This is a genomic window from Streptomyces sp. NPDC041205 (assembly GCF_055591765.1).
Genome location: NZ_JBVIZH010000007.1, coordinates 173,677 through 228,863 on the forward strand (window position 1 = coordinate 173,677; position 55,187 = coordinate 228,863).

At 70.3% G+C, this 55,187-nt stretch carries 57 protein-coding genes and 2 tRNA genes (1 of these 59 running past the window's edge); 37 read left to right on the plus strand and 22 right to left on the minus strand.

What is annotated here, in order from left to right:
- The 6 genes from ACZ6BG_RS28420 to ACZ6BG_RS28445 all read left to right on the plus strand — a co-directional run.
- Positions 1-72 carry the final stretch of an O-antigen ligase family protein gene (locus tag ACZ6BG_RS28420; RefSeq protein WP_469006602.1) on the plus strand. The gene continues 1,449 nt to the left of window position 1, outside the view, so only the last 72 of its 1,521 coding nucleotides appear in the window; its start codon lies beyond the left edge, outside the window; the stop codon is at positions 70-72.
- A complete protein-coding gene (gene murJ, locus ACZ6BG_RS28425; protein WP_469006604.1) occupies positions 69-1,964 on the plus strand; it encodes a murein biosynthesis integral membrane protein MurJ in 1,896 nt (631 codons plus the stop codon). Before ACZ6BG_RS28420 ends, murJ begins: the two co-directional genes overlap by 4 nt.
- Positions 1,965-2,322: 358 nt before the next feature.
- A complete protein-coding gene (locus ACZ6BG_RS28430; RefSeq protein ID WP_469006606.1) occupies positions 2,323-3,042 on the plus strand; it encodes a polysaccharide deacetylase family protein in 720 nt (239 codons plus the stop codon).
- Positions 3,039-4,187 carry a glycosyltransferase gene (locus tag ACZ6BG_RS28435; RefSeq protein ID WP_469006608.1) on the plus strand — a complete coding sequence of 383 codons (1,149 nt, stop codon included), beginning with the start codon at positions 3,039-3,041 and terminating at the stop codon, positions 4,185-4,187. The genes ACZ6BG_RS28430 and ACZ6BG_RS28435 overlap by 4 nt, the downstream gene beginning before the upstream one ends.
- Entirely contained in the window at positions 4,184-4,978 is a 795-nt protein-coding gene (locus ACZ6BG_RS28440) for a YveK family protein (protein ID WP_469006611.1), read from the plus strand. Before ACZ6BG_RS28435 ends, ACZ6BG_RS28440 begins: the two co-directional genes overlap by 4 nt.
- Positions 4,975-6,243 carry a GNAT family N-acetyltransferase gene (locus ACZ6BG_RS28445; RefSeq protein WP_469006614.1) on the plus strand — a complete coding sequence of 423 codons (1,269 nt, stop codon included), beginning with the start codon at positions 4,975-4,977 and terminating at the stop codon, positions 6,241-6,243. The genes ACZ6BG_RS28440 and ACZ6BG_RS28445 overlap by 4 nt, the downstream gene beginning before the upstream one ends.
- A gap of 51 nt (positions 6,244-6,294) precedes the next feature.
- Here ACZ6BG_RS28445 and ACZ6BG_RS28450 read toward each other — a convergent pair whose 3' ends face one another.
- The gene (locus ACZ6BG_RS28450) at positions 6,295-7,596 is read right to left on the minus strand and encodes a glycoside hydrolase family 26 protein (protein WP_469006617.1); all 1,302 of its coding nucleotides are present in this window, start codon (positions 7,594-7,596) and stop codon (positions 6,295-6,297) included.
- A 156-nt stretch (positions 7,597-7,752) separates the two neighbouring features.
- Here ACZ6BG_RS28450 and ACZ6BG_RS28455 point away from each other — a divergent pair, with 156 nt between their 5' ends.
- Both ACZ6BG_RS28455 and ACZ6BG_RS28460 read left to right on the plus strand, forming a co-directional pair.
- A complete protein-coding gene (locus tag ACZ6BG_RS28455) occupies positions 7,753-9,072 on the plus strand; it encodes a carboxylate--amine ligase (RefSeq protein ID WP_469006618.1) in 1,320 nt (439 codons plus the stop codon).
- Complete coding sequence (locus ACZ6BG_RS28460) at positions 9,065-10,378, plus strand: NAD(P)-binding domain-containing protein (RefSeq protein ID WP_469006620.1); 1,314 nt, start codon at positions 9,065-9,067, stop codon at positions 10,376-10,378. Before ACZ6BG_RS28455 ends, ACZ6BG_RS28460 begins: the two co-directional genes overlap by 8 nt.
- 151 nt (positions 10,379-10,529) lie before the next feature.
- On the opposite strand, the gene ACZ6BG_RS28465 is transcribed toward ACZ6BG_RS28460, so the two are convergent.
- From ACZ6BG_RS28465 to ACZ6BG_RS28475, 3 genes are all read right to left on the minus strand, one after another.
- On the minus strand, positions 10,530-11,438 hold the full coding sequence (locus ACZ6BG_RS28465; protein WP_469006621.1) for a chaplin: 909 nt from the start codon (positions 11,436-11,438) through the stop codon (positions 10,530-10,532).
- Positions 11,439-11,573: 135 nt separating this feature from the next.
- On the minus strand, positions 11,574-11,807 hold the full coding sequence (locus ACZ6BG_RS28470; RefSeq protein ID WP_469006622.1) for a chaplin: 234 nt from the start codon (positions 11,805-11,807) through the stop codon (positions 11,574-11,576).
- A 327-nt stretch (positions 11,808-12,134) separates the two neighbouring features.
- Positions 12,135-12,545: a rodlin gene (locus ACZ6BG_RS28475; RefSeq protein ID WP_469006624.1), complete on the minus strand. Its 411-nt coding sequence runs from the start codon at positions 12,543-12,545 to the stop codon at positions 12,135-12,137.
- A 324-nt stretch (positions 12,546-12,869) separates the two neighbouring features.
- Here ACZ6BG_RS28475 and ACZ6BG_RS28480 point away from each other — a divergent pair, with 324 nt between their 5' ends.
- The gene (locus ACZ6BG_RS28480) at positions 12,870-13,280 is read left to right on the plus strand and encodes a rodlin (RefSeq protein WP_469006626.1); all 411 of its coding nucleotides are present in this window, start codon (positions 12,870-12,872) and stop codon (positions 13,278-13,280) included.
- Positions 13,281-13,494: 214 nt separating this feature from the next.
- On the plus strand, positions 13,495-13,902 hold the full coding sequence (locus ACZ6BG_RS28485; protein WP_469006629.1) for a rodlin: 408 nt from the start codon (positions 13,495-13,497) through the stop codon (positions 13,900-13,902).
- A gap of 191 nt (positions 13,903-14,093) precedes the next feature.
- On the opposite strand, the gene ACZ6BG_RS28490 is transcribed toward ACZ6BG_RS28485, so the two are convergent.
- Positions 14,094-14,801 carry an NAD(P)-dependent oxidoreductase gene (locus tag ACZ6BG_RS28490; RefSeq protein ID WP_469006631.1) on the minus strand — a complete coding sequence of 236 codons (708 nt, stop codon included), beginning with the start codon at positions 14,799-14,801 and terminating at the stop codon, positions 14,094-14,096.
- 176 nt (positions 14,802-14,977) lie between these two features.
- Between ACZ6BG_RS28490 and ACZ6BG_RS28495 the strand changes: the two genes are divergently transcribed.
- Positions 14,978-15,748 carry a TetR/AcrR family transcriptional regulator gene (locus ACZ6BG_RS28495; protein ID WP_469006633.1) on the plus strand — a complete coding sequence of 257 codons (771 nt, stop codon included), beginning with the start codon at positions 14,978-14,980 and terminating at the stop codon, positions 15,746-15,748.
- A 181-nt stretch (positions 15,749-15,929) separates the two neighbouring features.
- Here ACZ6BG_RS28495 and ACZ6BG_RS28500 read toward each other — a convergent pair whose 3' ends face one another.
- Positions 15,930-16,559: a TetR/AcrR family transcriptional regulator gene (locus ACZ6BG_RS28500; RefSeq protein WP_469007195.1), complete on the minus strand. Its 630-nt coding sequence runs from the start codon at positions 16,557-16,559 to the stop codon at positions 15,930-15,932.
- Positions 16,560-17,037: 478 nt separating this feature from the next.
- Here ACZ6BG_RS28500 and ACZ6BG_RS28505 point away from each other — a divergent pair, with 478 nt between their 5' ends.
- Positions 17,038-17,436, plus strand: coding sequence for a VOC family protein (locus tag ACZ6BG_RS28505; RefSeq protein ID WP_469007197.1), 399 nt, complete (start codon positions 17,038-17,040; stop codon positions 17,434-17,436).
- Between the two features lie 340 nt (positions 17,437-17,776).
- Here the strand turns inward: ACZ6BG_RS28505 and ACZ6BG_RS28510 are convergent.
- A tRNA-Ala gene (locus ACZ6BG_RS28510) sits at positions 17,777-17,849 on the minus strand.
- Positions 17,850-18,033: 184 nt separating this feature from the next.
- Between ACZ6BG_RS28510 and ACZ6BG_RS28515 the strand changes: the two genes are divergently transcribed.
- A complete protein-coding gene (locus ACZ6BG_RS28515; RefSeq protein ID WP_030357748.1) occupies positions 18,034-18,582 on the plus strand; it encodes a helix-turn-helix domain-containing protein in 549 nt (182 codons plus the stop codon).
- Positions 18,583-18,633: 51 nt separating this feature from the next.
- Positions 18,634-20,559 carry a serine/threonine-protein kinase gene (locus ACZ6BG_RS28520; RefSeq protein ID WP_469006639.1) on the plus strand — a complete coding sequence of 642 codons (1,926 nt, stop codon included), beginning with the start codon at positions 18,634-18,636 and terminating at the stop codon, positions 20,557-20,559.
- Between the two features lie 152 nt (positions 20,560-20,711).
- On the opposite strand, the gene ACZ6BG_RS28525 is transcribed toward ACZ6BG_RS28520, so the two are convergent.
- Entirely contained in the window at positions 20,712-22,163 is a 1,452-nt protein-coding gene (locus ACZ6BG_RS28525; protein WP_469006641.1) for a hypothetical protein, read from the minus strand.
- A 314-nt stretch (positions 22,164-22,477) separates the two neighbouring features.
- Entirely contained in the window at positions 22,478-22,606 is a 129-nt protein-coding gene (locus ACZ6BG_RS28530; protein ID WP_003999697.1) for a DLW-39 family protein, read from the minus strand.
- Positions 22,607-22,942: 336 nt separating this feature from the next.
- Here ACZ6BG_RS28530 and ACZ6BG_RS28535 point away from each other — a divergent pair, with 336 nt between their 5' ends.
- Positions 22,943-23,275 (plus strand): DUF6344 domain-containing protein, encoded by a 333-nt coding sequence (locus ACZ6BG_RS28535; protein ID WP_469006643.1) that lies wholly within the window; start codon positions 22,943-22,945, stop codon positions 23,273-23,275.
- A 492-nt stretch (positions 23,276-23,767) separates the two neighbouring features.
- Here the strand turns inward: ACZ6BG_RS28535 and ACZ6BG_RS28540 are convergent, their stop codons facing one another.
- The 4 genes from ACZ6BG_RS28540 to ACZ6BG_RS28555 form a co-directional block, all read right to left on the minus strand.
- Complete coding sequence (locus ACZ6BG_RS28540; protein WP_469006645.1) at positions 23,768-24,811, minus strand: helix-turn-helix domain-containing protein; 1,044 nt, start codon at positions 24,809-24,811, stop codon at positions 23,768-23,770.
- Positions 24,808-25,434 carry a hypothetical protein gene (locus ACZ6BG_RS28545; protein ID WP_469006649.1) on the minus strand — a complete coding sequence of 209 codons (627 nt, stop codon included), beginning with the start codon at positions 25,432-25,434 and terminating at the stop codon, positions 24,808-24,810. The genes ACZ6BG_RS28540 and ACZ6BG_RS28545 overlap by 4 nt, the downstream gene beginning before the upstream one ends.
- A 967-nt stretch (positions 25,435-26,401) precedes the next feature.
- The gene (locus tag ACZ6BG_RS28550) at positions 26,402-26,944 is read right to left on the minus strand and encodes a GNAT family N-acetyltransferase (RefSeq protein WP_469006652.1); all 543 of its coding nucleotides are present in this window, start codon (positions 26,942-26,944) and stop codon (positions 26,402-26,404) included.
- Between the two features lie 14 nt (positions 26,945-26,958).
- Positions 26,959-27,717 (minus strand): GntR family transcriptional regulator, encoded by a 759-nt coding sequence (locus tag ACZ6BG_RS28555; protein WP_469006655.1) that lies wholly within the window; start codon positions 27,715-27,717, stop codon positions 26,959-26,961.
- 179 nt (positions 27,718-27,896) lie between these two features.
- Between ACZ6BG_RS28555 and ACZ6BG_RS28560 the strand changes: the two genes are divergently transcribed.
- From ACZ6BG_RS28560 to ACZ6BG_RS28620, 13 genes are all read left to right on the plus strand, one after another.
- The gene (locus ACZ6BG_RS28560; protein WP_469006657.1) at positions 27,897-28,226 is read left to right on the plus strand and encodes an SCO3933 family regulatory protein; all 330 of its coding nucleotides are present in this window, start codon (positions 27,897-27,899) and stop codon (positions 28,224-28,226) included.
- A gap of 2 nt (positions 28,227-28,228) precedes the next feature.
- Positions 28,229-29,569, plus strand: coding sequence for an FtsK/SpoIIIE domain-containing protein (locus tag ACZ6BG_RS28565; RefSeq protein WP_469006659.1), 1,341 nt, complete (start codon positions 28,229-28,231; stop codon positions 29,567-29,569).
- Positions 29,570-29,647: 78 nt separating this feature from the next.
- A complete protein-coding gene (locus tag ACZ6BG_RS28570) occupies positions 29,648-29,815 on the plus strand; it encodes a hypothetical protein (RefSeq protein WP_469006661.1) in 168 nt (55 codons plus the stop codon).
- A 5-nt stretch (positions 29,816-29,820) separates the two neighbouring features.
- Complete coding sequence (locus tag ACZ6BG_RS28575) at positions 29,821-30,024, plus strand: hypothetical protein (protein WP_469006665.1); 204 nt, start codon at positions 29,821-29,823, stop codon at positions 30,022-30,024.
- Between the two features lie 73 nt (positions 30,025-30,097).
- Positions 30,098-30,268: a hypothetical protein gene (locus ACZ6BG_RS28580; protein WP_469006667.1), complete on the plus strand. Its 171-nt coding sequence runs from the start codon at positions 30,098-30,100 to the stop codon at positions 30,266-30,268.
- Positions 30,268-30,930, plus strand: a complete 663-nt coding sequence (locus ACZ6BG_RS28585; RefSeq protein WP_469006671.1) for a DUF2637 domain-containing protein — start codon at positions 30,268-30,270, stop codon at positions 30,928-30,930. The genes ACZ6BG_RS28580 and ACZ6BG_RS28585 overlap by 1 nt, the downstream gene beginning before the upstream one ends.
- A 21-nt stretch (positions 30,931-30,951) precedes the next feature.
- Positions 30,952-31,140, plus strand: a complete 189-nt coding sequence (locus ACZ6BG_RS28590; RefSeq protein ID WP_469006672.1) for a mobile element transfer protein — start codon at positions 30,952-30,954, stop codon at positions 31,138-31,140.
- Positions 31,141-31,159: 19 nt separating this feature from the next.
- Positions 31,160-31,465: a hypothetical protein gene (locus ACZ6BG_RS28595; protein WP_469006674.1), complete on the plus strand. Its 306-nt coding sequence runs from the start codon at positions 31,160-31,162 to the stop codon at positions 31,463-31,465.
- 123 nt (positions 31,466-31,588) lie between these two features.
- Complete coding sequence (locus ACZ6BG_RS28600; RefSeq protein WP_469006676.1) at positions 31,589-31,774, plus strand: hypothetical protein; 186 nt, start codon at positions 31,589-31,591, stop codon at positions 31,772-31,774.
- A 5-nt stretch (positions 31,775-31,779) separates the two neighbouring features.
- A complete protein-coding gene (locus tag ACZ6BG_RS28605; protein ID WP_469006678.1) occupies positions 31,780-32,025 on the plus strand; it encodes a hypothetical protein in 246 nt (81 codons plus the stop codon).
- Entirely contained in the window at positions 32,022-33,416 is a 1,395-nt protein-coding gene (gene repSA, locus ACZ6BG_RS28610; protein ID WP_469006680.1) for a replication initiator protein RepSA, read from the plus strand. The genes ACZ6BG_RS28605 and repSA overlap by 4 nt, the downstream gene beginning before the upstream one ends.
- Entirely contained in the window at positions 33,413-33,601 is a 189-nt protein-coding gene (locus tag ACZ6BG_RS28615; protein ID WP_469006682.1) for a helix-turn-helix domain-containing protein, read from the plus strand. Before repSA ends, ACZ6BG_RS28615 begins: the two co-directional genes overlap by 4 nt.
- Positions 33,601-34,758 (plus strand): tyrosine-type recombinase/integrase, encoded by a 1,158-nt coding sequence (locus ACZ6BG_RS28620; RefSeq protein ID WP_469006685.1) that lies wholly within the window; start codon positions 33,601-33,603, stop codon positions 34,756-34,758. Before ACZ6BG_RS28615 ends, ACZ6BG_RS28620 begins: the two co-directional genes overlap by 1 nt.
- Before the next feature lie 55 nt (positions 34,759-34,813).
- Here ACZ6BG_RS28620 and ACZ6BG_RS28625 read toward each other — a convergent pair.
- The 9 genes from ACZ6BG_RS28625 to dnaA form a co-directional block, all read right to left on the minus strand.
- Positions 34,814-34,890 (minus strand) — tRNA-Ile (locus ACZ6BG_RS28625).
- Positions 34,891-35,075: 185 nt separating this feature from the next.
- Complete coding sequence (locus ACZ6BG_RS28630; protein ID WP_468453910.1) at positions 35,076-35,825, minus strand: DUF3566 domain-containing protein; 750 nt, start codon at positions 35,823-35,825, stop codon at positions 35,076-35,078.
- Positions 35,826-35,844: 19 nt separating this feature from the next.
- Positions 35,845-38,433: a DNA gyrase subunit A gene (gene gyrA, locus ACZ6BG_RS28635; protein ID WP_469006688.1), complete on the minus strand. Its 2,589-nt coding sequence runs from the start codon at positions 38,431-38,433 to the stop codon at positions 35,845-35,847.
- A gap of 74 nt (positions 38,434-38,507) precedes the next feature.
- Complete coding sequence (gene gyrB / locus ACZ6BG_RS28640) at positions 38,508-40,619, minus strand: DNA topoisomerase (ATP-hydrolyzing) subunit B (RefSeq protein ID WP_469006690.1); 2,112 nt, start codon at positions 40,617-40,619, stop codon at positions 38,508-38,510.
- A gap of 285 nt (positions 40,620-40,904) precedes the next feature.
- The gene (locus tag ACZ6BG_RS28645) at positions 40,905-41,489 is read right to left on the minus strand and encodes a DciA family protein (RefSeq protein WP_469006692.1); all 585 of its coding nucleotides are present in this window, start codon (positions 41,487-41,489) and stop codon (positions 40,905-40,907) included.
- Positions 41,486-42,610, minus strand: a complete 1,125-nt coding sequence (recF, locus tag ACZ6BG_RS28650; protein ID WP_469006696.1) for a DNA replication/repair protein RecF — start codon at positions 42,608-42,610, stop codon at positions 41,486-41,488. Before recF ends, ACZ6BG_RS28645 begins: the two co-directional genes overlap by 4 nt.
- 93 nt (positions 42,611-42,703) lie before the next feature.
- Positions 42,704-43,588: a phosphogluconate dehydrogenase (NAD(+)-dependent, decarboxylating) gene (gene gnd, locus ACZ6BG_RS28655; RefSeq protein WP_468453900.1), complete on the minus strand. Its 885-nt coding sequence runs from the start codon at positions 43,586-43,588 to the stop codon at positions 42,704-42,706.
- A 132-nt stretch (positions 43,589-43,720) separates the two neighbouring features.
- Positions 43,721-44,851 (minus strand): DNA polymerase III subunit beta, encoded by a 1,131-nt coding sequence (gene dnaN / locus ACZ6BG_RS28660; protein ID WP_468453898.1) that lies wholly within the window; start codon positions 44,849-44,851, stop codon positions 43,721-43,723.
- A 930-nt stretch (positions 44,852-45,781) separates the two neighbouring features.
- Positions 45,782-47,740: a chromosomal replication initiator protein DnaA gene (dnaA, locus tag ACZ6BG_RS28665; RefSeq protein WP_469006700.1), complete on the minus strand. Its 1,959-nt coding sequence runs from the start codon at positions 47,738-47,740 to the stop codon at positions 45,782-45,784.
- A 375-nt stretch (positions 47,741-48,115) separates the two neighbouring features.
- On the opposite strand from dnaA, the gene rpmH reads away from it, so the two are divergent.
- From rpmH to ACZ6BG_RS28710, 9 genes are all read left to right on the plus strand, one after another.
- Positions 48,116-48,253 carry a 50S ribosomal protein L34 gene (gene rpmH, locus ACZ6BG_RS28670; protein WP_016644655.1) on the plus strand — a complete coding sequence of 46 codons (138 nt, stop codon included), beginning with the start codon at positions 48,116-48,118 and terminating at the stop codon, positions 48,251-48,253.
- A gap of 20 nt (positions 48,254-48,273) precedes the next feature.
- Positions 48,274-48,645, plus strand: coding sequence for a ribonuclease P protein component (gene rnpA / locus ACZ6BG_RS28675; protein ID WP_078619017.1), 372 nt, complete (start codon positions 48,274-48,276; stop codon positions 48,643-48,645).
- Positions 48,642-49,001, plus strand: a complete 360-nt coding sequence (yidD, locus tag ACZ6BG_RS28680; protein WP_468453893.1) for a membrane protein insertion efficiency factor YidD — start codon at positions 48,642-48,644, stop codon at positions 48,999-49,001. The genes rnpA and yidD overlap by 4 nt, the downstream gene beginning before the upstream one ends.
- Before the next feature lie 3 nt (positions 49,002-49,004).
- Entirely contained in the window at positions 49,005-50,348 is a 1,344-nt protein-coding gene (gene yidC / locus ACZ6BG_RS28685) for a membrane protein insertase YidC (RefSeq protein ID WP_469006703.1), read from the plus strand.
- Positions 50,349-50,362: 14 nt separating this feature from the next.
- Positions 50,363-50,878, plus strand: a complete 516-nt coding sequence (locus tag ACZ6BG_RS28690) for a Jag family protein (RefSeq protein WP_469006705.1) — start codon at positions 50,363-50,365, stop codon at positions 50,876-50,878.
- 99 nt (positions 50,879-50,977) lie between these two features.
- Complete coding sequence (rsmG, locus tag ACZ6BG_RS28695; RefSeq protein ID WP_469006707.1) at positions 50,978-51,694, plus strand: 16S rRNA (guanine(527)-N(7))-methyltransferase RsmG; 717 nt, start codon at positions 50,978-50,980, stop codon at positions 51,692-51,694.
- Between the two features lie 262 nt (positions 51,695-51,956).
- Positions 51,957-53,033: a ParA family protein gene (locus tag ACZ6BG_RS28700; protein WP_469006709.1), complete on the plus strand. Its 1,077-nt coding sequence runs from the start codon at positions 51,957-51,959 to the stop codon at positions 53,031-53,033.
- A complete protein-coding gene (locus tag ACZ6BG_RS28705) occupies positions 53,030-54,148 on the plus strand; it encodes a ParB/RepB/Spo0J family partition protein (protein WP_469006712.1) in 1,119 nt (372 codons plus the stop codon). The genes ACZ6BG_RS28700 and ACZ6BG_RS28705 overlap by 4 nt, the downstream gene beginning before the upstream one ends.
- 326 nt (positions 54,149-54,474) lie before the next feature.
- Positions 54,475-55,092, plus strand: coding sequence for a GNAT family N-acetyltransferase (locus ACZ6BG_RS28710; protein WP_468453887.1), 618 nt, complete (start codon positions 54,475-54,477; stop codon positions 55,090-55,092).
- The last annotated feature ends 95 nt before the right edge of the window (positions 55,093-55,187 follow it).

Here is a 55,187-nt window from a genome sequence, read left to right on the forward strand (position 1 = left end):
GCCGACTCGGCGTACGAGAGCGGGAGTTCGTACGAGACGGGTGTGCCGCAGGCCGTGGCGGGGGTGCGATGACGACGCTGCCCGGCACCGAGGCGGGGGCGGGGGAGGCCGCACCGGCGAAGGGCGCTCCGGGCCCGGCCGGGGCCACCGAAGCCGCCGGGCCGGACCCCGTCCCCCGTACGGACAAACCCCTCGACACCACCGCACGCTCCGGCACGAGCGCACCCTCCGGCACCACCGCGCCCCCGGGCACCACCGCGCTCCCCGGCCCGAACCCGCCTCCCGACGCCACCGCACCCCCCGTCTCCGACCCTCCTCTCGCCTCCGACCCTCCTCTCGCCTCCGACCCTCCCCCCGGCACCGACCCCGGCAACTCCTTCCTCGCCAAGGCCGCCGCCGTCACCGCCGTCCTGACCGTCGCCGGGTCCCTTCTCGGGCTCGTGCGCGATCAGGTGCTCGCGCACTTCTTCGGGGCCGGGAGCGACACCGACGCGTTCCTGGTGGCGTGGACCGTGCCGGAGATGGCGGCGACGCTGCTCATCGAGGACGGGCTCGCCTTCTTCCTGGTGCCCGCGTTCAGCCTGGCGCTCGCGCGGCGCGCGGCGGCCGACGGGGCCGGGCCCGATCCGGTACGCGCCCTGGTCGCCGCCTCCCTGCCGAGGATGACCCTGTGGTTCGTGGGCGCCTGCCTCGCGCTCATCGCCGCGGCCCCGCTCCTGGTGGCCGCGCTCGCGCCGGGCCTGCCGGACCCCGGGCTCGCCGTGGACTGCACCCGGCTGACCGCGACCTGTGCCCTGAGCTTCGGGCTCGCCGGTTACTGCAGCGCGGCTCTCCGCGCCCACCAGCGCTTCGCCGCGCCCGCCGCCGTGTACGTCGTCTACAACACCGCCATCATCGCCGCCCTGTTCCTGCTCGCCGTGCCGCTCGGCGTGCGCGCGGCCGCGGTGGGGGTGGCGCTGGGCGGCGTGCTGATGGTCGTCGTACAGGCGCCGTTCCTGTGGCGGCAGTTGCGGCTGCGGGGCGCGGCCGGGGCGGCGGGGCGGGGGGCGGCGCGGGGAGAGCAGGCCGTACGCCTGGAGACGGCCGTCATCTGGACCGTGCTCCTTTTCGCGCTGTGCCGCCAGTCGCAGGTGCTCATCGAGCGGTTCCTCGCGTCCTCGCTGCCCGCCGGGGCGATCTCGCATCTGAACTACGCGCAGAAGGTCGCGCAGATGCCGATGGTCCTGTCGCTGATGCTGTGCACGGTCACCTTCCCGGTGGTCGCGCGGGCCCTGGCCGCGGGCGAGACCGAGCGGGCGCGGGACCGGGTCGAGCGGGACCTGGTGCTCGCCGGGTGCGTGGTGCTCTACGGCGCCGCGGCGATCGTCGCCGTCGCGCCCGACCTGGTCCACCTGCTCTTCCAGCGCGGCGCGTTCACGTCGGCGGACACCTCGGCGACGGCCGCCGTCATGCGGGTGTACGCCCTCGGGCTGCTCGGCCACACGCTGGTGGGCGCCCTCGCCCGCGCCCACTTCTCCGTCGGCCGGGCCACCTGGGCGCCACTGGCCGCGATGGGCGTCGGCATCCTCACGACTGCCGGGACCGGCTTCCTGACCGTGGGCACCTGGGGCGTGTACGGCATCGCGGGCGCCAACGCGGCCGGGATCTGCGTCACCGCGGTGCTCCTGCTGCACGCCCTCGGGCCGCGCGCCGTCCCCCTGCGCACGCGCGCCGTCGCCGGGCAGTTGGGCCGCCTCACCTTCGCGGCCGCGTGCGCGGCGGGCCTGGGCGCCTGGTGCGCCCACCACGTCGGCCCGCCGGTCGCCGCGGTGGTGACGGGCGGCCTGGTGGTGGGGGTGGCGTTCCTGGCGGTCGGGTGGGGGCTCGGCGTACCGGCCCTGCGCGCCGCGACCGCGCGCCTGAGCGCCGCCGCGCGCCTCCGCGCCCCTAGCTCCGCCAGACGAAAGGGACGCCATGACAGCTGACTTCACGCGGTCCGAGGGGCCGCCGAGACCGGGCGCCCGGACGCGGCCCGAGGGACCCACGCGGCCGGACGACCGGACACCACCCCAGGGACCCACGCACCCGGGCGACCGGACACCACCCGGAGGGCCCACGCGACCGGACAACCGGACCGCCCCGACGGCCCCCGGCCCGCACCCCACGGCCGACGGCAACGGGTGGGCGGGTAGGAGCACCCGCCGCGCGCAGCGCGGCGCACCCCCCGCAAACCCGCACCCGGACAACGACCCCACCCCACCCCCGGGTCCCCCCGCCCACCGCCCAACGCGCCCCGCGAGCGAAAGGCGCCCCGCGAGCGAAAGCCCCGCGAGCTGGATCGCCATGTACCACTCCGTCGCCGACCCCACCGACGACCCGTACAACATCACCGTCTCCCCCGACCGCCTCGACGCCCAGTTGGCCTGGCTGGGCCGCCGCGGCCTGCGCGGGGTGTCCATGGAGCGGCTCCTGGAGGCGTACCGCCGGGGACGGGGGCGCGGCCTCGTGGGGCTCACCTTCGACGACGGGTACGCCGACTTCCTCGACCACGCCGTGCCCCTGCTGCACCGCCACGACTGCACCGCCACCGTCTTCGTACTGCCGGGCCGTCTCGGCGGCGACAACGCCTGGGACCAGCTGGGCCCGCGCAAGCCCCTCCTCGACGCCGACGGCGTCCGGAGCGCGGCCGAGCAGGGCATGGAGGTCGCCTCGCACGGCCTGACGCACGTCGACCTCACACGGGCCGACGACGACGCCCTGCGCCGCGAGGTCGCGGACAGCCGGTCCGCCGTGGCCGACCTGACGGGCCGTGACGTACACGGATTCTGCTATCCGTACGGCCACGCGGACCCCCGCGTCCTGGCCGCCGTGCGCGCCGCCGGGTACGCGTACGCCTGCGCCATCGCCCCCGGCGACCTCACAGGACCGCTCGCCCTGCCCCGCATCCACGTCGGGCAGCGCGACACCGCCCTGCGGCTGCGCCTGAAGCAGGCCACCGGCGGGCCGCGCGGCCGCACCCTGCGCCCGGACCACACCCCGCGCCCGGCGGCGGTGACCGCGTGAGGGTCCTGCACATCATCACCGGGCTCGGCATGGGCGGCGCCGAGCAGCAACTGCGCCTGCTGCTGCGCCACCTGCCGGCCACCTGCGACGTCCTCACCCTCACCAACGCGGGCAGCGTCGCCCGCGGCATCACCGCCGACGGCACCCGCGTCACCGACCTCGGCATGGCGGGCAACCGGGACGTCGCCGCCCTGCCCCGCCTGGTCCGGCTGATCCGCGCGGGCCGCTACGACGTCGTCCACACCCACCTCTACCGCGCCTGCCTGTACGGGCGGATCGCGGCCCGTCTCGCCGGGGTGCGGGCGGTCGTCGCCACCGAACACTCCCTCGGCGACTCGCAGATGGAGGGGCGCCCGCTGACGTCCGGCGTGCGCGCGCTGTACCTCGCCGGGGAGCGGCTCGGCCGGATGACCGTCGCCGTGTCCCCGGCCGTCGGCACCCGCCTCAACCGGTGGGGCGTGCCCTGGGGGCGCATCCGGGTGGTGCCCAACGGCATCGACGCCGAGCGCTTCCGCTTCGACCCGGCCGCCCGCGCGGCCGTGCGGGAGCGCCTCGGCCTGCCCGCGGACGCGTTCGTCATCGGCGGCGTCGGCCGTCTCACCGAGGGCAAGCGCTTCGACGTCCTGCTGCGCGCCGCCGCCCAACTCCCGGCCGACGTACGGGTCCTCCTTGTCGGGTCGGGCCCGCAGGAGCCGGAGCTGCGCCGTCTCGCCGGGCGGCTCGGTCTCGCCGACCGGGTGCGGTTCGCGGGCGAGACCGCGCACGAGGACGGTGGCGCGGAGCACGCCGTCACGCATCTGCCGTCGCTGCTCTCGGCCATGGACACCCTGGCCTCCCCGTCCCCCGAGGAGGCGTTCGGCCTCGCCCTCGTGGAGGGCCTGGCCGGCGGCCTTCCCGTGCTCTACGCGTCCTGCCCCGCCGTCGAGGGGCTGCCCGCGCACGAGCGCACCAACTCCGCGTACTGCGCGAGCGACCCGGACTCCTTCGCGCAGGTCCTCTACGGCCTGCGCAGGTCAGGACCACCGCCGCAGCGCACGGCACCCGCCGCGGTGCGGCACTACGACATCACCCGCAGCGCCGGTCGGCTGATGGACGTCTACGCGTCCGTGCTCACCGGCCCGAACCAGGAGGTGAACGCTCCATGAGCGCCCCTTCGAGCGCCCCCTCGGGCACGACCACGTCCAGCACCGAGTCCAGCACCAAGTCCGGCGGCACGACAGGCGGAACCGGCGGCACGCAGGCCACCAAGACCCCGTCCGCCCCGCACCCCACCGCCCCCGGCGCCGACACCCCGCCCCCACCGCGCGCCCGTACCCGCCTCGCCCCCCTCGCCCCCCTCACCCGTCTCCCCCGCTGGACCGTCCTGCCGGTCTGCGCGGCCCTCGGCGCCCTGGCGGGCGGCACGTACGGGCTGCTCCAGACCCCGGAGTACACCGCCACCAGCTATGTCGTCGCCGTGCCCGGCGCCAAGGCCGACCCGGCCACCGCCCTGGGCTTCGCGCAGGCCTACGGCAGGGTCGCCACCCAGCTCGCCGTCCTCGGGGACGCCCAGATCGCCGCGGGCATCTCGCCCACCGAACTGCAGGACCGGGTCAAGGTGGCGACCTCCCCCGACGCCCCCATGATCTCGGTGTCCGCGTCGGCCGACCGGCCCGACGCCGCCGCCACCCTCGCGAACGCGGTGTCCCGCGCGCTCACCACCAGCGCCCGCCACACCAAGGACAGCACCCGCGTCAAGCTCCTGCCGTTCTCCCGCGCCGTCGCGCCCACCGCGCCCTCCTCGCTCTCCGCCCCGGTGACCGCCCTGGTCGGCCTGTGCGCGGGCGGCCTGCTCGGCGGCCTCGGGCTCCTGGTGCGCCCCCGCGCCACCGCCCGGCCGCTGCCCGGCGGCGCCGTGCCGGGGCCCGCGTCCGCCGAGGTCCGGGGCGGCGCGTGACGACGGCGACCCGGTCCGGGCTCAGCACCGGACTCTGCGTGGACGAGGCCGAGTTCGCGTCCCTCGCCGGTCCCTGGCGGCGGCTGTACGAGGACTGCGAGGAGGCGACGCCGTTCCAGAGCCACGCGTGGCTGACGTCGTGGTGGCGGTCGTACGGCCGTCGCGGGCGGCTGCGGGTGCTGCTGGTCCGCGACGGCGGTGACCTGGTGGCGGCGGCGCCGCTGATGCGGACGTACCGGCCCGTCCCGGCGCTGCGGCCGCTCGGCGGCGCCATCTCGGACTTCGCGGACGTGCTGCTCGCCGCCGACCGCCGCGAGCGCGCGGCGGACGCCCTCACCGAGGGGTTGCGCGAGCTCGCCCGGGGTGCGCTGATCGACTTCCGCGAGGCCCGCCCGGGCGCGTGCGTCGAGAGCGTGTACGAGCGGTGGCGCGGCCCGCGCCGCGCGCTCACCGACTCCCCCTGCCTCGAACTGCCCCCGCTGCCCGTCGACGAGCTCCTGAAGCGGCTGCCCACGACGACGGCCCAGCGCGCCCGCGCCAAACTGCGCAAGCTCACGGCGGTCGGCGTGCGGGCCCGGGTCGTACCCGCCGACGAGGTGGAGGCGTCCCTGGCCACCCTCCTGCGGCTGCACCAACTCCAGTGGCAGGGGCGCAGGGTGACGACCGAACACCTCCGCCCGCGCTTCCGCGAGCACCTGCTGCGCTCCGTGCGCCCCATGGTGGCGGCGGGCGACGCGGTGGTCACGGAGTTCCACGTCGACGGGGAGGTCCTGGCCGCCGACGTCACCCTGCTGTCCGCGCGGCTCGCGGGCGGCTACCTCTACGGCGCCCATCCACGCCTGCGCGAACGCAAGGTCGACGTGGCCACGATGCTGCTCGACGCCTGCACCCAGTACACCGCGGGCGCCCACCCGCGCACCCTGTCCCTGCTGCGCGGCGACGAACCGTACAAACACCACTGGCGCCCCGTCCCCGCCCCCAACCGCCGCTACCTGCTGGCCCGCGCCGGCACGGCCCCGCTGCTCGCGGCGGCCGCGGGCGAGGCGGCGGCGCGGGAGTGGGCGCGGGGAGTGCGCCGGGAACGGCAACTGCGCCAGCAGGGGCGCGAACGTGCGGGGCGTGGGGGTGCGGGGCCTGTGGGTGAGCGCCGTGGGGGTGAAAGCCGTAGGGGTGAAAGCCGTGCGGGTGAAAGCCGTGCGGGTGAGGGCCGTGGAGGTGAGGGGCGTGGAGGTGAGGGGCGGCCCGGTGGCGGAACTTCCCCGTGAAGGTTCCGCCACCGCGCCGGGCCCAACCGCCCCCGCGCCCCGCGCGCCCCCTCAGGCGCGCGGCCGCTCCTTGCGCTCCCACCAGTCGAACCGCAGACACAGCTTCCCGCCCAGCCAGTACTCGACCCAGTCGCCCAGGTCCAGCGGCGCGCAGTGCGGCGGCCGCACCGGAGCGGTCGGTTCGGTCGGCTTCGGCGTCGGGTTCACCGGCAGGCCGGAGAGCGCCTCGCGGTAGACCTTCGTGGCCTTGGGGTTGTCCTTGCACTGCCACACGCCGTGCGGGCAGTAGTCCGTGACCGTGTTGTACAGCGGCTTGTGCTCGGCCATCCACTTCAGCATCCGGCGCATGTACTCGTCGTTGTCGCCGTTGCGGAAGAGCCCCCATTCGGGATACGAGATGGGCTTCTTGTGGGCCTTCGCGAAATCCACGTGGTGCTGGAGCCCGTACTCCTCCGTCACCTGCTGGTCGAACGTCACACCGCTGGGCTGGTCGTACGAATCGAGACCGATGATGTCGACCAGATCGTCACCGGGATAGCAATCGGTCCACGGAATGGCGTCCCGACCGCGATTCGGGGTGAAATCGAACTTGAATTTCTGCCCCGGCACCGAACGCATCGTGGTGACGATTCGTTTCCAGTACGTCTTCCAGGATTCCGGATCCGGACCGCAACGATGGGTGTACGTGGTGCCGTTCATCTCCCAGCCGAGCACGATCACCGTGTCCGGCACCCCGAGGTCGACAAGCCGCTTCGCGAGCACGCGGAAGTGCTCGTCGAAGAGCCCGGACGCGCCCTGCCGCAGCATCGCACGCACCTGCCAGTCGCCGACCCGGTCCTCGTTGCGCTCCAGCATCGGCACGTTCAGGACGAACATCCGGTCGTCCTTGGCCTTGCGCCAAGCCGCCCAGCTCTCCAGGAAGCGCGGCGCGCCCTCGATATTGCTCCACCGGTCACCCGGGAGGTACGTGTGCCCGACCCGCAGCTCGGTCCCGTCCAGCCACTTGCTCAGCTCGGTCATGCGGTCGACGCCGAGGGGGCCGTAGTCGAGGTAGGCGCCGATGGCGGGGACCTCGGGGTCGGCGGGCGCGGGGCTCTGCGCGGGCGAAGGGCTTCCGGCGGGTGCGGGGCTTCCGGCGGGTGCGGGGCTCTCGGCCGGAGCGGGGGCCGGGCTCCGCGCGGGGGCCGGGTCCTGGCTCTGCGCGGGCGTCGGCTCCGCCCCGGGTGCCTTCCCCGCGGTGTGTCCGGGCACGGCGACCACAGCCGTCGACGCGATGATCCCGGCAGCGATGACGGCCAGCCGTTTTCCGCGTCGGCCCGTTCTTTTACTGCGTCGGCTACGCCGTGGGTTCATGACTGCTCCTCGTGGACCGGTCACACACATATCTGACGCCATGGATTTCTGTCACTACTGACGTTCCGTCATATGTATTTCTTTTACGCCAATCGAGTCCTTAATCCTCCGTGACCGCACATCGCCCCATTGGGCGAGCGATCAGTAAGGCCGACCTTGCACTCTCTGGACACTCGCGTTCCCGCGGTCCTGCTGCGGATCGACCGGAACCCCTTCCACCACGGCACGCTCGGCGCGGTGCGTTCCCTGGGCCGGGAGGGGGTGGAGGTGCACCTGGTGGCCGACGACGAGCACAGCCCGGTCGCCCGCTCCCGCCACCTCCACCGCATGCACCCACCGCCCGCCCCCACGGCCACACCCCAGGACGTCCGCGCGGTCCTGCTGCGCGTCTCCGCCCGCGTCGGCCGCCCCGCCGTCCTGATCCCCCTGGACGACGCGGGCGCCCTCGCCGTCGACGCCGTCCGCGACGCCCTCGCCGCCCGCTATCTGCTGCCCCGGCCCGCGCCCGGCCTGCCCGGCCGCCTCGCCGACAAGGCCGCCCTCGCCGCGCTGTGCGCACGCGTCGGCGTGGCGCATCCGCCGACGGTCACGCCCATGACGCCCGCCGACGCGGCCGGGGCGGTGACGGCCCTGGGCGCCCCGGTGGTGGCGAAGTGGAGCCGCCCCTGGCTGCTGCCCCGCGGCAGCGGACTGCGCAGCGCCGTCCTGGTCCGCTCCCCGCGCGAGGCGGCGGCACTGCACGAGCGCACGGCGGCCGCGGGCAGCCGCCTGCTGCTCCAGGCGTACGTCCCCGGCGGCCCCGACGCCGACTGGTTCGTGCACGGGTACGTCGGCCGCGACGGCGAGGTGTTCGGCGGCGGCACGGGCCGCAAGCGCCGGGCCCGGCCCCGCGCGGCCGGGCTCACCGCGGTCGGCGAGTGGGCGGACGACGCGGGCCTGTGGGCGCTGACCCGGCGGCTGCTCGCGGGCCTCGGCTACCGGGGCGTGTTCGACCTGGACTTCCGCAGGGACGCCCACACCGGCACGTACCACCTGCTCGACTTCAACCCGCGCCCCGGCGCCCAGTTCCGCCTCTTCGCGGACGGCACCGGCACCGACGTGGTGCGCGCCGCCCACCTCGACCTGACGCACCGCCCGGTCCCGGCACCGGCACCGCTGCCGGGCCGCGCCTTCGTGGTGGAGAACTACGCGCCGCTGACGGCGCTGCGCACCCGGCTCGCCCCGCGCCGCCGGTCCCCTCTGCGACGGCCGCCCGCCGCGGAGTTCGCCTGGTCCGGCGCCGACGCCGCCGACGACCCGGCCCCGGCGGCCGACCTGTGGCGCCGCTGGCGCCGCCATGTCCTGCGCCGCGCGCGCGGACGGCTCGCGGGCGGCACCCAGAACATCCTGCTGACGCTGTCCACCAGGGCGCGGGAGACCTCCCCCGCCGTCCTGTCCGGCACGACGAACCGAGAGCGAGCCGTCACCGATGCATGACCTGCTGATCGTGGGAGCGGGCCCCTACGGCCTGTCGATCGCCGCGCACGCCGCCGCGGCGGGCCTGGACGTACGCGTCTTCGGCAGACCCATGGCCTCCTGGCGCGACCACATGCCGCGCGGCATGTTCCTGAAGTCGGAGCCCTGGGCGTCCGACCTCTCCGCCCCCGGCGCCCGGTACGGCCTGGCCGCGTACTGCGCCCGCGAGGGCCTGCGCGCCGAGCACGGAGTACCGCTGCCGGTCGAGCACTTCGCCGCGTACGGCCTGTGGTTCGCCGAGCAGGCCGCGCCACCGGTCGACGAGCGCCTGATCCGGTCCGTCCGCCCGCTGACCGACGGCTTCGCCGTCACGACCGCCGACGGCGAGACCTGCCACGGCCGCACGGTGGCACTCGCCGTCGGCGTGATGCCGTTCGTCGAAATCCCCTCCCTGGTACGGGACCTGGGCCCCGCCCACGTCTCGCACAGCAGCCACCACGCGGACCTGCGCCCCCTGCGCGACAAGGACGTCACGGTGCTCGGCGCGGGCCAGGCCGCCCTGGAGACGGCCGCGCTCCTCGCCGAACAAGGCACCCGCGTACGCGTCCTGGCCCGCGCCCCCCACGTGCGCTGGAACACCCTTCCGCCCGCCCTGCGCCGCCCTTGGTGGCAGTCGGCACGCGCCCCGCACAGCGGCCTCGGCTGCGGCTGGCGCAACTGGTTCTACGCCGAACGCCCCGGCCTCTTCCGGCTGCTCCCGGAACCCACCCGCGCCCGCGTCTGCGCCACCGCCCTCGGCCCGGCGGGCGCCTGGTGGGTGCGGGACCGCGTGGAGGCGGGCCCCGGCGGCGCCGCGACGACGGCCGGGGCGGCGCGCTCCGCCGCCGCGATCGAGATCGTCACCGGACACCGGCTCACCGGGGCCCGCCACCACGACGGGCAGGTGCTCCTGTCCACCCACGGCCCGGACGGCCCCGCGGTCTTCGAGACCGACCACGTCCTCGCGGCCACCGGCTTCCGCGCCCTGACCCACCGCATCGACGTGCTCGACCTCGGTGTCCGGGACGCCCTGCGCCAACTCGCCGACGGCTCCCCGTACGTGGACAGCGGGTTCGAGACCTCCCTGCCCGGCCTGTTCGTCGCCGGTCTGCCGACCGCGTCGAGCTTCGGCCCCGCGATGCGCTTCGTCCAGGGCGCGGGCTTCACGGCGGCGCGCCTGGTGGCGGGGGTACGACGCCGGGTGCGTCGGCCGGGCGCCGTGCCGGTGGCACGGGGTGCCGAGGCCACCGCGGTGACGCCGTACGAGAGCGGGGCGCCCCGGCGCTGACGGGGCGCCCGGTCACCGACGGGCACCCGGCACTGACAGGCGCCCCACGCAGGAAGCGGACGGGCCGCCGTCGACCCGTCCGCTCCACCGCTACCGCTCTTCTTGCTTCTGCTTCCTACTGCTGTTGTTCCCGCTTCGCTCCCGGCGCGGTTCAGGACGTGCTGCGTCCGCGCCGGTAGAGGAGGGCCCCGCCGACCAGCAGTCCGGCGCTGGCCGCGGCGGCCGCGAGGGCGTTCTGGTCCATGCCGGTCGCGGCGAGCTGGGCGACGTGCTCCGGCGCCTCGGCGGGACGCGGCTGCCGGGCGGTCGCGGAGGCCTTGAGGAACTCCGGTGCCCGGGGCACGGTGCGCGGCGGCCGGGGCGGCTCGGGCGGCGTGACCCGCTCGACGGGGCGCTCGGGCTTGACCGGCGGCACGTGCGGCTTCGGCTCCGGGGGCGTCTGCTCGGGGGCCTGGCCGCAGTTGTTGCCGGTGGTCCCGGAGAGTGCCGCGACGACCTCGACGGCGTTGCCGCACGCGTTGATCGGCACGTCGAGCGGGGCCTGGAGGAGGTTGCCCGCCAGCAGACCCGGCGAGTGGGACGCCTCGCCGTGGGCGCTCGCGCCACCGCCGCCGTCGTCGTACGCGGGTTCCGGGGTCCGAGGCTCGGTCGCGGGCTTCGGGGCGGGAGCGTGGGCGGGAGCCGGGGCGGGTGCGGGGGCCGCGCGCTCCGGGACGGGCGCGGGGTTGGGTGCGGGCCTGGGCGCGGGCGCGGGCTTCGGCGCGGCCTCGCGCTGCGGCGGCGCCGCACGTTCCGGTGCCCGCTCGGCGGTCGGGGACGAGGTGTGCGCGCAGGAGTTGCCCATGGCCGGGTTTCCCGCGCCCACGCCGTTCACCGAGTTGCCGCAGACGTTCAGCGGCACCTCCAGCGGGGCTTGCACACTGTTGCCCGACAAGAAACCGGGCGAGCCCGTGGCCTGTCCGTGCGCATCGGCTGCGGCGAACGCGGACTGGCCGGGCAGGGACAGGATGCTCGTGGCGGCCGCCGCCGAGAGCACCCCTTTGGTGAGGGCCTGTCGCAATCTAGTGGTCTTCCTCTGAGCGAAAGGGAGCCGGCCTTGGGGCCGTCGAGCGAAGGGGAGCCGGCCTTGGGGCCCTGAGGCCTGCCAAGGCCGGCGGTGACACGGCCTGGACGGCCGGGTCGCTACGTCAATGCGTCAGTCGTTGACGCAGGTGTTGCCGAACGCCGGGTTCAGCAGCGCGAGGAGGTCGGCGCTGTTGCCGCACACGTTGACGGGAACGTGGACGGGAACCTGCACGAGGTTGCCGGAGAGGAAACCCGGGGAGTGGGCGGCCACGCCGTCGGCGCCCGCGTCGGCGAATGCCGGGGCACCGAAGCTCAGTGCCAGGACAGCACCAGCAATGACGGTTGCGCTCTTCTTGAGCTTCACAGATCTTCCCTTCTGACCGGTCGCGCCTTAACGGCGGTGAGAGCCGGGCGGGCAGTATCTTCACCCGCACCGCGACCTGAGTCCTGACCAACGAGCACCAAGAGCAGAGGAAACCGGCAGCATCTCGGAATTCCCAGGTTCACTCGACTGCTGCCGTCCAGTCATTGCACATCGGATACCGAAAGCCGTACGCGAAGAAGTCGACGCCGGAATTTTCGCCGTAGCCACCCGAATTACCGGCATTACAGAGCCGGGCATGGAAAAGCCGCTCGGGCCGCCCCACTCGAAGGAGTCGGGGCGGCCCGGGCGGTCGCTGCGGCGTGAGGATCAGCCGTTGTGCTCGCCGTTGCCGGAGAGCACCGGGATGTCGCTGAGGATGTGCGACAGCGGCTCGTCGCCCTTGGCCTGCGTGGAGTTCTCCGTGCACTGCTGGTTCTGAGGCGCCGACAGGATCGGGATGTCCTGGACCGCGATCGGCACCAGGCCGACGAGGGAGCCGACATTGCCCTTGACCGGCAGGCCGACACAGGGCTTGTTCAGGGATCCCTGGACGAGGGACAGCTGCGGGCTCATGTCGCCCTTGGTGGCGGAGTTGCCGAACGCCTGCTTGGCGCCGTTGCCGCTCGCCGACTGGGTGCCGCCGTCGTCACCGATGGCCATCGCGGCAGGGGCTGCGGTGGCTGAGATACCGACGACGGAGACTGCGACCGCAGCCGCTGCCATTGCCTTCTTGAGCATTTGCTGTTCCTTTTCTGGGCAGAAGCACAGGTTACTGCGGACTGCTCAACTCACCGTCGGACGTTTGGTTCCGCTCATTCACTCCATCGGATCTTTTCCGCGCATCGGCGGCGCCCGGCGCATTCACATAAATGCGCACCACCATGCGCGGCGCCGCATCGAACCATCGGATTATCCGCACAACGCCACTCGCACCCATGCCTGAAAAGAGCCCACACTTGGGCCATTGGTGGGCCATAAGAGTGAACAGCAGCAACCCCGCACCGCCACGGCAGTTGCTCAGGGTGCTCCACGGACGGGGTTCATATCCAGAAGGGAAATGCTGTGCTCAAGAAGGTTATGGCCGCGGCCGCGGTCACGGCTTCCGTCGTCGGTGCGTCGGCTGCCACTGCTTCCACGGCGTCCGCCATCGGTGACGACAGCGGCACCCAGACGATGAGCGGCAACGCCGCCTCCCAGACGTTCGGCAACTCCGCCACGTACGGGAACATGAGCCCGCAGATGGCGCTCATCCAGGGCTCCCTGAACAAGCCCTGTATCGCGCTGCCCGCCAAGGCCAACGTCGGCTCCATCGTCGGCCTGGTGCCGGTCGCGGTCCAGGACATCCCGATCCTGTCGGCGCCTCAGAACCAGCAGTGCACGGAGAACTCCACGCAGGCCAAGGGCGACGAGCCGCTGTCGCACCTGCTCAACGACATCCCGGTGCTCTCGGGCAACGGCGTCAACAACCACTGACACCGGCACCAAGTCCAGCGGGCCGCCACCTCTCCTCGGCGGCCCGCTGTTTGGGCTTCCCGGACCGGTCGACGGCTGTCGCCACACCCGTCTTCTTCTCCGCTCAGCACACTATTCGGCCGACCGGGCTAATGGCCGAAACCACGGCTCCATCGGCCAGTTGACCACCATGCGGCTCCGCAACGGAGCCTGTCTCCGAAGGGAATTCCTCACCATGAAGAAGATCTTGGCAACCGCCGCGATCGCCGCATCCGCCGCCGGCATGACGGCCGTCACCGCCCCCTCCGCCATGGCCATCGGCAACGACACGGGCACCACGTCCGTCAGCGGCAACGGCGCCGAGCAGACGTTCGGCAACTCCGCCACGCACGGCAACATGAGCCCGCAGATGTCCCTGGTCCAGGGCTCCCTGAACAAGCCCTGCATCGGCCTGCCCGCCAAGCTCAACGTCGGTTCCCTCGTGGGTGTCGTGCCGGTCGCGGTCCAGGACATCAACGTCCTGTCGGCGCCGCAGAACCAGCAGTGCACGGAGAACTCCACGCAGGCCAAGGGCGACGAGCCGCTGTCGCACATCCTCAGCGACATCCCGATCCTCTCGGGCAACGGCGCCGGCAACCACTGACGCACCGGGGCCTGGCGTGGCCCCGACGTCCGCAGCCCCGCACCGGGTGGCCGCCACGATCTCCGTGGCGGCCATCGCGCGTTCGGGCGGCCGCCCATGGGTGGCCGATGGCCGAGGCCTCAGTGCCCGCGGCCCCAGTAGCTGCCTCCCCTATGGCTACGGCATGGCTACGGCCTCAAGTGGCCGAGGCCTCAGTAGCCGATGGTGAAGCGGCGCTGGACGAAGCGCGGCAGTTCCACCTCGTCGACCAGGGCGACGGCGGCGTCCTCGGCGGAGACGCGGCTGCGGCCCTCGGCGTCCAGGACGGGCTGGTCGCCGCCGACCCGGAAGCGGCCGGTGCGCTCGCCGGGGGCGATGTCCTCGGCCGGGCTGAAGTAGGTCCACAGCCGGTTCGAGGTCCGCAGGACGTTCAGGGCGTCCCGGTGGCCGCGCACCGCCGCCGCGTAGTCGCGGGGCAGCCCGACCTCGTCGAGGGTGGCGTGCAGCAGTTCGTCGGAGTCGGCGCGGACCACGCCCGGCGCGATCTCCAGGCTGCCCGCGCCGCCGATCACGATGAGCCGGGTGCGGGGGTGGCTCTCCAGGGCCTTCAGGAGGGCCCGCGCCACGGTGGCGTACACCGTGGGATCGGCGATCGAGCGCCGCAGCGTGTCCGCCATGTCCTTGGCGGCGTTGCCGGGCTGGAAGGCGCTGATCAAGACGTCGAGTCCAGGCAGCACAGCCGCTATGGACGCCGGGTCCAGGGCGTCGACCCCGGCCCAGGTGACGTTCTCCCGCCGCTCCTCGCGCGCCGCCCGCGCCGGGTCACGGCTGTACGCCTCGACGTGGTGGCCCCGGCCGAGGGCCTCGGTGACGACTCGGCTGCCGATGGTCCCCGAGGCTCCGATGACTCCGATGCGCATGACTCTCCCCTGGTCGTGTGTTCCTGCTCCGCGCGTGGACATCCGTGCGCGGAGATCCGGACGTGGACATCCGCACGTGGACATGGGGCGCCACCCCGAAGGTGACGCCGCGCAGAAACTATACGCCGTGAAGTTATCGCACCCCGTCAACTAAACAAACGCTGTAGAGTTGCCGCGTGACAGCGACAGGTGAGGGGAACGGCCGGGAGCCGAAGGGCACGCAGAGCGGTCGGGGCGGGCAGAGCGGCCAGGGCAGGCGTGCGCGGCTGCGGGCCGAGACGACAGCCGAGATCAAGAGCGTGGCGCTGGCCCTGATGGCCTCGGGCGGGCCTGACGCCATCACCCTGCGTGCCATCGCCCGCGAGATGGGCATGACCGCCAACGCCATCTACGGCTACTTCTCCACCCGCGACGACCTGGTCACCACGCTGATCAACGACGTGTACACCGCCCTGGCCGACGCCGTGGACACCGCATGGGAAACCGGCGCGCCGCTGGATCCGGCCGCCCGGATCCAGTCCTGGGCGACCGCCTTCCGTGACTGGTCCCTCGCGCACCCCGAGGGCTTCCGGCTGATCTACGGCGACCCCGTCCCCGGCTACCAGGCCCCCGAAGGCGGCGCCGCCCCCGACGCCGCGCGCCGCGTCTGCACCGGCCTCGCCGGACTCGCCGCTGCCGCCTGGCCGCACGCCCAACACCTCTACGCGACCAGCGAGTTCGAATGGTCCGACTTCGACCCCGGACTGCTCGACAAGGTCCGCCCGGCCTTCCCGGAACTGCCGCCCGCGGCCGTCGCGCTCGCCCTGCGCATCTGGGGCCGCCTGCACGGTCTGGTGTCCCTGGAGGTCTACGGCCACCTGCGCACCCAGACGGTCAGCCCGCGGAAACTCTTCCAGGAGGAGCTGACCCAGCTGGTCCGCACCCTGGACATCCCGGCGGCCCGCTGACCACCCGGCACGCGGCCCCGCCCCCACCCACCCACCCATACAGAAGCCCCCCTGACCTGAGAAAACACAGGCCAGAGGGGCTCTAGGGATGTGGAGCCCAGGGGAGTCGAACCCGGAACCATGCCCCTTCTCACCTGGGACTTCACCGTGAAAGCCGGTGACGTCGCGGTCGGCGGCGACGTCACCAGGTCATGGTTGTGGGGTCATTGGCGAGGGCGGCGGCGAGGAGGGCGCGGAGGTGGTCGACCTCCGGGAGGAGCGTGGCCTCGATCTCGTCGTCGGTGCGGCCCGCCAGGGTGAGTTCCTGGATGCGCCGGAACAGCAGCCGGTCCGCCGCGGCGATCAGGGCGGCGCCGGACACGGGCGCGATGGCCGGGGCGGAGTCGGGAGCGGCGGCGGTCAGAGCCGCGGCGAGCGCCGCTTCCCGCTGGTCGTGCAGTTCGCGCAGCCGGGCGGTGAGGGTGGGACTGTCGGCGATCATGCGGGCGAACGCGATGCCCGTGAAGCCGACGACGGGGCTGTGGTCGAGGAGCGCGGCGCGGAAGGTCCGGCCCACGGCGGCGAGCGGCTCCACGCCGGGCTCGCGCTCGGTGACGGCCCTGGCCAGGCCCCCGGTGAAGGCCTCGTGATGGTCGAGGGCCAGGTCTTCCTTGCGGGGGAAGTAGTTGGTCACCGTCTTCTTGGCCACGCGGGCCGCGGCAGCGATCTCGGTGATGGTGGTCTGCTCGAAGCCCTGCTCGATGAAGAGCCTGGTGGCGCAGTCGGAGATCAGCTGCCTGGTCTCCTGCTTCTTGGACTCACGGAGCCCCATCTCAGTAGTCATGAGGGAATCTTACATCCGATGTAAAAATACGCTTGACGAACCGAGGGGGCCGACCTAAAGTTACGTCCGTTGCAAAAATCCCCTCAGTGAACGGACCTGCATTTGCGCAAGCTCTCGTACTTCGTCGGCGCCACCATCACCACCGAGTTCGCGGACGCTCCCGCGCCGGACCGCACGGCACTCGGCCTCGCGGGCACGCTCAACACAACGCTTCGGCACGGTCAGGACGGGGCAGGGCACGGACGCCCCGGGCCTCAGCAGCCCGTCCGCACCGCTGCGGCGAATCGCCCTGTCCCGCCCGCTCGCCACATGCGCGGACCCGGCCGTCGAGGCAACCGGTGAGGAGCCACTCACCCGCCTGAGACGTCCGACAGGGCTACACCGCCAGCACCTGCCGAACCCACACTTGCCTCGCCCCCACCTGTCACACCCACATCTGCCACACCCTCTTCTGCCAGGAGTTGCCCTGAACGTCACCGCCTCCACCGTGTCCCTGACCGTCGCCGACGTCGCCGCCTCGCGTGAGTTCTTCCACGTCCACCTCGGCTACCAGGTCGCCATGGCCGCCGACGGCTTCGCGTCCCTGACCCACGGGGATGCCGCCGCCGACATCGTGCTGCTCCAGCGCGGCAGCGAGGTGCTCCCGCCCGAGCAGCGCGACCAGCAGGCCACGGGCCTGATCTTCGCGCTCACCGTCACCGGCATCGAGGCCGAGGAGCGGCGCCTGCGTGAGGCCGGCGCCCCGATCACGATGCCGCTGCGTGAGGAGCCCTGGGGCGAGCGACTGTTCCAACTGACCGACCCGAACGGCGTGGTGGTCCAGTTTGTCGAGTGGGCCGCGCAGGAAGAGCCGGCAGCGAGCTGAGTCTCGGCCTGATCGCGGGCAGCAGTCGCCCCTCATGAAGGGCGACTGCTCATGCCGGACCCACCCACCGACGCCTTCAAGCGGGACCTCGGTGTACCGGAGGGCCATCGAGGGCACTCCCACACCATGAAGATCCTTTTCCTCTTGGCACTCATAGGCATCGCCGTCACGCTCTGGTCCATGCGATCCAACAGGCGCAAGTAGGCGGAGCACCACAGCGCGCGCCGCCGAGACGGCCTGCACGGTCATCGAGCCCCGGCGCGCACACGGTGCGCGCACAAGGGACCCAAAAAAGCCCCCCTGAGCAGCGTTTTCGCAGGTCAGGGGGGCTTTCTCAATGTGGAGCCTAGGGGAGTCGAACCCCTGACATCTGCCATGCAAAGACAGCGCTCTACCAACTGAGCTAAGGCCCCGCGTGCGCCGATGCCGTGGCGAAAAAATCGCGCCTCGGCGGGCGTCGGGGACCAGAGTACCGGGTCACCCCCCAGATCTCGCAAAAGGATTGGGGCTCCCCGTGCGCGACCACTCTCCGTAAGATGCTCGACGTGGTTCGCGGCAGCGAACCACGTCTTAGGGGAAGCGATGGGGAGACGCAAGATGGACGCTGCACAACAAGAATCAACCGCGAGAGCACGGGAGCTCCAGCGGAATTGGTACGGGGAACCGCTGGGGGCACTGTTCCGTCGCCTCATCGACGATCTGGGCCTGAACCAGGCACGGCTCGCCGGGGTGCTCGGCCTCTCCGCACCCATGCTGTCGCAGCTGATGAGCGGCCAGCGCGCCAAGATCGGCAATCCGGCCGTGGTCCAGCGGGTGCAGCTCCTCCAGGAGCTGTCGGGGCAGGTCGCGGACGGCAGTGTGAGTGCCGCCGAGGCGACGGACCGCATGGACGAGATCAAGAAGTCCCAGGGGGGTTCCGTACTGACCAACACCACCCAGTCGACCACGAGTTCAGGCGCACCCACGGTGAAGCGCGTGGTGCGTGAGATCCAGTCGCTGCTGCGCTCCGTCGCGGCGGCGGGCGACATCATCGATGCCGCGGACACGCTCGCCCCGACCCACCCGGAACTGGCAGAGTTCCTTCGGGTATACGGAGCGGGCCGCACCGCGGACGCCGTCGCCCACTACGAGGCGCACCAGAGCTGAGCCGCCGGCCGGGCCGCTGCCGGGCGGCCCGGAAGGGGAGCGGGCACGACCATGGGTGAGGTCTTCGCCGGGCGGTACGAACTCGTCGACCCGGTCGGACGCGGGGGAGTGGGCGCCGTATGGCGTGCCTGGGACCATCGCCGCCGCAGATATGTGGCGGCCAAGGTGCTTCAGCAGCGCAACGCTCACACTCTGTTGCGTTTCGTGCGGGAGCAGGCACTGCGGATCGACCATCCGCATGTGCTCGCTCCCGCCAGCTGGGCCGCCGACGACGACCAGGTCCTGTTCACCATGGAGCTGGTCACCGGCGGCTCGCTCGCCCACGTCATCGGTGACTACGGACCGCTCCCCGCCCACTTCACCTGCACCCTCCTCGACCAGCTCCTCTCCGGCCTCGCCGCCGTGCACGCGGAGGGCGTCGTGCACCGCGACATCAAGCCCGCCAACATCCTCCTGGAGGCCACCGGGACGGGGCGGCCGCACCTGCGCCTGTCGGACTTCGGCATCTCCATGCGCAAGGGCGAGCCACGGCTGACCGAGACCGACTACGTGGTGGGCACCCCCGGGTACTTCGCACCCGAGCAAATGATGGGCGCCGAACCGGACTTCACCGCCGACCTCTTCGCCGTCGGCCTCGTCGCCCTGTACCTCCTGCAGGGCGCCAAGCCCGACGCCAAGGCCCTGATCGAGCACTTCGCGGCCCACGGCACCCCCGGGGCACCCCAGGGCGTGCCCGAACCGCTGTGGCAGGTCATCGCCACCCTCCTGCAACCCGACCCGCAGGCGCGGTTCCGCACCGCCACCGGCGCCCGCAAGGCACTCACCTCCGCCGCCGAGATGCTGCCCGAGTCCGGACCCGACGACGAGGTCGTCGAGATCTTCGACCAACTCGCCCCGCTGCCCACGGGTTTCGGCCCCGACGGCCCCCTCACCCGCGCCCCTCAACCACCCCCGTCCCAGCCGCCGCCCCCCACCTCATCCTCAGCCTCCGCCACACCACCCCCACCTCTGTCCCACCCGTCCGTGGGGAACCCGTCCGTGGGCAACCCGTCCATGGGGAACCCGTCCATGGGGAACGCGGCCACGGGGCACTCGTCGACGGGGCACTCGTCGACGGGGCACTCGTCGACGGGGCAGCCGTCCACAGCTCACCCAGCCACGGGGCGACCTCCCACCGGGCACACATCCACAGGCTTGCCCGCCACGCCACTCCCACCCGCGATCCAGCCTTCCGTGGGCCAGCCCTCCGCGATCCAACCCTCCGTGGGCCAGCCCTCCTCCACTGGCCAACCACCGCTGGCTCAGCCCTCCTTGGGGCAGCCATCGTCCGTGGGCTCGGCGCCCCACCACCCCGTACAACCGCCATCACCCCCCGCGCACCCCCCGATGTCGGAGACCGGCAGCTTCCACCTGCCCCCACCGATTCCGCCCCACCAAGCGCCACCCCCACAACCCGCGCAACCACCCACTCCCCCTACACCGACCCCGCTTCCGATGCCGGCCCCACTCCCGTCCGAACTCCCGACAACACCCCCCACACCCACTCCGACCCCGATCCCAACTCCGAGTCCGACCTCCACTCCGAGCCCGACCCCCACTCCGAGTCCGGCCTCAGCCCAGACCCCGACCTCAGCTCCACCCCCATTCCCTGCACCGCCCCAGACCTGGACCCCAGCCCCGGCCCCCTTACCCGCAGCCACCCCAGAGCCCGCTCACGCCGCGGCCGCGTCCCCCGCCGCGCAGCGCGCTTACGCTCCTACTTCTCCATACACCGCTCAGCCCCAACAGGTTCCATCCCCCAGCCCATCAATTCCGGCTCCGCTCCCGGAACTTCAGCCAAGGGGCCGTGCGCAGCGCCGCCACGCCGCGGCCGTGCGCGCACCGCGCCCCGGGCCGCCCGTGAAAGTGGCCCTGCCGATGCTGCTGGCCGCGCTGGCCTGCTTCGCGGTGGGTTTCTGGGCCCTCACTCGCATCTGACGGGCCGTACGGAGGCCGTCGCCGGACCGAGCGAACCAACCGGACCCACCGGACCGAGCGAACCGACGGACCGTCCAAGCCGGACACAGCAGGCTGGATACAGATCAGGCGGGACGCGGACCAGGCGGGACGTGGATCAAGCCGGACACAGATCAAGCCGAGATCCGACCGAGCCGCCGCCGAGCCACAGCCCGCCACACCCCCAGAACGGCGAGCAGCACCGTCCCCGTGCCGAATCCCGCTGCCGCGAGCACCTTCATGGCCATATCGCCCTCGGGAGCGGCAGCCGAGCCGCCAGGGCCGGGCTCGCGCCGGGCGGAGCCACCCCCTCCGGCGCCGTTCCGCGCCGCGTCCTCGTCGCGCTCCGTGACGCCGAAGCCGTCCGCGGGACGCGGCACCCCGGCGTACGCGGGCGCCGGCCGCCGCTCACCGGCGACACCCACCCGCAGGGTCAGCCCCGTCTCGGCCGCGCCGAACCGCCTGGCGACGTCCGGGTCGAGGTGCACCACGAGGTAGTACCACCCCGCGAACCGCACCCCGGAGGTCCGGTCGAAGGGCGCGTAGCGGTTCTCGTACGCGACGGGCGGCAGCGGGGACAGGGCCATCGACTTCTGTCGGCCGTCGTACGGGATGTCGGAGTCCGCGACGGGCCCGCGCACCGGGTTGAACAGCTCCATGATCAGCGCGGGCGTCACGAAGTCGCCGCTCCGGGTGCCGCTGCCGAGTTCCAGGGTGACGGAGAGGCGCTGTCCCCAGTCGACGGGCACCCGGTAGAACCGCGTCTGCCCGGCCCGGACGCGGTCACCCCACACGCCCTTGCCCAGCGCCCTGGCCGTACCGAAGCTGCTGCCGCCCGCGCGGGGCAGCGGCGCGCCGGCGGGGGGCTGCTGCCGCGGGGCGGAGTCCGTGTCCTGTGGCGGGGTGGTCGGCCCCGCCTTGGCCAGAGCGGGCTCGGAGGCGACGTACAGCTCCAGATCCCAGTCCTCCGGAGAGGACGGTTTCTCCGGGGTGGACGACACCGGCGACCTGGAGTTGGTGGTCCGCTCGACCACTACGTAGTACGTCCCTGCCGTCTGGCACTTCTTCTGGTCCGCGCCGAGTTGCCGCTTCGCCGAGGCGGTGAGCGGCCGCGGGCTCTGCGAGGAGCCGATCCGCGCGGACCCCAGGTCGCAGGTGAAGCCGTCGGCGTCCTGCACGGACACCTTGATGCCGTCGGCGAACACGACCCGGCCGCGCGGGCCCGGCAGCGCGGTCACGGAGACGTACGCGCTGTCCTTGGCGTTGAGTTCGAGCCGGTAGTAGAGCTCGCTGCCGGTGGAGCCGGTACCAGCGGAAGCCCCCGATGAGCCGCTCCCGGGGGACGCGGACGCCCCGGACGACTCCGACGCCCCAGAGGCCCCGTCCTCCGACGCCCCGGGATGCCCGATGGCACTCCTATAGGTCGCCCCCGGCACCAGCATCCGGCTCCCGGCCGTACTGGTCGCGCCGTCGACGTCCTTCACGTCACTGTCGAAGGCGTACGGACCGGGGCTCTCGTCGACGGACGTGTGCCCGGGCCGAGCGAAGGCCACGCCGCTCCCGGCCCAGCTGCCCGGCAGCGTCACCGCACACAGCACAGCGCCCAGGACCGCACCGACCGCAGACCGACCGCCCCGGCCTCGCCTCATCACGCCGCTCTGCACCTCACCCTCCACCGATTTGCTCAAGCAAGGAATGAAATTGCGCAAGTGAACCAAAGGGGTGAGCCGTCGAGGTCACGCCGGGGGCAACCGGCCCGCCCGGGACCGCACGGTCCCCGTACACGCGCGGGAGAACCCCCGCCACCCGGCAGAACAAGCGGGACAAAAGACTCCCGGGACAGCACAGGGCCCCGACCGCTCAAGCGACCGGGGCCCTGTGACGAGACTGCTGTCGATACTCACGAACCCGTGGGCACGGAGTCAGTCGCCTCCGTCCACAGATCCTGCTCGGCGCGATCCGCCTGGATCTGGCGGTACACGAGGAGCCCGCCGATGGCGGCCAGTGCGACCAGGAGAAGCTTCTTCACCGCGCGACCTCGTCTTTCCTTGACGTAGGGGACTTCTGGCGCCCGACTATACACACCGCCCGATACCGATCGGTGACCTGGATCCCGCCCCGCTCGGGCCCCAACTCCCGGCCTGATCACCGCAGTAGAAGCGGATCATCGAGCTCCACCCACGCCCCGGCCACTGTGATTTTCGCCGCCCTTGCCCCATTTCCTGGCCCCCTCGGGCCGCTTGCGCCCATCCGGGTGGTGTTCATCAGAACATCGACGCGGCGCGGGCGTCGGTCCCGCACTTCCGGCCCGGCATACACATCATGAGGAAAGTACGCAAATCGCCCAACCTGAATGTGAGGGGCCATGACCGCCACCAAGGCCATGAAGCTGTGGACCGCACTCGTCACCGCGGTGCTCGCACTGTTCGCCACGCTGGGACTCACCTCGACCGCCACGGCGGCCGCCCCGGCACACCGGGCCACGACCACGTGCGAAAGCACCACGAGCCCGACGGCTCCCTTCGCGGCCCTCTGGCAGGCGGCATACGAACGCTCCTTGCCCCCCACCATGAAGCAACGCATCCGCGCCGAGGCCCACGGCTCCACACCGAGCTGCCGCCACCTGCCGACGACGGACGCGGAAGACCAGAACGACCCGCAGAACCCACCGGCAGACCACCTCGCCGCGGAGCCGTAGCCTCCACGGCGCCATAGCCGCAGGTACCACCCCGTACAGACGAGAAGACCCCCAGCCCGCACCGGCTGGGGGTCTTCTCGTGCGCGCTGCGAAGCACCAGTGCCGTGGACTGCCAAGCGTCCACGCCGTGGACTGCCAAGCGCCCGCACTGCGGGCTGCCAAGCCCCCGTGCCGGGCCGAGAGGCACACCGGTGCCAGGCCGAGGGGCACCCCAGCGTCATGAGACATACGAAGAGGGCGCCTCCCTCTCGGGGAGACGCCCTCTTCGTACTGCTTCGACACTGTGGGGCTAACAGGATTTGAACCTGTGGCCTCATCCTTATCAGGTCGACCATGGTGCTCGGCCAACCTTGCTCAGCGCCCGACTACCTCAGTGGATGGGATCGCCAACGTGCGTGGTGGACCTTCAAAGTTCGCCGCCGTTGGTGTCACGCGCTGATGTCAGCCCTGGCCTGAAGGCTTGACAACGTTGCACCGCGCTTTGCCCTGTGATCAAAGCGCGCGCAGACGCCGACTCTTTGGGACAAAGATCGTGTTCTGTGAAGCTTCAGAAAATCCGGCCATCCGGGCAATCTCGTCGAGCGTGAGCCCTTTATCCACCATGGCATCGCCAATGGACTGAGCAAGCACAGGTGCCTCAGGTGCCAGCTCTTCACTCAACGGCTCGCGTGTGCGCCACCCCTTGCTGCTGAGCTGTTTGTAGAGGTACTCACGCTTGCTCGCAGTGATGGTGTTGAGGCGGTAAGCGTGCTCGATGAGAGCCTGCATGGAGGTGCCCCACTCACGCTTCAGGTCGTGCAAACGCCCCAGGTTGAGGTTTCTCAGTTGGGGGCGAATCACTTCCTCAGGCATCAGGAACTCAGCAGCAAACCGGTTGGCCTGCTCTTCCATGTCGGGGGTGACCTCGTAGGCATGGAGGCATAGGTGCCCGAGCTCATGCCCCAGGGTGAGGCGAAGCCTGTCTGTTGGAGCCAACAGGTTGATCATCACAACCGGGTAGTCATCAACCCACTGCGACAGACCATCAACGCGAGACGTCGCGAAGTCCTCGGACAAGATCACGCAACCGGCTGCTTCCATCCAGCGCGCAACTGATCGCACAGGCCCGATGGGCATCCGCCACTGCATGCGAACCATCCGGGCGGCATCAGCAGGATCTGTCTCCACTGGGTCAAAGCACGGGATCTGCTGGTTTGCCTTGAGTGAGACCTCCTCCATCAGATGCCGAATGTGCATCCGATACATGTTGAGCTTGGCCTCAAGCTGTCGCCAGGTTGTGGCTTTGGCAGTGGCTCTGCGCCGCATGTGTGCATCGACTGCCATGGCGCCTCGGACTGCCCCTGCCGCTCTAAGGAAGGATGCAGTCACGCCGAGGGCAGCGGCGAGACGAGCCAGTACGTCACTGTCTGCCTCCCGCATACCGTTCTCGTACCGGGACAGGGCCGCTTGCGTCACGCCAGCCGCTGTCGCCAGCTCTTCCTGGGTCAATCCTCGTGCCCGGCGAGCAGTGGTGATCGCTTCGCCGAGGGCGGTCATGTGCCCACTTCTCCCTTGATGTCGCCAGAACCTGCCTCGGGCAGGTCGATCGTGGGGAGCGCAGGCTCGGGCTCTGTGGGACGAATCGGCTGTGCAGGGACGCCAACGGTACCGGTGCCCGCTTCCGGCAGCGCGATGTGCCAGATCACTTCCTCTTCGCCATCCCTCAGAGACAGAACCGCATCTCCCATGGAACGGGTGTCAGCATCCCAGTCGTAGCCCGCGATCAGGCGAACCTCTTCAAAACCAGGGAACGCTTGCTGCGCTCCTTGAGCGTAAAAGTCCAGCGCAGTCTGCGTAGCGTAGCTGCTGACCTTGCCCTCGATGCGGTGACGCTTCACTCGCAATCGATAGTTGACACCGACGGTGATTTCACGCGTCGGCTCACGGTCACTGAGCCAAACCCCAGGATGACCTTCAAACTCGGAGCACAGATTCGCCCAAAGGCGGTCATGGATCCAGTTCGCCAGACCCCGCTCGCTGCTGTCAGAAACCCACGATGCGTGAGTCTCACGGTACGCAGCGAGGTCCTTGCGCGTCTTGGCGACAGCGCGAGCCAGGCTGTTGGTGACTTTGTCACCAAGACCAGACAGGACACCCTCAGGATCCGGATAGGATTTCATGCCGGAAAATATACCACCCTGCTTGACCTGGATGTCCAGCTTTTATCGAGGGCAACTTGGTGAGCGGGCGACTACTCGGAACGTACAGGGACCCACTGACAACCCACGTGGGCCTGAAGTAGAGATCCACCGGGCTTGCGCTACGACGCGGTCGGTGGAGCGGCTTTGGGCGGGAGCTGCCATGGGGCGAGTGATCATGGCCCCTTACGCTGGCCGCGATTCGGGCAGCACCTCGCCTGCCCGCAACAGCCCGAATCGGGGCCATGATCTTAGAGGCTCGCCCCATGGTGGCTGCCTAAAGCCGTGGAACCGACCGCCCCGGCCACGACGTACCCCCTTCATCCCACTCGCCTTCGCTCCCGCCGGCACCGGTGGGCCTGCGGCCGTGGGCACCCTCCGCCCGGGGAAGGGTTGCGGCTGCTCTGGTGGCATGCGTGCGGGTCGCTGGCCGCTGCGGCATCCGGGCCCGGCTCTGGTACGCAGGGTGGGGTGGGTATCAGCGCTCGGTCCGGTGCATCGCCCTTGGGCGGGCCAGAGCGTGAAGCGGGATCAACCCCGTGGCATTACGTGGCGCGGGGCCGGGGGCCGGGGCGGCGCGGTGCCGAAGGCATGGAGCGCAAGCCCCGAGTCCCCGAGCCCCGCTGGCCCGCAGTGCGGGCCGGTGGGTGTGATCCCGTAGCGGCGGCTGGAAGAGCCGATGGGCCAGCGCACCGGATGCCCGACAGGGCAAGAGCCCCCACCCCGTCCGCGCTCCGGGAAGCCACCGGCCCGGCCAGCCCCGGCGCGCCCGGCGCCTGCGAAGCGGAAGGCACTTAGGGCACTCGCGCATACTGCGGCCGCAAGGCGCCGGGTTCCACGACGGGCAACCGGGCCTGTGCCGGTGTGCCTCTGCGGGAGCTCCCGAAGGACGAGCCCCCTTCCCCGCCGGAACGGCGGGGCTTGATGAGGTAGAGAAATCTGTAACAGCTCAGGCGCCATCAGGGGCAGGCCAGACGAAGCAGATCGCTTCCGTCTGCTGGTCGGCTCCGAAGCGGTGGACGATCTGCCCAATCTCACGGCACCCCAGCCGCTCGTAGAGCCGTATCGCAGCGGTGTCCTTGGCCATGACCTCAAAGGCGAGCCGAACACCGTGCTGCCGCGCATGGTCCATGACCGTCCTGGTGAGGCATTCTCCGAGCCCCATCCCCCGGGCTTCCGGCGCCACGAAGAGCCTCGCGGCGACCACGATCCGAGAACCGTCCTCCCCGCTTTGATCAAGCCAAACCGCCGCCGCCTCGTCGTCGTGCGGCGTACAAACTCCCGCGTGACCAACTACGCGCCCCGCCCGCACGGCGACCCAAGCTTGGATCATTTCAGGCGCGTTGAGCCATGCCTCCGGATGGTCGACACCTTCCACGGGGTACCCGTCGACAGCGTGGACCGCAACGAGAGCAGCCGCAGCCTCGGCGACGTCTTCGTCACGACGTGGGCGCACCTCGAAAGGCCGTTCCGCCTCTGCTTCGGCTCGCATGGGGATGACTCCCGTCAGTCGGTCGGCAGCTCGTAGGTAAGGACGTTCTCGTCACCGCGCAGAACGAAGTGGCTGACGTCCATCGGGGTCTCGTCCTGGTCGTAGCTGATGTGCAACACGTCCAACACTGGGGTCCCCGGCGAGGCGTTGAGCCGCTGCGCTTCGTCCGTCCGTGGCATCCGGGCCTGGACCTCTTCGAGCATGCGCGTCAAGCGGTGCCCCAGTTGCTCGAATGCCGCGTAGATCCCACCGGGGCCAGGAACGGCCACCTCCAACCGAGTGTCTGCGGCGATCGACAGCGGGATGTACGTGTTCACGATCTGTACCGCATGGTCGTCGACGAAGTACGTGTTCTCGCGCCGTACGACTTCCTGGCCAATCGGGAGGGCGAGTCGTTCGTTCACCCACTTCTCTGGGACGAGCCGCGCGATGTCGGTCACCTCGACGCGGGCTGTTCGCCCCTGCGCCTCGACTTCGGCGCGGAACGGAGCCTTGCCCGCTTCCCGCCAGTGTCGGGCGTAGCGATCGTGCGCATGCCGGATGAGCTGGGTTCGGCGGCGTACGAACACCCCTCGCCCCACCTGGCTCTCGACCAGGCCGGTCGACTTGAGGAGTCCAGTGACCTTGCTGGCGGTGGCGCTGGAGATGCCATAGGTCTCGATCAACTCACGCTCGGAAGGCAGGACGGAGCCGGGAAGGTACTCACCGGACTCGATCTTCTTGCGCAACTGATCAGCGATCTCACGGCTGTTGAGCCGCTTCTTGGCGGGCATTGCTTGGCCTCCTCTGGGTCTCCTCCCAAGTGTAGGCCTCCTTAAGGAGGTCACCCTAGAGAAGTTTCGCCAACCCTCTTGCCAACCTCCTTAAGGAGGTCCATTCTCTTCCGTGAGACCTCCTTAAGGAGGTTCCCGTGAGGAGATCTCCTTACGGAGGTACTTTCGAGGGAGCTTCAATGCCGTCCTTCAAGATCGACACTTCAACCGCCCTGGTGTTCGTGGCGACCGCGCCCGAACCGAAGGTGAAGAACTTCCAGACCGGCGAGCGGGCCGTGAATCAGGAGGGCAAGCCCCTGTCGACCGTGGGCCTGCTGGTCTCGGACGAGGGGGAGGGCAACCTTCTCAAGGTCACGGTCCCCGAGAGCGGCTACCCCGAGGGGCTCGCGCCGGGCATGCCGGTCCAGGTCATCAACCTGAAGGCGAAGGACTGGGAGAACGTGATCAAGGGCGAGAAGCGCTCGGGTATCGCGTTCAGCGCGGTCGCGGTCACCCCGCTGGGGGCCTGATCATGGCCGACGTCGTGACCTGGTTAGAACTGGGCGGCGCTGCCGCTGGTGTCAGCGGGCTGGGCATGGCCAAGTACCGTGCGCCGCGCGTGTACTGGTCGCTGGTCGGCCTTCCGGCCACGTGGGCCCGGGTCACCTGGACCTACCGGTCCACGATGGAGGTGTGCGGTCTGACGGTGCAGCCGTCCGGCTTCCGCGCCTTCATGGCCCGCAACGTGGCCCGTCGTGAGGTGCGGCCGGTGGCGCCGAAGATCCGCCGGGTCCGCCCGAGTTCGACCGGCCTGCGGGTGACGCTCCGTCTCCCCGCCGGTCTGGAACCCGCCGACGTCGCCGCGTCCGCCGTGCGCCTGCGGCACACCTTCGGGGTGCACTCGGTGACCGTGGCGGAGACCAGGCCCGGGTATGTCGAGCTGCGGATGACGGGCTACGACGTGCTCAATCGGGTGCGGATGCCGCGCAGGGCCGTCCCCCGTGACCTCATCGTCCCGGTCGCGCTGCGCGAGGACGGCTCGGTCTTCGAGCGGGACTACCGCAAGATCCCGCACGCGCTGACCCTGGGGGCGAACCAGTCCGGCAAGTCGATGTACCAGCGCAACCTGATCAAGGGCCTCGCGCAGTTGCCCGTCGCACTGGTCGGGATCGACTGCAAGCGCGGCGTCGAGCAACACCGGTACGCGCCCCGCCTGTCGGCGCTGGCCACCGACCGGCAGAGCGCCGGGGACCTGGTCGACGCGCTCGTCGGCGAGATGGAAGACCGCTTCGACCTGCTCGCCCTGCACGGGGTCTCGGACCTGTGGGAGCTGCCCGCCAAGCTGCGGCCCGTGCCGCTGGTCGTACTGATCGACGAGGTGGCGGAACTCTTCCTGGTCACGTCCAAGAAGGACGAACCGGCCCGCGACCACATGGTCATGCAACTGGTCCGGCTCGGGCAGATGGCCCGCGCGGTCGGGATCTACCTGGAAGCCTGTGGCCAGCGCTTCGGCTCCGATCTGGGCAAGGGCGCGACCGCCCTGCGCGCCCAGCTCACCGGCCGGGTCGTGCACCGTGTCAACGACAAGCAGACCGCCGACATGGGCCTGGGTGACATTGCCCCCGACGCCGTGGTGTCCGTGCTGGGCATCCGCGCGGACCGCCCCGGCGTGGCGGTGGCCGGTGACGCCTCCGCCTACTGGTCGCGCATCCGCACCCCCGCGACCACCCCGGATCAGGCGGCGGCTGTCTGCCGCGAATTCGCCCACCTCACCCCGGACTTGCCGTTCCTGGCCCCGTTCCGCCCCTACGTGCCTGCCGAGGTGTCGGCGGCCGGTCCGTCGCTGGTCAAGCCTCGCCCGGTCACCGACTAACACCCCCGCTCCACCGGTCGGCGCGACCGCCTCGTGCCACGTCCCTACCTCAGCCATGCCTGAAATGGAGTGATCACCGTGACTGTTCTCCCGTTCCCCGGGCCGACCCCGACCCCGCCGCCGCGTCCGGCCGTTGATCCGCTGGAGTCCGCGTTGCTGTCCGCGCTGAACAACGCGCCGGAGGTCATGAGCGGCTACGGCGACGTGGACCAGGGCGACGACAGCGACACCGAACGGACGCGGTGATGGTCATGGCCGCGCGCAAGAGTCCCGCCCAGCCTCGCAAGGCACCGGACAAGCCCCGGGCGCGTAAGTGCCCGCTGTGCAAGGGCAGCGGTCAGGTCGCCCCGCCCATCCCCGTGACCCGGGGCCTGGCTACCGGCTCCGCCTCGGCCATCGAGGGCCAGGAGGGTCTGTTCGAGGTCGACGACGACACCAGCACCCCCACGCCGTGAACGAGCGCCGGGGCCGGGCGGCCGGACACGATCCCCGCCCCGCCCCGGCTTCCAGCCCGGAAGGGAGTACGTGATGAAGGTCCGCATCACCCTTACCGTCACCGTGAACGCTGAGGAGTGGGCCAGCGAGTACGGCGTCCCGCGTGAGGACGTGCGCGCCGACGTGAAGGACTACATCGGCCACGCGGTTGCCGACAGCTACCCCGCCACTGAGCGGATCATCACCGATGTGGGGTGGCAGTGATGGCCCGCCCCTCCGCCTGGCGCCCGGACGCAGTCCTCGTTCAGGCCGTCATCGCCGGTGCCCTGTCGTTCGCCCACCTCCACGACATCGCTGCGGCGGCCGGACAGTCGGGCTGGAAGGCATGGGCCTACCCGGTCTCGGTTGACCTGCTGCTGGTCGCCTCCTGGCGCCGACTGCGCGCCGGTGGATCGTCCCTGGCGTGGTGCTGGTTCGTGATCGCCCTGGTCGCCTCGCTGGGTGCCAACGTCGCCACTGCCGGATTCCTCGACCTTGAACACCCCCCGGCCTGGTTGCGGTTCAGCGTCGCCGGATGGCCCGCGCTGGCCTTCCTCGGCGGCACCCTCCTGGCCCACCAGCCCACACCCCGCACCGCCCCCGCGCCGGAACCGGAGCCGGTGGCCGAGCGCCCGGCACCGGCCGCGCCGGAACCGGCCCCGGACGCCCCGGCGCCCACCCCGGTCTCGCCCCCGGCGTTGCCCGAAGCGGCCCCGGCCCGCACGGAGCCTGGCCCTGCTGTGCCTCCGGCCCTGCTGGATCACGCCCGGAAGGTCGCCACCGAGCACCGCACCCGCACCGGCAGCGACATCGACACCGCCGCCCTGCGTGCCCGCCTCGGCATCCCCGAAGCCCTCGCCGGAGCGATCGTCGCCCAACTCGCCTGAACCGAAAGGAGATCAACCCTCATGGCCCGCCCGAACCGCTTCTACGACGTGCTCCGCATCGGCCCGGTCCAGGTCGCCACGTTCCACAACGGCCGTGGCCGCACCCGCCACACCGCCGCGTGCACCGCCCCCAAGTGCGGCTTCTCCACCGAGCACGGCGACCGCTCGGCCGCCGAACTCGCCGCCCGCACCCACCGCTGCACCGCCTGACCGGGCAAGGAGAGATCCCATGCGCCTGCCCGACGAACAGCTTCGCGCCGGTCACATCCCCGCCGATCTGTACCGGCAGATCCCGCCCGGCACAGACCTGCGCAAGGTCGTGATCGTCCAGGAAGCACCCCGCAACTACACCGGCCCGGTCGTCCTCACGCTCGTGGTCATCACGGGCTCGGTCGCGCTGCTGCTGGTGATCGCGTTCGTCGTCCAGGTCGTCGCCGCGTCGGTCGTCTCCGTGCTGTCGGCCACCTGCGGCGTCGGCGTCGCCCTCAACCGCGCATCCAGGCGCCGGAAATCCCCCGGCGCACTGGGCAAGTAACGCCGGACGCAAGCGCTCCGGCCGCATCTGACCAGCCCCCGGGACGGCCCCTCTCGCCAAAGATTCGCCGCCCCGGGCGCCTTCCACCTTCCTGATCCACCGGACCCGAAAGGCGCCTTCATCATGCCGTACGGCATCCCCACCCACGCCCGCCTCTGCCCCAACTGCGGCGGCTTCCCCGTCGTCGCCATCACCACCGGCACCCGCCAGACCGACGGCACCCGCACCACCCACCGCGTCGTCTGCCGGGCCTGCCAGGGCACCGGCCACACCACCCCCGCCGCCACCCTGGCCCAGACGGGGCGGTGAGCGTCGTGGGACTCCTGAACTGGAACTCCGCCCAGCACTACGACCACGGCGACGCCTGCGCCTGCACCCAGTGCGGCAAGCCCACCCCCTTACGCGCGCACTCCGGCGAACCCGTCCACAAGGTGTGCGCCGAGGACTGGAACACCCGTAACCCCGACGCCCCGCGTCACCAGCACGAGGGCCGCGACCTGGGCACCAGCCGCTACCACTCGGACCCCCCGCGCAAGCGCCGCAAGGACGGTGCCCGATGACCGACACCGCCACCCTGGCGGGCCTGGACCCGGCCACCCTCACCGACGTACTGAGGGTGGCCGGGCAACCGGGCTTCGACCGCTGGCAAGAACAGATCCGCCGCACCGGAGGATGCGCCGACCCGATCCGCCTGATCGGCGGAACGAAGACGATCGACCCCGCCACCAAGACCGTTCTCCACGCCTACACCACCGACCACGAGCCCGGCGGCATGCTCCGGATCGCGTGCGGCAACCGCCGGGCCTCCCGCTGCCCGGCCTGCGCCTGGACGTATGCGGGCGACACCTACCACCTGATCCGTGCCGGACTGGTCGGCGACCCCGCCAAGGGCACCCCGCACACCGTGCGCGACCACCCCCGCGTCTTCGCCACCCTCACCGCCCCGTCCTTCGGCCCCGTCCACAACCGGCCCGGCCCCCGCCCCTGCCGCTGCGGCCAACGGCACGCCGACGACGACCCGGCACTCGGTACGCCGCTGGATCCGGCGACGTACGACTACGCGGGCGCCGTGCTCTGGAACAACCACGCCTCCGACCTGTGGCGCTACTTCACGATCTACCTCCGCCGCGAGATCGCACGCCGGGCCGGACTGACCCAGAAAGCTGCCCGGGAACAGTCCCGGCTCTCCTTCGGCAAGGTCGCCGAATACCAGAAGCGCGGCGCCGTGCACTTCCATGCCGTGATCCGCTTCGACGGCCCCGGAGGGCCCGACTCCCCGCCCCCGCCCTGGGCAACCCTGGACCTGCTGGAAGCAGCGATCCGGGCCGCCGCTGCTCGCGTCCAAGTCGACGTGCCCCCGGCCGGTGACCAACCGGCTCGGGTTCTACAGTGGGGCACCCAGCTCGACGTGCAGACGATCGGCGCCTTCGGCCACGGCGAAGAGATCACCGAAGCCGCGGTTGCCTCATACGTTGCCAAGTACGCCACCAAGGCAGCGGAGACGACCGGCACCGTGGACCGCCGCATCGGCAACAAAGAGGCCTTGGTCCTCCTCGACGTCCCGGATCATCCCGCCCGGCTGATCGCGGCCTGCCTCGACCTCCACGCGCTCTACCCGGACCGGAAGTTACGGGACTGGGCTCACATGCTTGGCTTTCGCGGCCACTTCTCCACCAAGTCCCGCCACTACTCCACCACCCTCGGCGCCCTCCGACAGGTCCGCGCCGACTACCGCGCCCGCGAGCAACGCGCCGCCCTCGGCCTCCCCGACCCCGACGACCACCCCGAAGCCACCACCCTCACCCTCGCCCACTGGACCTACGCCGGACACGGCCACACCCCCGGCGAATCCTGGCTCGCCGCCAATATCCGCCGTGAGATCCAGCTCAACCGCGAAACGGCCCGCGAGGAACTACCCGCCCTGCTCGACCTGGAAGGAGCCGCAGCATGACCACTGCAAGCCCTGAGCTGCTGACCGTGCCGGACGTCATGGTGCGGCTCAAGGTCGGCCGGACCAAGGTCTACGACCTGATCCGCACACACCGCCTGGTCTCGATCAAAGTCGACGGCTGCCGACGCATCCCGGCTGACTCGGTCGGGGACTTCATCCGGCGCCAGATCGAGAGGGGCGACTGATGGCCAAGAGGCGCCCCAACGGCGGCGGAACGATCGCGAAGCGCAAGGATGGCCGGTACCAGGGGGCCGCGTACGTGACCGACACTGACGGCAACCGCGTCCGGAAGTACGTCTATGGCGCCACCTGGGATGAGGCCGACGAGAAGCTCGGCAAGCTTCAGAACCAAGAGCGCAACGGCGTTCCAGTGCCGTCCCGCTCCTGGACCGTGGGGGAATGGCTGGCTTACTGGCTTGAGCACATCATCGAGCCGGAGCGGGAGCACAACACCTACGTCAAGTACGAGTCCAAGGTCAGGCTCTATCTCCTGCCGCACCTCGGCAAGAAGCCTCTGGCCAAGCTCACACCGGCCCAGCTACGCACCTTCATGGCGGCGCTGAAGCGTGAGAAGGTCGGCGCGGCCACCCGCTTCGAGGTGCTTCGTGTCCTCCGCAACGCTCTCAACCGGGCCATCCGCGAAGAGCTGCTGACGCGCAACGTCGCGCTGCTGGTCGACATGCCCAAGGTCACCAAGGACAAGGGCAAGGCGTGGAACGCCCGTGAGGCGATCATGTTCCTCCGTACCACCCGCGCGCACCGGCTCTACGCGGCCTGTGTCCTGGTCCTGGTGCTCGGTCTCCGCCGTAGTGAGCTTCTGGGCCTGCGCTGGCAGGACGTGGACTTCGAGGCGGGGCAGTTCACCCCGGTCAAGCAGGTGCAGCGTGTGAAGGGTGTCGGGCTGGTCCTGAAGGACCTCAAGACCGAGTCGTCACAGGCGGTGCTCCCCCTGCCGGAGTTCTGCGCGCGTGCCCTGGAAGAGCGCAGGGAGCTGCAAGAGCTGGAACGGAAGATCGCCGGTGACCACTGGTCGCAGGAATCGGACCATGACCTGATCTTCTCCTCGGAGCATGGCGGCATGATCGACCCGGTGGGCTTCTCTCGGACCTTCGATCGGCTGGTGAAGCGGGCTGGCGTGCGTCGCATCACGGTCCGACTGGCCCGGCACACCTGCGGGACTCTGCTCGCCTTCCTGAAGGTGCACCCCAAGGTCGCTCAGGCGATTCTCCGGCACAGCCAGATCAGCATGACCATGGACGTCTACACGCACGTCGTGGGCGACAGTGAGCGGGAAGCGGTCAGCATGCTCGCCGAACTGCTGGAAGATCCACTTATCGGCTGATGTCAGCCGTAGATGTCAAAGACCCCCAGTCATGATCGACTGGGGGTCTTCGTGCTGGTGGGGCTAACAGGATTTGAACCTGTGGCCTCATCCTTATCAGGGATGCGCTCTAACCAACTGAGCTATAGCCCCGCCGCGCTCTTCGGGTTCGCCCCGCGCGCTGACCACTGAAGATTAGCGCACGTCCGGGCCAGTCCCAAAATCGATAGATGCCGAGGGGCGGAGCGCACCGCCGACGCGCCCTGGCCCCGGACCCGGAACGCCCGGGAACGGCCCCCTGCCGCCCCCCGAACGTCCCCCAAGGCCCAGGGGCCCGCCTACTCGTCCTCGGCCAGCGTCAGCTCGATCCCGCCCACGAAGCCCGCCGACAGGTTGTAGATGAACGCGCCGAGGGTCGCGAGGGCCGTCGCGAGGACGACGTCGATGACCGCAATGATCGACGTGAAGATCAGTACGCGCGGGAGCGAGAGGAAGGCCTGGAGGTCGAAGCCGTTGGACTCGTTCGAGCCGGTGGCCTCGGAGATCGTGCCGCCGACCGTGGAGAAGACGCCCATCGCGTCCATGACCATCCACAGGACGGCCGCCGCGACGATCGTGCAGATGCCGAGGGCGATGGAGAGCAGGAAGCTGACCTTCATCACCGACCACGGGTCGGCCTTGGCCACCCGCAGCCGCGCCTTGCGCGTGCGCGGGGTGGTGCGCGCCCCGGTGCGGGGACGCCGCACCGCGCCCGCGGGCGCGGCCTGGTAGGCCTGCGGCGGGTGGTACGGCTGGTTGTTCTGCTGCGGCTGCCGCTCGCCGGGAAGCGCCCCGGAGGCACCGTCCCCGGCGCGCTTGCCGGCGGCCCGGCTTCCGGAAGCACCGTCCCCGGCCTGCCCCCCAGCAGCCCGCGTACCGGCGCCCCCACCCTCGGTGTCCGTGCCCGTCCGGCCTCGGGTGTCCGTCACAGTCCCCCCCTGGGATCCATGAGACTCATGCGAGTCGGGTGCGTCAGTGGCGGAGCCACGGGCACCTTCCGTGCCGGTTCCACTCGTCCCGGCGGATCCGGCGCCCGTGGCTCCACTCACGATGACTTCACTCCTCGCGCTACTCGGCCGGGGACTCGGTGCCCTCGTCCGTGCCGACCACCGGCTCGCCGTCGGACGACTCGTCGACGTCGCCGTCGACTTCCTCGGCCTCGCGCCCGGCCTCGGCATTACGTGCGATGCCGACCACGGCATCGCGCTTGCCCAGGTTGATCAGTTGGACGCCCATGGTGTCACGGCCCGTCTCCCTGACCTCGTTGACTCGCGTACGAATCACACCGCCGGACAGGGTGATGGCGAGGATCTCATCGGTCTCCTCCGTCACCAGCGCGCCGACGAGCTCACCGCGGTCCTCCACGATCTTGGCGGCCTTGATGCCGAGGCCACCGCGGCCCTGGACGCGGTACTCGTCGACGGCGGTCCGCTTCGCGTACCCACCATCGGTGGCGGTGAAGACGAACGTACCGGGCCGAACCACATTCATCGAGAGCAGTTGATCGCCGTCGCGGAAGCTCATGCCCTTGACGCCGGAGGTCGCGCGGCCCATCGGGCGCAGCGCGTCGTCGGTCGCCGTGAAGCGGATCGACTGTGCCTTCTTGCTGATCAGAAGCAGATCGTCCTCGGCCGAAACCAGTTCGGCACCGATCAGTTCGTCGTCCGAACCGTCGTCCGTCTCGCGCAGATTGATGGCGATGACGCCGCCGGAGCGGGGCGAATCGTAATCCTTCAGAGGCGTCTTCTTGACCAGACCGGCCTTCGTGGCGAGGACCAGGTAGGGCACCGCCTCGTAGTCTCGGATCGCGAGGATCTCGGCGATCTGCTCGTCCGGCTGGAAGGCGAGCAGGTTCGCCACGTGCTGGCCGCGGGCGTCGCGTCCGGCGTCGGGGAGCTCGTAGGCCTTCGCGCGGTAGACGCGGCCCTTGTTGGTGAAGAACAGCAGCCAGTGGTGCGTCGTCGACACGAAGAAGTGGTCGACGATGTCGTCTTCCTTGAGCTTCGTGCCGCGCACGCCCTTGCCGCCGCGCTTCTGCGAGCGGTAGTCGTGCGTCTTGGTGCGCTTGACGTAGCCACCACGGGTGATCGTGACGACGATGTCCTCTTCGGCGATCAGGTCCTCGATGGACATGTCACCGTCGAACGGCACGAGCGCGGAGCGGCGGTCCTCGCCGTACTTGTCGACGATCGCGGCGAGTTCCTCGCTGACGATCGAGCGCTGCTTCTCGGGCGAAGCCAGGATCGCGTTGTACTGGTTGATCTTCTGCTGGAGCTCGTCGTGCTCCTGGAGGATCTTCTGGCGCTCCAGGGCGGCGAGTCGGCGCAACTGCATCTCGAGGATGGCGTTCGCCTGGATCTCGTCGATCTGCAGCAGGCCCATCAGGCCCTCACGCGCGACGTCGACGGTGTCGCTGCGCCGGATCAGCGCGATGACCTCGTCGATGGCGTCGAGCGCCTTCAGCAGACCGCGCAGGATGTGCGCGCGCTCCTCGGCCTTGCGCAGCCGGAACTTCGTGCGCCGGACGATGACTTCGATCTGGTGGGAGACCCAGTGGCGGATGAACGCGTCGAGCGAGAGCGTGCGCGGCACGCCGTCGACGAGCGCCAGCATGTTGGCGCCGAAGTTCGTCTGCAGGTCCGTGTGCTTGTAGAGGTTGTTCAGTACGACCTTGGCGACGGCGTCGCGCTTGAGCACGATGACGAGTCGCTGGCCGGTACGCGACGACGTCTCGTCGCGGACGTCGGCGATGCCGCCGACGCGGCCGTCCTTGACCAGGTCGGCGATCTTCTGCGCGAGGTTGTCCGGGTTCGTCTGGTACGGGAGTTCGGTGACCACCAGGCACTGGCGGTTCTGGATCTCCTCGACCTCGACGACCGCGCGCATCGTGATGGAGCCGCGGCCCGTGCGGTACGCCTCCTCGATGCCCTTGCGGCCGACGACGAGGGCGCCGGTCGGGAAGTCCGGTCCCTTGATGCGCTCGACGAGGGCGTCGAGCAGCTCCTCGTGCGAGGCCTCGGGGTGCTCCAGCGCCCACTGCGCGCCCGCGGCGACCTCGCGCAGGTTGTGCGGCGGGATGTTGGTCGCCATGCCGACCGCGATGCCCGCCGAGCCGTTGATCAGCAGGTTCGGGAAGCGGGACGGCAGGACGGTGGGCTCCTGGGAGCGGCCGTCGTAGTTGTCCGTGAAGTCGACGGTCTCCTCGTCGATGTCCCGGACCATCTCCATGGACAGCGGCGCCATCTTGCACTCGGTGTAGCGCATGGCGGCGGCGGGGTCGTTGCCCGGGGAGCCGAAGTTGCCGTTGGAGTCCACCAGCGGCATCCGCATCGACCACGGCTGCGCGAGGCGGACCAGCGCGTCGTAGATCGAGGAGTCGCCGTGCGGGTGGTAGTTGCCCATGACGTCGCCGACGACGCGGGCGCACTTGTAGAAGCCCTTCTCGGGCCGGTAGCCGCCGTCGTACATCGCGTACAGGACGCGGCGGTGGACGGGCTTGAGGCCGTCGCGGACGTCGGGCAGCGCGCGGGACACGATGACGGACATCGCGTAGTCGAGGTACGAGCGCTGCATCTCGGTCTCGAGCCCGACGGGCTCGATCCGCAGCGTCTGGCCTTCGTCGTCCTCGGGCGTGGTGGGGTTGTTCTCGTCGGCCATGGCCGGTCAAGATCCTTTCGGTGCGGTCAGCAGTCAAGTAGTCGGCAGTCGGCGACTTCGAGTGCCTGACCGGCTCAGATGTCGAGGAAGCGGACGTCCTTGGCGTTGCGCTGGATGAACGAGCGGCGCGCCTCGACGTCCTCGCCCATGAGGACCGAGAACAGGTCGTCGGCCTGCGCGGCGTCGTCGAGCGTGACCAGGCCGAGCACTCGGTGCTCCTGGTCCATGGTCGTGATGCGCAGCTCTTCGGCGTTCATCTCACCGAGACCCTTGAAGCGCTGGACCGAGTCCTCGCGGATGCGCTTGCCGTTCTGGCGGCCGAGCTCGATGAGCGCGTCGCGCTCGCGGTCCGAGTACGCGTACTGGAAGTCGTCCCGGGACCACTTGATCTTGTAAAGCGGCGGGCGGGACAGGTAGACGTGCCCGGCCTCGACGAGCGGCCGCATGAAGCGGAACAGGAACGTCAGGAGCAGGGTGTTGATGTGCTGGCCGTCGACGTCGGCGTCCGCCATCAGGATGATCTTGTGATAGCGGAGCTTCTCGATGTCGAAGTCCTCGTGGACCCCGGTGCCGAAGGCCGAGATCAGCGCCTGGATCTCCTGGTTCTGCAGGATCTTGTCGACGCGGGCCTTCTCGACGTTCAGGATCTTGCCGCGGATGGGCAGGATGGCCTGGTACTGCGGGTTACGGCCGGACTTGGCGGAGCCACCGGCGGAGTCGCCCTCGACGATGAAGATCTCGCACTTCGTCGGGTCGTTCGACTGGCAGTCGGAGAGCTTGCCCGGCAGGGACGCGGTCTCCAGGAGGCCCTTGCGGCGCGTGAGGTCGCGCGCCTTGCGGGCGGCCACGCGCGCGGTGGCGGCCTGGATGCCCTTGCGGATGATGTCCGCGGCCTCGTTCGGGTTGCGGTCGAACCAGTCCGTCAGGTGCTCGTGCACGACCTTCTGGACGAAGGTCTTCGCCTCGGTGTTGCCGAGCTTCGTCTTGGTCTGGCCCTCGAACTGCGGCTCGCCGAGCTTCACCGAGATGATCGCGGTCAGACCCTCGCGGATGTCCTCACCCGTGAGGTTGTCGTCCTTCTCGCGGAGCAGCTTCTTGTCGCGTGCGTACCGGTTGACGAGGCCGGTCAGCGCGGCGCGGAAGCCCTCTTCGTGGGTGCCGCCCTCGTGCGTGTGGATGGTGTTGGCGAAGGAGTAAACGCCTTCGCTGTACTGAGAGTTCCACTGCATCGCGATCTCGACCGAGAGCATGCGCTCCTTGTCCTCGGCCTCGACGTCGATGACGGTCGGGTGGACGACCTCGCCCTTGCGGGAGTTGAGGTACGTCACGAAGTCGACGATGCCGCCCTCGTAGTGGTACGTGACCGTGCGGACCTCTTCGACGGTGTCGTCGCTGGCCTCGGCGGAGTCGGCGCCCGCCGTGGCCTTCGCGGACTCACGCTCGTCGGTCAGCTTGATCGTCAGGCCCTTGTTGAGGAAGGCCATCTCCTGGAAGCGCCGCGCGAGCGTCTCGAAGGAGTACTCGGTGGTCTCGAAGATGTCGCCGTCGGCCCAGAAGGTGACGGTCGTGCCCGTCTCCTCGGTGGCCTCGTGCCGCTCGAGGGGGGCCGTGGGGGCACCGCCCTTGTAGTCCTGCGTCCAGCGATAGCCGTCGGTCCTGATCTCGACGGAGAGCTTCGTGGAGAGCGCGTTCACCACGGAGACGCCCACGCCGTGCAGACCACCGGAGACGGCGTACCCGCCGCCGCCGAACTTGCCGCCCGCGTGCAGCACGGTGAGGACGACCTCGACGGCCGGCTTCTTCTCCACGGGGTGGATGCCCACCGGGATGCCGCGGCCGTTGTCGATCACGCGCACGCCGCCGTCGGCGAGGATCGTGACGTCGATGGTGTCGGCGTGACCGGCCAGGGCCTCGTCCACGGAGTTGTCGACGACTTCCTGGACCAGGTGATGCAGACCACGCTCACCGGTCGAGCCGATGTACATGCCGGGCCGCTTGCGGACCGCGTCCAGACCCTCGAGGACGGTGATGGCGCTGGCGTCGTACGACGAGGCGCCCTCGCCGGAGGTCGCGGCGGCTGCCTGCGTCTCCGGGGGGACCTCGCCGACGGCGCCGGCGGCAGTGGACGGGATGTTCTCGTTGGGGTTGCCGGAATCGGCCACGAAGCGCCCTTTCTGGCACAGCACAAGCCAAGCTCCCGGCGCTCGCCGGAGCGGCTGCGGCGTGTTGCGTTGGTAAGCCTGGTTCAGCTCTTGCTCAGCTTCTCCCGTCGCTCCCCACGCTTGGGGCGGGATTAGCTTCCAGTCTACCGGTAGCGCTGACAGTGATGGGGGTTTGCCGGTACCTGAGTCCGCATGTGCCGCCCTGAACCGGCATCAGCCGACTCCCCATATGCGGCCCCGGGGTCCCAGAGGCTCACAGCGGCACTCAGCGCTTCGGGAGGTCAACCACCAGCTACGGTCCGGATCACGTCATCCGTAGGTGTCGCCGGGACCCGTGCTGCCAGGGGCGCGCAGGGGTCCGAAGCGGTGCGCGGGGCCCCCGGGACCGAGCACCTTGATGATGCGCACGGTGCCGTGTCCCAGGTCCTCGTTGAGGCGCGCGACCAGCTGCGGAGCCAGCAGGCGCAGGTTCGTCGCCCAGGCCGTGGAGTCACACTGCACGGTCAGGACCCGCTCGTTCTCGTCGTACCGCTGCGGTACGCAGTGCTTGGCCAGGTCGTCGCCGACGATCTGCGGCCAGCGGCCCATCACACCGCCCACGGCGGCCGGGGTCTCCCAGCCGCGCTCGGTGATGAGGCGGTTGATGGCGGAGCCGAGGGGCAGCGGGTCGCGCCCGTCCGCCCGAGCGCCGGAGCGCAGTCCGCCGCGTCGGGCCTGCTTCTTCTGCTGCGTCGCGTCCCCCCGCGCGCGTGCCTGCTCCTTGGCGGCGCGCAGGGCGACGCGCGCGAGGTCCACGCCGGAGGGCTCGGGGGTCTTGGGGGTGTCCGGGGCGGCGGGCGCGTGCGCGGTCTCGCCCGTCTTCGGGGCGTCGCGTTCCGGCTCCTTGCCGGTCATACGCGCTCCACCGCGCCCTCGGCCACGGAGTACCGTGCGCCCGTCAGCACGCCCGGCACGTCGTCGTCCACGGCCGCCGTCACGAGGACCTGCTCGCCGGGCGCCACCAGCTCCGCGAGCCGTTCCCTGCGGCGCGCGTCCAGTTCGGCGAAGACGTCGTCGAGGACGAGCACCGGCTCGTTGCCCTCGGCCCGGAGCAGGTCGTACGAGGCGAGGCGCAGCGCGAGGGCGTACGACCAGGACTCGCCGTGGCTCGCGTAACCCTTCGCGGGAAGCTGGCCAAGTTTGAGCAGTAGTTCGTCGCGGTGCGGCCCGACCAGCGTCACGCCCCGCTCGATCTCCTGCTTGCGGGCCTCCACCAGGGCGGCGATCAGCTGCTCGTACAGCTCTTCGCGCGCGTGGCCGACGATGTCCGGCGAGGAGGGTTTGTAGTCGAGCGTCACGGGACCGCCGCCGGGCGCCAGCTGTTCGTACGCCTTGTCGGCCAGCGGCTGGAGCGCGGAGATCAGGTCGAGGCGCTGGGCGAGCAGTTCGGCGCCCGCGCGGGCGAGATGCTGGTCCCACACGTCGAGCGTGGAGAGGTCCATGGAGCGGCCGCCGTGGCGGCGGGCGAGGGCGGCCGACTTCAGGAGGGTGTTGCGCTGTTTGAGCACGCGGTCGTAGTCGGAGCGGACGCCCGCCATGCGCGGGGAGCGCGCGGTGATCAGCTCGTCCAGGAACCGCCGCCGCTCCCCGGGGTCGCCCTTGATCAGCGCCAGGTCCTCGGGCGCGAACAGGACGGTGCGCACGATGCCGAGTACGTCACGGGGCCTGACCTGCGAGGACCTGTTGATGCGGGCGCGGTTGGCCTTGCCGGGGTTCAGTTCGAGCTCGATGAGCTGCTGGCGCTCGCCCTGCCGGACGGCGGCCCGGATCACGGCGCGGTCGGCGCCCATGCGGACCAGGGGGGCGTCGGAGGAGACCCGGTGGCTGCCGAGGGTGGCGAGGTAGCCGACGGCCTCGACGAGGTTGGTCTTGCCCTGGCCGTTCGGGCCCACGAACGCGGTGACGCCCGGGTCGAGCGGGACCTCGACCCGGGCGTACGAGCGGAAGTCGGCCAGCGACAGATGCGTGACGTGCATGGTGTGCGCCGACCTCCCCCGGCCTACTTCACTTGCTGTCGGTCCCTCGCCGCTCCACACAGGCTGTGGACAAGGAACCGTACGGGCTGTGGATCAGTGCTCGCTCTTGGACTCGACCGCGTGGCCGCCGAACTGGTTGCGCAGCGCGGCGATCATCTTCATCTGCGGCGAGTCCTCCTGGCGCGAGGCGAACCGGGCGAACAGGGACGCGGTGATCGCGGGCAGCGGCACGGCGTTGTCGATGGCCGCCTCCACCGTCCAGCGGCCCTCTCCGGAGTCCTGCGCGAAGCCGCGCAGCTTGTCCAGGTGCTCGTCGTCGTCGAGGGCGTTGACCGCGAGGTCGAGCAGCCAGGACCGGATGACCGTGCCCTCCTGCCAGGAGCGGAAGACCTCACGGACGTCGGTGACCGAGTCCACGGCCTCCAGGAGCTCCCAGCCCTCGGCGTAGGCCTGCATCATCGCGTACTCGATGCCGTTGTGGACCATCTTCGCGAAGTGGCCCGCGCCGACCTTGCCCGCGTGCACGGAGCCGAAGTCGCCCTCCGGCTTGAGCGCGTCGAAGACCGGCTGCACCTTGGCGACGTTCTCCTTGTCGCCGCCGTACATCAGCGCGTAGCCGTTCTGCAGGCCCCAGACGCCGCCGGAGACGCCGCAGTCGACGAAGCCGATGCCCTTGGCCGCCAGCTCCTCGGCGTGCTTCTCGTCGTCCGTCCAGCGCGAGTTGCCACCGTCCACGACGACGTCGCCGGGCTGCAGGAGCTCGCCGAGCTCGTCGATGGTGGACTGCGTCGCGGCTCCGGCCGGCACCATCACCCACACGACGCGCGGGCCCTTGAGCCTGCCCACAAGCTCTTCGAGGCTGTGGACATCCGCGAGGTCCGGGTTGCGGTCGAATCCGATGACGGTGTGGCCTGCGCGGCGGATGCGCTCGCGCATGTTGCCGCCCATCTTGCCGAGACCGACGAGACCGAGCTCCATCAGTGCGTTCCTAACTAGCGATGTGGCGTGAAGGCACGTCGCCGCCGCTCGTCGTCGAGCGGCATACGTACCCGCGGCACTTTCGTACCCGCGTCCGAGCCTACGCCCGGACGCGGCCACACACCTGTGGGCTCAGCCGCTCAGACGTACGGGCATGATCAGGTACTTGTACGCGTCGTCGGACTCGGCGTCGAGCGCGGGCTTGCCGCTCAGGAGCGCGGGCTTCGTGGACGTCGTGAACGAGAGCTGGGCGACCGGGGAGTCGATCGCGCTCAGGCCGTCGAGCAGGAACGTCGGGTTGAAGGCGATCGAGACGTCGTCACCCTCCAACTGGGCGTCGACCCTCTCCACAGCCTGTGCGTCGTCGCTGGAACCGGCCTCCAGGATGAGCACGCCCTGCTCGAAGCTGAGCCGCACCGGCGTGTTCCGCTCGGCGACGAGTGCCACGCGCTTGACGGCCTCTACGAAGGGGGCCGTTTCGATGACGGCGACCGAGTTGAACTCCGTCGGGAACAACGAGCGGTACTTCGGAAGATCGCCTTCCAGCAGACGCGTGGTCGTGCGACGGCCCGCGCCCTCGAAGCCGATCAGGCCCTCACCCGCGCCGGAGCCGGAGAGCGCCAGGGTGACCGTGTCGCCGCTCGTGAGGGCCTTGGCGGTGTCCTGGAGGGTCTTGGCGGGCACCAGGGCGACCGCGGAGGCCTCCGGGTCCTCCGGCTTCCACAGGAACTCGCGGACCGCGAAGCGGTAGCGGTCGGTGGACGCCAGGGTGACCTTGTCGCCCTCGATCTCGATGCGCACACCCGTGAGCACCGGGAGCGTGTCGTCGCGGCCCGCGGCGATCGCCACCTGGTTCGCGGCGGCGGCGAAGACCTCACCGGGGACCGTGCCGGTCGCCGTGGGCATCTGCGGCAGCGCCGGGTACTCCTCCACAGGGAGGGTGTGGAGTGTGAATCGCGAGGAGCCGCAGACCACCGTCGCCCGTACACCGTCTGTGGAGATCTCCACCGGGCGGTTGGGCAGGGCGCGGCAGATGTCGGCGAGCAGACGGCCGGAGACGAGAACCGTGCCCTCCTCGTCGACCTCGGCGTCCACGGAGACACGGGCCGAGACCTCGTAGTCGAAGCTGGACAGGGAGAGGGCGCCCTCCTCGGCCTTCAGCAGCAGGCCCGCGAGGACGGGCGCTGGCGGCCGAGCCGGGAGGCTGCGTGCCGCCCACGCCACCGCCTCCGCGAGTACGTCGCGTTCCACCCGGATCTTCACTTAGCCGCCCTCCTGCTGTTGCTGGCACTGGGGACCAGTCTGACGCACCGCACTGACAGCTGGTGCCCGTCGGGGTCAAGTCGTGCCGAGAGGTCGCCGAGGGCCGGGCCGCGAGTTGTGCACAGCCCCAACTTCGAAACGGATTCCCAGGTGACTCTAGGGGGCAGTAGTAGTAGGGCCTGTGGAAACCGTGGATAACCGCGAATGCGCAGGTCAGAGCCCGTTTTTTGTCCACTGACCCTGTGGGCGGCGGCGGTGGACAACCCGGTGAATCTGTGGACGGGCGAAAGTTCTGCACACCCGATGCACAGGAGGCGGGTACTTCTCCCCAGCCCTGTCCCCAGCTTTACCCAGCTTCCCCACAGGCCAACCCGGCACCTTTGTGTGACGCCTTTCACTCGTCCCGGTGAGAGGGCGCGTCGCATTGCCGAACAGTGGACAGCCCTGTGGGGAAGCTGGGAAAAGCTGGGGACAACAAGGCCGTGCCTGTGGGCCGCCGGTGGACAACTTCCGACCGACCCTGTGGACACGATCTTCATCCACAGTCTGTGGAGAATCTTCGTCCACGAATCCACAACCGTCTGACCTGGCCTGATGGTCATTCAGCAGGGTCCCCTGTGGACACGATCTGGACAACTCTCCAGTCCCCAGGGTGTGGAAGGCGCGAAGGCCACAGATCTGTGGAGAACCTCCTCGGGCCGAGCCATATTCGAACGGCAGGTGTCGGGGAGGTCGCGGCCGGGGCGTGCTTTCCGTTGTGCACAGCTGTGGGTACGCGCGCGTGGGCGGCTGTTTCTGCGCGTGTGGGCAACCCCGGACACGCGCGGAGGCGGCCCTGGACACGCGCGCGTGGACAACGAAAGTGGACAACGAGAAGGGCGCTCCGGGACGTGCTCCGGAGCGCCCTGAGGCCGCGTAAGGCCTTGGCTGTCAGCCGTTCTTGATGCGGTTGGTCAGCTCGGTGACCTGGTTGTAGATCGAGCGGCGCTCGGCCATCAGCGCGCGGATCTTGCGGTCGGCGTGCATCACGGTCGTGTGGTCGCGGCCGCCGAACTGCGCGCCGATCTTGGGCAGCGACAGATCGGTCAGCTCCCGGCAGAGATACATGGCGATCTGGCGTGCCGTCACCAGGACCCGGCTGCGCGAGGATCCGCACAGGTCGTCCACCGTGAGGCCGAAGTAGTCCGCGGTCGCCGCCATGATGGCCGTCGCCGTGATCTCCGGGGCGGCGTCCTCGCCGCCGGGGATCAGGTCCTTGAGGACGATCTCCGTCAGGCCGAGGTCCACCGGCTGCCGGTTGAGCGAGGCGAACGCCGTCACCCGGATCAGCGCGCCCTCCAGCTCGCGGATGTTGCGCGAGATGCGGGACGCGATGAACTCCAGGACCTCCGGCGGGGCGTTGAGCTGCTCCTGCACCGCCTTCTTACGAAGGATGGCGATACGCGTCTCCAGCTCCGGCGGCTGGACGTCGGTGATCAGACCCCACTCGAAGCGGTTGCGCAGCCGGTCCTCCAGGGTCACCAACTGCTTGGGCGGCCGGTCGCTGGACAGCACGATCTGCTTGTTTGCGTTGTGGAGCGTGTTGAACGTGTGGAAGAACTCCTCCTGCGTCGACTCCTTGTCCGCGAGGAACTGGATGTCGTCGACCAGCAGGATGTCCATCTCGCGGTACCGCTTGCGAAAGCTGTCGCCCTTGCCGTCGCGGATGGAGTTGATGAACTCGTTGGTGAACTCCTCGGAGCTCACATAGCGCACGCGCGTGCCGGGATACAGGCTGCGGGCGTAGTGCCCGATGGCGTGCAGCAGATGCGTTTTGCCGAGCCCCGACTCCCCGTAGATGAACAGCGGGTTGTACGCCTTGGCGGGCGCCTCGGCCACCGCGACCGCGGCCGCGTGCGCGAACCGGTTCGAGGCGCCGATGACGAAGGTGTCGAAGAGGTACTTCGGGTTCAGGCGCGCCGTGGGCTCACCGGGACCCGTCGCCGGCGCGGGCTGCGCGGCCAGTGGGCCGGGGGCGCCGCTCGACGCGGGCAGCGGGGTGCCGCCCCGGCCCACGGGGCCGCCGTGCCCGCCCTGTCCCCCGTGCCGCCCGGTGCCGCCGTGCTCGCCGGAGCCCGCGCCGCCGGACGGGTCGGGCATGCCGTGCCGGTCCCGGCGGTCGTGCTGGTCGTGCCGGTCCTGCTGCTGGCGCTCGGGGAGCTGCTGGTCGTAGGGCCCGCGGTCCTGCGGGGGCTGCGGACGGTAGTCGTGCTGGGGCTGCTGGGGCGGGTTCGCGTACGGGTCGCGCTCGGGGTAGCCGAGGCGGGGCTGCTGCCAGCCGTAGTCGTCCTGGGGCTGCTGCGGCCAGGCGCCGGGGCGCTGGTAGTCCGGGTAGGCGGGGCGGGCCGTCGGGAGCTGGTCGGGGCGGCCGCCGTGCTCGTCGGCGGGGCGGCGGCCGTAGCCGTCGTAGGTGTCATGCCCCTGACTGGAGGGGTTCGGGTCCTGGTCCTCGTACCGCGGCGGGCGCTCCTCGTACCGGGAGGACTGGTCCTCGTACCGGGACTGCTGCTCCTCGTACCGCGGCTGCTGCCGGGGCTGCTGCTGGACGGGGGGTGCCGGTGGGGTCGGCTCGCCCACGGAGTCGTCGACCGTGATGGCGATGCGGATCGGGCGGCCGCACTCGCGGCTCAGCGTCTCGCTGACGACGGGGGCGAGACGGCCCTCCAGGACGCCCTTGGCGAACTCGTTCGGCACCGCGAGGAGGGCGGTGTCGGCGACGAGGGCCAGAGGCTGGCACCGTTTGATCCAGTGCTCGTCCTTCGCCTCGACCCCCTGCCCCCGCCCTTCTCCGAGAAGTTGTTCCAGAACCCGTGGCCACACTGCGGCAAGATCGGCAGGTACGTCAGCCACAGGGCACGCTCTCTCACAGGTCCCACGAAGGTGTGGTTCTTGGGACGGGTAGGGACGGAAGTCGACAGGGGCAGGGGGAAGGGAACGAATCGGAGTTCAGCCACGGTAGTCAGGGCGACGGGTGCGGTTCAAGTTGTTGTCCACAGGCTGTGCACAGTGTCTCTCCATGACGGCTGGTTTGACCGGATGGCGTAGCCCCGCGTACCGTAACCAGGTCGAGTTGTCGATGGCTGCTGCCGCCTGCCTCCGATGGGCAAAGATCACGATCTGTGATTGTGAAGCGGTGCACTCGGTGCGTATGCGAGCTTCTCGTGGGCGCACGGTGACAGCCAGGCGATGTCCCGCCACCACACACATCATTTCTGGAGCCCCCGAGTGAGCAAGCGCACCTTCCAGCCGAACAACCGTCGTCGCGCGAAGACCCACGGCTTCCGGCTGCGGATGCGCACCCGTGCCGGCCGCGCCGTCCTGGCGTCCCGCCGCAGCAAGGGTCGCGCCCGCCTGTCCGCCTAAGCGCATTAGGTCATGACGTCGTGCTGCCTACCGAGCATCGGCTGAGGCGGCGCGAAGACTTCGCGACCGCGGTACGACGGGGTCGTCGGGCCGGACGCCCGCTTCTCGTCGTCCATCTACGTAGCGGTGCAACGGACCCGCACGTGTCGGGGGAGAGCCTTCCCCCGACACGTGCGGGTTTCGTCGTCAGCAAGGCCGTGGGTGGAGCCGTGGTCCGCACCGCGGTCAAGCGCAGACTCCGCCACCTCATGCGCGACCGACTGGCCTCGTTGCCCCCCGGTAGCCTGGTAGTCGTACGAGCGTTGCCCGGCGCGGGCGACGCCGACCATGCACAGCTGGCCCGAGACCTGGATGCCGCTCTTGAGCGGCTGCTGGGAGGGGGCGCGCGATGAAGTACCCGCTGCTGGCGCTGATCAAGCTGTACCAGTGGACGATCAGTCCACTCCTCGGCCCAGTCTGCAAGTACTACCCGTCGTGCTCCCACTACGGCTATCTGTCCATCGATCGGCACGGCGCGGTCAAGGGCACAGCGCTCACTGCCTGGCGCATCCTGCGGTGCAATCCGTGGTCGCTCGGCGGTGTCGATCATGTACCGCCGCGCAAGCGCCCGCGGTGGCACGAGATGCTGCGCGCCGCCTGGCGCGAACGCAAGGGCGGGCCCTCCGCCGCTGGCGTGCCGTCCGGAGACCTTCCCCCGGCTCCCACGAGCCCGGCCGCCGAGACCCCGTCCCATGCTCAAGGAGCTTGATTAGTGGACACGATTGCCGGTTTCTTCAGCTTCATCACGACACCCGTCTCCTGGGTCATCGTGCAGTTCCACAAGCTGTACGGTGCGATCTTCGGCCCGGACACGGGCTGGGCCTGGGGCCTGTCGATCGTGTCTCTGGTGATCCTGATCCGCATCTGCCTGATCCCGCTCTTCGTGAAGCAGATCAAGGCGACCCGGGCCATGCAGACGCTGCAGCCCGAGATGAAGAAGATCCAGGAACGCTACAAGAGCGACAAGCAGCGTCAGTCCGAAGAGATGATGAAGCTGTACAAGGAGTCGGGCACCAACCCGCTCTCCTCGTGCCTTCCCATCCTGGCGCAGTCCCCGTTCTTCTTCGCGCTCTACCACGTGCTCAACGGCATCGCGTCGAACAAGAAGGTCGGCGTCATCGACCAGCAGCTGCTCGACAGCGCTCGTGACGCCCACATCTTCGGTGCCCCGCTCGCGGTGAAGTTCACGGACAGCGCCGACAAGGTCGCCTCCCTCGGTGCCTCGCTGACCGATGTGCGTGTCGTGACCGCGCTCATGATCATCCTGATGTCGGCGTCGCAGTTCTTCACCCAGCGCCAGCTGATGACGAAGAACGTGGACACGACGGTGAAGACGCCGTTCATGCAGCAGCAGAAGATGCTGATGTACGTCTTCCCCATCATGTTCGCCGTCTTCGGCATCAACTTCCCTGTCGGTGTCCTCGTCTACTGGCTGACCACCAACGTGTGGACCATGGGCCAGCAGATGTATGTGATCCGGCAGAACCCGACCCCGGGCTCCAAGGCCCAGGCGGCGTACCTGGAGCGCCTGCAGAAGCACGTCGCGGAGGCCAAGAAGACCCGCAGCCGCGGCCAGGCCCGCGCCATCAAGGCCATCGTCGCCAAGGGCCGCGACCGCAACGAGTACGAGCGCAAGTTCATCAACGGCCTGAACAAGGCGGGCCTCGCAGCCCAGGCGGACGGCACCGTGGTGGTCAGCGACACCGTCACCACCACCACCGAGGACGGCGCCCCTGCCGCCGGTGGCGCGCCCAAGCGGCAGCAGCCCAAGCGCCAGAGCAAGGCCAAGCGCCAGGCCGCTCCGACCTCCGGAGCCGCGAAGACGGACGCGGAGCCCGGGGACAAGCCCTCGCTGACCAAGTCCGATGACGGTTCCGCCACCAAGGCCACCAAGGACACGTCCGGGGAGCCCAAGGGCGCCGCGGCCAAGGAGGCGGGGAACAAGGGCAAGCCCGGCGCCTCCGGTGGTCAGCAGCCCGGCCAGGGCACCCGCAGCAAAGCCAAGTCCGGGCAGCGCAAGGGCCAGCAGCGGCCCAAGCACCCGTCCAAGAAGTAGAAGGAGTCCATCCCGTGACGGAAGGCACCACCACCTCCGCCGCTGCTGAGGCAGGCGACACCATGACCCGCCTTGAGCAGGAGGGGGAGATCGCGGCGGACTACCTCGAAGGTCTGCTGGACATCGCCGACCTCGACGGCGACATCGACATGGACGTCGAGGCCGACCGCGCCGCCGTGTCGATCATCAGCGACGCCGGCAGCCGCGATCTGCAGAAGCTGGTCGGCCGCGACGGCGAGGTCCTGGAGGCGCTCCAGGAGCTGACTCGACTCGCGGTGCACCGCGAGACCGGCGACCGCAGCCGCCTCATGCTGGACATCGCGGGTTACCGCGCGAAGAAGCGTGAGGAGCTGACCGAGCTCGGAGCCAACGCCGCGGCCGACGCGAAGAGCTCCGGCGAGCCGGTGAAGCTCAAGCCGATGACGCCCTTCGAGCGCAAGGTCGTGCATGATGCGGTCAAGGCCGCCGGCCTGCGCAGCGAGTCCGAGGGCGAGGAGCCCCAGCGCTTCGTCGTGGTCCTCCCCGCCTGATCACACGCGTTTCCCCCGGCCCCGTCTGTCCGCAGACGGGGCCGGTCTTTGTCAGCCTGATAGTCAGCGAACCCAGTGCGGTACGGAAGGACGGTCCCCGTGACGGAGGCAGCGGAGCTCCCCCCGGCGCCGGAGCAGGCGCGGACAGTTTTCGGTGAGCGGTTCCCGGACGCGGTCCGTTATGCGGAGTTGCTGGCCGAGACGGGAGTGCAGCGCGGCCTGATCGGCCCCCGTGAGGTTCCCCGCCTGTGGGAGCGGCACCTGCTGAACTGCGCGGTGCTGTCCGAGGTGGTCCCCGAGGGCGTGACGGTGTGCGATGTGGGCTCCGGCGCCGGCCTGCCCGGCATCCCGCTCGCTCTGGTCCGGGAGGACCTGAAGATCACCCTGCTTGAGCCGCTGCTACGGCGCACGAACTTCCTGACCGAGGTCGTCGAGCTGCTCGGGCTCGACCATGTGACGGTCGTCCGGGGCCGCGCCGAGGAAGTCCTCGGCAAGCTGCCGCCTGTCCACGTCGTGACGGCACGGGCCGTGGCTCCGCTGGACCGGCTCGCGGGCTGGGGTGTGCCGCTGCTGCGTCCGTACGGCGAGATGCTGGCCCTCAAGGGCGACACCGCCGAGGAAGAGGTCAAGGCGGCGGGCGCTGCCCTGAGTAAGCTCGGTGCGGAGTCCGTTTCCGTCGTGCACGTGGGCGAGGGCGTGGTGGATCCGCTGTCCACCGTGGTGCGGGTCGAGGTCGGGGAGAGCCCTGGCGGTGTGCGCTTCGCGGCCAAGCGGGCCAAGGCCGCACGGGTGGGGCGGACACGGCGCCGTCGCTGATCCGTCCTGACGACGAGCCGTACTCCACAAAAGCTGTCAAACGTACGCATACCGGGGTGTCGCACCAGCGGCACCCCGGTCGCCGTGCATCGTGTTTCACGTGAAACGTCGCTCACTGCTGCATGGCATCATCAGCCGCGGCCGCGCTGCGGAACCCCGGGAACGTCGGCCGCTAGGTTCCCTCGATAAGGGCACGGAGTTGTCCACAGAGGGGGACTCGTCCACAGAAGACCGGGCCTCACTGGTTCACGACCCCGAAAGCATGGGAGGCTCTGTTCATTGCGAGCCTGAAGTCGAGGAGAGTGAATCCTTGCGGTCCGACGCCAACATCGCGGGACCGATGACCGATCCGGTCCCCGGTCCCCGTACCGAGTCGGCGGGGGAGGATGTTTCACGTGAAACACCGAGCCCGATGGACGACACCCCCATTGGTCGTGCCGCCCAGCTGGCGGTGGAAGCCCTGGGCCGTGCAGGCGAGGGCCTGCCGCGACCGGATCAGACCCGAGTCATGGTGGTCGCCAACCAGAAGGGCGGGGTGGGCAAGACGACGACAACCGTCAACCTTGCCGCTTCGCTCGCTCTGCACGGCGCGCGCGTTCTGGTGATCGACCTCGATCCGCAGGGCAACGCGTCCACGGCCCTCGGTGTCGACCATCACGCCGAAGTCCCCTCCATCTACGACGTGTTGGTCGAGAGCAAGCCTCTCTCCGAAATCGTTCAGCCCGTCCCCGACGTCGAGGGCCTCTTTTGCGCCCCGGCGACCATCGATCTCGCGGGTGCGGAGATCGAGCTGGTGTCCCTGGTGGCACGGGAGAGCCGGTTGCAGCGGGCGATCCAGGCCTACGACCAGCCGTTGGACTACATCCTCATCGACTGCCCGCCGTCGCTGGGGCTGTTGACGGTCAACGCTCTGGTCGCCGGCGCGGAGGTACTGATCCCGATCCAGTGCGAGTACTACGCACTGGAGGGTCTGGGGCAGCTCCTGCGCAACGTCGACCTGGTGCGCGGGCACCTCAACCCGCTGCTGCATGTGTCGACCATCCTGCTCACCATGTACGACGGCCGGACCCGGCTGGCGTCGCAGGTGGCGGACGAGGTGCGCAACCACTTCGGCGACGAGGTGCTGCGCACGAGCATCCCGCGCTCCGTGCGCATCTCCGAGGCGCCCAGCTACGGCCAGACCGTGCTGACCTATGATCCGGGCTCCAGTGGTGCCCTGTCGTACTTCGAGGCGGCACGCGAGATCGCCCTGCGCGGAGTCGGCGTGCGCTACGACGTACAGCACGCCCACGTGGGCAACCAGAACGAACAGCAGAACATGACGGAGGGGATGCAGTGAGCGAGCGACGGAGAGGGCTGGGCCGTGGCCTCGGCGCTCTGATCCCTGCGGCTCCTACGGAGAAGTCGGCGGCCCCCGCCGCGGGTGGAGGTTCCACCTCGCCCTCGGCCGTGCCGGTGCTCACCGCTGAGCGAGGGGTGGCGGCCGCGAAGGTGGCCTCGCTTCCCCAGCACCCCGTTTCCCAGGAAACGGACGAGCCCATCAGCGGCACCGTGGCCGAGGAGCCGCTGCGCCCGGCCGGAGCGCACTTCGCAGAGCTTCCCCTCGACTCCATCAAGCCCAACCCGCGGCAGCCGCGTGAGGTGTTCGACGAGGACGCCCTCGCCGAGCTGGTGACCTCCATCAAGGAGGTCGGTCTCCTCCAGCCTGTCGTCGTACGGCAGTTGGGACCCGCGCGCTACGAGCTCATCATGGGCGAGCGGCGCTGGCGGGCCTGCCGTGAGGCGGGTCTGGAGCGTATCCCGGCGATCGTGCGGGCGACGGAGGACGACAAGCTCCTCCTGGACGCGCTCCTGGAGAACCTGCACCGCGCCCAGCTGAACCCGCTGGAAGAGGCCGCGGCCTACGACCAGCTGCTCAAGGACTTCAACTGCACGCACGACCAGTTGGCCGACCGCATCGGGCGTTCGCGTCCGCAGGTCTCCAACACGCTGCGGCTCCTCAAGCTCTCGGCGACAGTGCAGCGCCGGGTCGCCGCCGGTGTCCTCTCCGCGGGCCATGCCAGGGCGCTGCTGGCCGTGGAGGACCCGGAGGAGCAGGACAGGCTCGCCCACCGCATCGTGGCCGAGGGGCTCTCGGTGCGTGCCGTGGAGGAGATCGTGACCCTGATGGGGTCGCGGCCGCAGAGCAAGCCCAAGGCGAAGGGGCCCCGCGCCGGCACGATCGTCTCCCCCGCCCTGACGGGTCTGGCCACGCGCCTCTCCGACCGGTTCGACACCCGGGTGCGCGTCGACCTGGGCCAGAAGAAGGGCAAGATCGTCGTCGACTTCGCCTCCCTGGAGGACCTGGAACGCATCCTCGCCACGCTCGCCCCGGAGGAGGGCCCGGTGCTCAGGAACGGGCTCGCTGAGGCCGAGGCTGAGGCCGAGAACACCTCGGAGGACGAGAGGGACTGAGGCCCATGAGGCCGTAGGACGAAGTGTCCTGAAGTCTGTGAGAGCAGGTCGTGTCCGGTGTGTGCCGGAACACGGCCTGCTCTTTCCTTTCTTACGGTTTCGGCGCAATCGCATCGTGGATACGATGCGATCGGGTACGGCGCATCCACCTGACGGCACCTCTTAGGGGAGGCAGGGGCCATGCGATCGGTGAGCCGCACAGGACTGGTGACCGCCGGGCTCGGGCTCGGAGCGGTTGGTGGTTTCGTCGGCAGCCTGCTCCGGGAACGGAGCGCACTGACAGCCGCTCGTGGCGCCGCGAGCGAAGGAAGTGAGGAACCGCCTTCATGGGGCGACGGCTCGTACCGCTCACGCTGGACAACCTTCCGGACCTTCCCAAGCGTTGTCGCACGTGTGTCTTCTGGGAGCTGGACCCGGTCAGCGGCCAGGCCGCGGTAAAGGCCGGTACGCCGGAGCTGGAGAAGGAGGCGTGGATCTCCGCCGTCCTGCTGGAGTGGGGGTCCTGCGGACGAGTGGTCTACGTCGACGACGTGCCCGTGGGGTTCGTGCTCTACGCACCGCCTGCGTATGTGCCGCGCTCGACCGCCTTCCCCACGAGCCCCGTCTCGCCGGACGCCGTGCAGCTGATGACCGCGTGGATCATGCCGGGTTATCAGGGGCAGGGCCTTGGTCGCGTCATCGTGCAGACCGTCGCGAAGGATCTGCTGCGCCGAGGGTTCAAGGCCATCGAGGCGTTCGGCGACGCGCGCTGGGAGAAGCCGGCCTGTGTGCTGCCCGCGGACCATCTGCTGGCCGTGGGCTTCAAGACGGTCCGCCCGCACCCCTCCTATCCGCGGCTGCGCCTTGAGCTGCGGACGACGTTGTCGTGGAAGGAAGACGTCGAGCTGGCAATCGACCGGCTCCTGGGTGCGGTCCAGAAGGAACCGGCGCTGCGGCCGCTGTAGTCAGAGCATCAGCACGGAGACCGTCGTAGGCCAGCGGCATACGGCGAAGGGGCCAACCTCGTGAGGTTGGCCCCTTCGTGTTTCACGTGAAACAT

What these genes read in the sequence shown, in the direction of transcription:
- ACZ6BG_RS28500 (WP_469007195.1), bottom strand. Translation starts at nt 16,559, where the DNA reads ATGGGGCTCCGTGAGTCCAAGAAGCAGGAGACCAGGCAGCTGATCTCC.
- ACZ6BG_RS28430 (WP_469006606.1), top strand. Translation starts at nt 2,323, where the DNA reads ATGTACCACTCCGTCGCCGACCCCACCGACGACCCGTACAACATCACC.
- yidD (WP_468453893.1), top strand. Translation starts at nt 48,642, where the DNA reads ATGAAGTACCCGCTGCTGGCGCTGATCAAGCTGTACCAGTGGACGATC.
- ACZ6BG_RS28440 (WP_469006611.1), top strand. Translation starts at nt 4,184, where the DNA reads ATGAGCGCCCCTTCGAGCGCCCCCTCGGGCACGACCACGTCCAGCACC.
- recF (WP_469006696.1), bottom strand. Translation starts at nt 42,610, where the DNA reads ATGCACGTCACGCATCTGTCGCTGGCCGACTTCCGCTCGTACGCCCGG.
- ACZ6BG_RS28590 (WP_469006672.1), top strand. Translation starts at nt 30,952, where the DNA reads ATGGCCCGCCCGAACCGCTTCTACGACGTGCTCCGCATCGGCCCGGTC.
- ACZ6BG_RS28585 (WP_469006671.1), top strand. Translation starts at nt 30,268, where the DNA reads ATGGCCCGCCCCTCCGCCTGGCGCCCGGACGCAGTCCTCGTTCAGGCC.
- gyrA (WP_469006688.1), bottom strand. Translation starts at nt 38,433, where the DNA reads ATGGCCGACGAGAACAACCCCACCACGCCCGAGGACGACGAAGGCCAG.
- gnd (WP_468453900.1), bottom strand. Translation starts at nt 43,588, where the DNA reads ATGGAGCTCGGTCTCGTCGGTCTCGGCAAGATGGGCGGCAACATGCGC.
- ACZ6BG_RS28520 (WP_469006639.1), top strand. Translation starts at nt 18,634, where the DNA reads ATGGGTGAGGTCTTCGCCGGGCGGTACGAACTCGTCGACCCGGTCGGA.
- ACZ6BG_RS28550 (WP_469006652.1), bottom strand. Translation starts at nt 26,944, where the DNA reads ATGCGAGCCGAAGCAGAGGCGGAACGGCCTTTCGAGGTGCGCCCACGT.
- ACZ6BG_RS28490 (WP_469006631.1), bottom strand. Translation starts at nt 14,801, where the DNA reads ATGCGCATCGGAGTCATCGGAGCCTCGGGGACCATCGGCAGCCGAGTC.
- ACZ6BG_RS28515 (WP_030357748.1), top strand. Translation starts at nt 18,034, where the DNA reads ATGGACGCTGCACAACAAGAATCAACCGCGAGAGCACGGGAGCTCCAG.
- ACZ6BG_RS28545 (WP_469006649.1), bottom strand. Translation starts at nt 25,434, where the DNA reads ATGAAATCCTATCCGGATCCTGAGGGTGTCCTGTCTGGTCTTGGTGAC.
- ACZ6BG_RS28460 (WP_469006620.1), top strand. Translation starts at nt 9,065, where the DNA reads ATGCATGACCTGCTGATCGTGGGAGCGGGCCCCTACGGCCTGTCGATC.
- ACZ6BG_RS28580 (WP_469006667.1), top strand. Translation starts at nt 30,098, where the DNA reads ATGAAGGTCCGCATCACCCTTACCGTCACCGTGAACGCTGAGGAGTGG.
- ACZ6BG_RS28595 (WP_469006674.1), top strand. Translation starts at nt 31,160, where the DNA reads ATGCGCCTGCCCGACGAACAGCTTCGCGCCGGTCACATCCCCGCCGAT.
- ACZ6BG_RS28555 (WP_469006655.1), bottom strand. Translation starts at nt 27,717, where the DNA reads ATGCCCGCCAAGAAGCGGCTCAACAGCCGTGAGATCGCTGATCAGTTG.
- repSA (WP_469006680.1), top strand. Translation starts at nt 32,022, where the DNA reads ATGACCGACACCGCCACCCTGGCGGGCCTGGACCCGGCCACCCTCACC.
- murJ (WP_469006604.1), top strand. Translation starts at nt 69, where the DNA reads ATGACGACGCTGCCCGGCACCGAGGCGGGGGCGGGGGAGGCCGCACCG.
- ACZ6BG_RS28645 (WP_469006692.1), bottom strand. Translation starts at nt 41,489, where the DNA reads ATGACCGGCAAGGAGCCGGAACGCGACGCCCCGAAGACGGGCGAGACC.
- ACZ6BG_RS28575 (WP_469006665.1), top strand. Translation starts at nt 29,821, where the DNA reads ATGGCCGCGCGCAAGAGTCCCGCCCAGCCTCGCAAGGCACCGGACAAG.
- ACZ6BG_RS28535 (WP_469006643.1), top strand. Translation starts at nt 22,943, where the DNA reads ATGACCGCCACCAAGGCCATGAAGCTGTGGACCGCACTCGTCACCGCG.
- ACZ6BG_RS28600 (WP_469006676.1), top strand. Translation starts at nt 31,589, where the DNA reads ATGCCGTACGGCATCCCCACCCACGCCCGCCTCTGCCCCAACTGCGGC.
- ACZ6BG_RS28450 (WP_469006617.1), bottom strand. Translation starts at nt 7,596, where the DNA reads ATGAACCCACGGCGTAGCCGACGCAGTAAAAGAACGGGCCGACGCGGA.
- ACZ6BG_RS28475 (WP_469006624.1), bottom strand. Translation starts at nt 12,545, where the DNA reads ATGCTCAAGAAGGCAATGGCAGCGGCTGCGGTCGCAGTCTCCGTCGTC.
- ACZ6BG_RS28565 (WP_469006659.1), top strand. Translation starts at nt 28,229, where the DNA reads ATGGCCGACGTCGTGACCTGGTTAGAACTGGGCGGCGCTGCCGCTGGT.
- ACZ6BG_RS28620 (WP_469006685.1), top strand. Translation starts at nt 33,601, where the DNA reads ATGGCCAAGAGGCGCCCCAACGGCGGCGGAACGATCGCGAAGCGCAAG.
- ACZ6BG_RS28485 (WP_469006629.1), top strand. Translation starts at nt 13,495, where the DNA reads ATGAAGAAGATCTTGGCAACCGCCGCGATCGCCGCATCCGCCGCCGGC.
- ACZ6BG_RS28540 (WP_469006645.1), bottom strand. Translation starts at nt 24,811, where the DNA reads ATGACCGCCCTCGGCGAAGCGATCACCACTGCTCGCCGGGCACGAGGA.
- ACZ6BG_RS28700 (WP_469006709.1), top strand. Translation starts at nt 51,957, where the DNA reads ATGGGAGGCTCTGTTCATTGCGAGCCTGAAGTCGAGGAGAGTGAATCC.
- ACZ6BG_RS28615 (WP_469006682.1), top strand. Translation starts at nt 33,413, where the DNA reads ATGACCACTGCAAGCCCTGAGCTGCTGACCGTGCCGGACGTCATGGTG.
- ACZ6BG_RS28710 (WP_468453887.1), top strand. Translation starts at nt 54,475, where the DNA reads ATGGGGCGACGGCTCGTACCGCTCACGCTGGACAACCTTCCGGACCTT.
- ACZ6BG_RS28560 (WP_469006657.1), top strand. Translation starts at nt 27,897, where the DNA reads ATGCCGTCCTTCAAGATCGACACTTCAACCGCCCTGGTGTTCGTGGCG.